This is a genomic window from Xanthomonas sp. NCPPB 1067, from assembly GCF_020783795.1.
GTDB classification, from domain to species: Bacteria; Pseudomonadota; Gammaproteobacteria; order Xanthomonadales; family Xanthomonadaceae; genus Xanthomonas; species Xanthomonas melonis.
Genome location: NZ_JAJGQG010000007.1, coordinates 112,540 through 170,210, shown reverse-complemented (window position 1 = coordinate 170,210; position 57,671 = coordinate 112,540). Strand labels below are relative to the sequence as shown.

At 65.0% G+C, this 57,671-nt stretch carries 43 protein-coding genes, 1 tRNA gene and 1 pseudogene (2 of these 45 only partly in view); 7 read left to right on the top strand and 38 right to left on the bottom strand.

All coding sequences use genetic code 11. From position 1 onward, the window contains the following. The 9 genes and pseudogenes from LL962_RS08315 to LL962_RS08275 form a co-directional block, all read right to left on the bottom strand. A protein-coding gene (locus tag LL962_RS08315) for a hypothetical protein (RefSeq protein ID WP_126936889.1) crosses the window boundary here: on the bottom strand, positions 1–98 show its 5' end (the start). The gene continues 178 nt to the left of window position 1, outside the view; only the first 98 of its 276 coding nucleotides appear in the window; the start codon lies at positions 96–98; its stop codon lies off the left edge, out of view. Positions 99–157: 59 nt separating this feature from the next. Continuing rightward, positions 158–1,105: an endonuclease NucS domain-containing protein gene (locus LL962_RS08310; RefSeq protein ID WP_228316550.1), complete on the bottom strand. Its 948-nt coding sequence runs from the start codon at positions 1,103–1,105 to the stop codon at positions 158–160. After that, on the bottom strand, positions 1,102–2,376 hold the full coding sequence (locus LL962_RS08305; protein WP_228316549.1) for a restriction endonuclease subunit S: 1,275 nt from the start codon (positions 2,374–2,376) through the stop codon (positions 1,102–1,104). The genes LL962_RS08310 and LL962_RS08305 overlap by 4 nt, the downstream gene beginning before the upstream one ends. Further along, entirely contained in the window at positions 2,367–4,790 is a 2,424-nt protein-coding gene (locus tag LL962_RS08300; RefSeq protein ID WP_228316548.1) for an HsdM family class I SAM-dependent methyltransferase, read from the bottom strand. The genes LL962_RS08305 and LL962_RS08300 overlap by 10 nt, the downstream gene beginning before the upstream one ends. A 221-nt stretch (positions 4,791–5,011) precedes the next feature. Further along, positions 5,012–5,320 carry a type II toxin-antitoxin system RelE/ParE family toxin gene (locus LL962_RS08295; RefSeq protein WP_228316547.1) on the bottom strand — a complete coding sequence of 103 codons (309 nt, stop codon included), beginning with the start codon at positions 5,318–5,320 and terminating at the stop codon, positions 5,012–5,014. Between the two features lie 6 nt (positions 5,321–5,326). Then, positions 5,327–5,590, bottom strand: coding sequence for a YlcI/YnfO family protein (locus tag LL962_RS08290; protein WP_228316546.1), 264 nt, complete (start codon positions 5,588–5,590; stop codon positions 5,327–5,329). A gap of 94 nt (positions 5,591–5,684) precedes the next feature. Continuing rightward, a pseudogene (locus LL962_RS20970) lies at positions 5,685–6,369 on the bottom strand (hypothetical protein). Continuing rightward, complete coding sequence (locus LL962_RS08280; protein WP_228316545.1) at positions 6,359–6,889, bottom strand: winged helix-turn-helix domain-containing protein; 531 nt, start codon at positions 6,887–6,889, stop codon at positions 6,359–6,361. Before LL962_RS08280 ends, LL962_RS20970 begins: the two are co-directional and overlap by 11 nt. A 130-nt stretch (positions 6,890–7,019) precedes the next feature. After that, positions 7,020–7,616: a TetR/AcrR family transcriptional regulator gene (locus LL962_RS08275; protein WP_228316544.1), complete on the bottom strand. Its 597-nt coding sequence runs from the start codon at positions 7,614–7,616 to the stop codon at positions 7,020–7,022. A gap of 70 nt (positions 7,617–7,686) precedes the next feature. Between LL962_RS08275 and bdcA the strand changes: the two genes are divergently transcribed. From bdcA to LL962_RS08260, 3 genes are all read left to right on the top strand, one after another. After that, positions 7,687–8,400, top strand: coding sequence for an SDR family oxidoreductase (gene bdcA / locus LL962_RS08270; RefSeq protein WP_104584432.1), 714 nt, complete (start codon positions 7,687–7,689; stop codon positions 8,398–8,400). A 260-nt stretch (positions 8,401–8,660) separates the two neighbouring features. Continuing rightward, complete coding sequence (locus LL962_RS08265; RefSeq protein WP_228316543.1) at positions 8,661–9,524, top strand: Smlt3025 familytype IV secretion system inhibitor; 864 nt, start codon at positions 8,661–8,663, stop codon at positions 9,522–9,524. A 25-nt stretch (positions 9,525–9,549) separates the two neighbouring features. After that, positions 9,550–10,875, top strand: a complete 1,326-nt coding sequence (locus tag LL962_RS08260; protein WP_228316542.1) for a Smlt3024 family type IV secretion system effector — start codon at positions 9,550–9,552, stop codon at positions 10,873–10,875. Between the two features lie 160 nt (positions 10,876–11,035). Here LL962_RS08260 and LL962_RS08255 read toward each other — a convergent pair whose 3' ends face one another. The 8 genes from LL962_RS08255 to LL962_RS08220 all read right to left on the bottom strand — a co-directional run bounded on the left by LL962_RS08255 (position 11,036) and on the right by LL962_RS08220 (position 22,302). Further along, entirely contained in the window at positions 11,036–13,705 is a 2,670-nt protein-coding gene (locus tag LL962_RS08255; RefSeq protein WP_228316541.1) for a M1 family metallopeptidase, read from the bottom strand. 162 nt (positions 13,706–13,867) lie between these two features. Further along, a complete protein-coding gene (locus LL962_RS08250; protein WP_228316540.1) occupies positions 13,868–15,160 on the bottom strand; it encodes an adenylosuccinate synthase in 1,293 nt (430 codons plus the stop codon). A gap of 391 nt (positions 15,161–15,551) precedes the next feature. Next, complete coding sequence (locus tag LL962_RS08245) at positions 15,552–15,737, bottom strand: DUF2065 domain-containing protein (RefSeq protein ID WP_228316539.1); 186 nt, start codon at positions 15,735–15,737, stop codon at positions 15,552–15,554. Between the two features lie 245 nt (positions 15,738–15,982). Continuing rightward, a complete protein-coding gene (gene hflC / locus LL962_RS08240) occupies positions 15,983–16,846 on the bottom strand; it encodes a protease modulator HflC (protein ID WP_228316538.1) in 864 nt (287 codons plus the stop codon). Further along, the gene (gene hflK, locus LL962_RS08235; protein WP_104584444.1) at positions 16,846–17,976 is read right to left on the bottom strand and encodes an FtsH protease activity modulator HflK; all 1,131 of its coding nucleotides are present in this window, start codon (positions 17,974–17,976) and stop codon (positions 16,846–16,848) included. The genes hflC and hflK overlap by 1 nt, the downstream gene beginning before the upstream one ends. 546 nt (positions 17,977–18,522) lie before the next feature. Next, on the bottom strand, positions 18,523–18,909 hold the full coding sequence (gene pilH, locus LL962_RS08230) for a twitching motility response regulator PilH (protein ID WP_104584446.1): 387 nt from the start codon (positions 18,907–18,909) through the stop codon (positions 18,523–18,525). A 1,532-nt stretch (positions 18,910–20,441) separates the two neighbouring features. Further along, positions 20,442–21,332, bottom strand: coding sequence for a DnaJ C-terminal domain-containing protein (locus LL962_RS08225; protein ID WP_228316537.1), 891 nt, complete (start codon positions 21,330–21,332; stop codon positions 20,442–20,444). Between the two features lie 496 nt (positions 21,333–21,828). Beyond that, positions 21,829–22,302, bottom strand: a complete 474-nt coding sequence (locus LL962_RS08220) for an Hsp20/alpha crystallin family protein (RefSeq protein WP_104584450.1) — start codon at positions 22,300–22,302, stop codon at positions 21,829–21,831. Positions 22,303–22,464: 162 nt separating this feature from the next. Here LL962_RS08220 and LL962_RS08215 point away from each other — a divergent pair, with 162 nt between their 5' ends. Both LL962_RS08215 and LL962_RS08210 read left to right on the top strand, forming a co-directional pair. Then, complete coding sequence (locus LL962_RS08215; RefSeq protein ID WP_228316536.1) at positions 22,465–22,947, top strand: peroxiredoxin; 483 nt, start codon at positions 22,465–22,467, stop codon at positions 22,945–22,947. A 42-nt stretch (positions 22,948–22,989) separates the two neighbouring features. Further along, positions 22,990–23,547 (top strand): ferritin-like domain-containing protein, encoded by a 558-nt coding sequence (locus tag LL962_RS08210; RefSeq protein WP_104584454.1) that lies wholly within the window; start codon positions 22,990–22,992, stop codon positions 23,545–23,547. 236 nt (positions 23,548–23,783) lie between these two features. Here the strand turns inward: LL962_RS08210 and pbpC are convergent, their stop codons facing one another. The 10 genes from pbpC to prpB all read right to left on the bottom strand — a co-directional run bounded on the left by pbpC (position 23,784) and on the right by prpB (position 46,840). After that, a complete protein-coding gene (gene pbpC, locus LL962_RS08205; RefSeq protein ID WP_228316535.1) occupies positions 23,784–26,204 on the bottom strand; it encodes a penicillin-binding protein 1C in 2,421 nt (806 codons plus the stop codon). A 728-nt stretch (positions 26,205–26,932) separates the two neighbouring features. Further along, a complete protein-coding gene (locus LL962_RS08200) occupies positions 26,933–27,883 on the bottom strand; it encodes a glycerophosphodiester phosphodiesterase family protein (RefSeq protein ID WP_228316534.1) in 951 nt (316 codons plus the stop codon). A gap of 152 nt (positions 27,884–28,035) precedes the next feature. Further along, the gene (locus tag LL962_RS08195) at positions 28,036–31,002 is read right to left on the bottom strand and encodes a TonB-dependent receptor (RefSeq protein ID WP_228316533.1); all 2,967 of its coding nucleotides are present in this window, start codon (positions 31,000–31,002) and stop codon (positions 28,036–28,038) included. 632 nt (positions 31,003–31,634) lie between these two features. Then, on the bottom strand, positions 31,635–36,551 hold the full coding sequence (locus LL962_RS08190; protein ID WP_228316532.1) for an alpha-2-macroglobulin family protein: 4,917 nt from the start codon (positions 36,549–36,551) through the stop codon (positions 31,635–31,637). Positions 36,552–36,966: 415 nt separating this feature from the next. Further along, a complete protein-coding gene (locus LL962_RS08185) occupies positions 36,967–37,959 on the bottom strand; it encodes a nucleoside hydrolase (protein ID WP_228316531.1) in 993 nt (330 codons plus the stop codon). A gap of 76 nt (positions 37,960–38,035) precedes the next feature. Continuing rightward, positions 38,036–40,252: a TonB-dependent receptor gene (locus tag LL962_RS08180; RefSeq protein WP_104584462.1), complete on the bottom strand. Its 2,217-nt coding sequence runs from the start codon at positions 40,250–40,252 to the stop codon at positions 38,036–38,038. Between the two features lie 393 nt (positions 40,253–40,645). Next, the gene (gene prpF, locus LL962_RS08175; RefSeq protein ID WP_228316530.1) at positions 40,646–41,845 is read right to left on the bottom strand and encodes a 2-methylaconitate cis-trans isomerase PrpF; all 1,200 of its coding nucleotides are present in this window, start codon (positions 41,843–41,845) and stop codon (positions 40,646–40,648) included. Positions 41,846–41,905: 60 nt separating this feature from the next. Next, positions 41,906–44,557 carry a Fe/S-dependent 2-methylisocitrate dehydratase AcnD gene (acnD, locus tag LL962_RS08170; protein WP_228316529.1) on the bottom strand — a complete coding sequence of 884 codons (2,652 nt, stop codon included), beginning with the start codon at positions 44,555–44,557 and terminating at the stop codon, positions 41,906–41,908. Between the two features lie 156 nt (positions 44,558–44,713). Continuing rightward, positions 44,714–45,868: a bifunctional 2-methylcitrate synthase/citrate synthase gene (gene prpC, locus LL962_RS08165; protein ID WP_228316528.1), complete on the bottom strand. Its 1,155-nt coding sequence runs from the start codon at positions 45,866–45,868 to the stop codon at positions 44,714–44,716. Between the two features lie 75 nt (positions 45,869–45,943). Continuing rightward, complete coding sequence (gene prpB / locus LL962_RS08160) at positions 45,944–46,840, bottom strand: methylisocitrate lyase (protein ID WP_228316527.1); 897 nt, start codon at positions 46,838–46,840, stop codon at positions 45,944–45,946. 145 nt (positions 46,841–46,985) lie between these two features. On the opposite strand from prpB, the gene prpR reads away from it, so the two are divergent. After that, positions 46,986–48,578, top strand: coding sequence for a propionate catabolism operon regulatory protein PrpR (prpR, locus tag LL962_RS08155; protein WP_228316526.1), 1,593 nt, complete (start codon positions 46,986–46,988; stop codon positions 48,576–48,578). Between the two features lie 202 nt (positions 48,579–48,780). Here prpR and LL962_RS08150 read toward each other — a convergent pair whose 3' ends face one another. The 3 genes from LL962_RS08150 to LL962_RS08140 all read right to left on the bottom strand — a co-directional run bounded on the left by LL962_RS08150 (position 48,781) and on the right by LL962_RS08140 (position 50,678). Then, the gene (locus tag LL962_RS08150) at positions 48,781–49,107 is read right to left on the bottom strand and encodes a hypothetical protein (RefSeq protein WP_228316525.1); all 327 of its coding nucleotides are present in this window, start codon (positions 49,105–49,107) and stop codon (positions 48,781–48,783) included. Positions 49,108–49,662: 555 nt separating this feature from the next. Then, positions 49,663–50,109: a hypothetical protein gene (locus tag LL962_RS08145; protein ID WP_228316557.1), complete on the bottom strand. Its 447-nt coding sequence runs from the start codon at positions 50,107–50,109 to the stop codon at positions 49,663–49,665. After that, the gene (locus tag LL962_RS08140; protein ID WP_104584478.1) at positions 50,109–50,678 is read right to left on the bottom strand and encodes a lipoprotein; all 570 of its coding nucleotides are present in this window, start codon (positions 50,676–50,678) and stop codon (positions 50,109–50,111) included. The genes LL962_RS08145 and LL962_RS08140 overlap by 1 nt, the downstream gene beginning before the upstream one ends. A gap of 56 nt (positions 50,679–50,734) precedes the next feature. Between LL962_RS08140 and LL962_RS08135 the strand changes: the two genes are divergently transcribed. Next, positions 50,735–51,142, top strand: coding sequence for a hypothetical protein (locus LL962_RS08135; RefSeq protein ID WP_228316524.1), 408 nt, complete (start codon positions 50,735–50,737; stop codon positions 51,140–51,142). A 665-nt stretch (positions 51,143–51,807) separates the two neighbouring features. Here the strand turns inward: LL962_RS08135 and LL962_RS08130 are convergent. The 8 genes from LL962_RS08130 to fabF all read right to left on the bottom strand — a co-directional run. Continuing rightward, positions 51,808–52,209 carry a hypothetical protein gene (locus tag LL962_RS08130; protein WP_146092292.1) on the bottom strand — a complete coding sequence of 134 codons (402 nt, stop codon included), beginning with the start codon at positions 52,207–52,209 and terminating at the stop codon, positions 51,808–51,810. 20 nt (positions 52,210–52,229) lie between these two features. Further along, positions 52,230–52,802, bottom strand: coding sequence for a Panacea domain-containing protein (locus LL962_RS08125; protein WP_104584484.1), 573 nt, complete (start codon positions 52,800–52,802; stop codon positions 52,230–52,232). A gap of 244 nt (positions 52,803–53,046) precedes the next feature. Further along, positions 53,047–53,121 (bottom strand) — tRNA-Val (locus LL962_RS08120). A gap of 167 nt (positions 53,122–53,288) precedes the next feature. After that, positions 53,289–53,642, bottom strand: a complete 354-nt coding sequence (locus LL962_RS08115; protein WP_104584486.1) for a PilZ domain-containing protein — start codon at positions 53,640–53,642, stop codon at positions 53,289–53,291. Next, entirely contained in the window at positions 53,639–54,598 is a 960-nt protein-coding gene (locus tag LL962_RS08110; protein WP_228316523.1) for a DNA polymerase III subunit delta', read from the bottom strand. The genes LL962_RS08115 and LL962_RS08110 overlap by 4 nt, the downstream gene beginning before the upstream one ends. Then, positions 54,595–55,668, bottom strand: coding sequence for an endolytic transglycosylase MltG (gene mltG, locus LL962_RS08105; RefSeq protein ID WP_228316522.1), 1,074 nt, complete (start codon positions 55,666–55,668; stop codon positions 54,595–54,597). Before mltG ends, LL962_RS08110 begins: the two co-directional genes overlap by 4 nt. Positions 55,669–55,728: 60 nt before the next feature. Continuing rightward, positions 55,729–57,084, bottom strand: coding sequence for an aminodeoxychorismate synthase component I (locus tag LL962_RS08100; RefSeq protein ID WP_228316521.1), 1,356 nt, complete (start codon positions 57,082–57,084; stop codon positions 55,729–55,731). Positions 57,085–57,244: 160 nt separating this feature from the next. Beyond that, a protein-coding gene (fabF, locus tag LL962_RS08095; RefSeq protein ID WP_228316520.1) for a beta-ketoacyl-ACP synthase II crosses the window boundary here: on the bottom strand, positions 57,245–57,671 show its end. 809 nt of this gene lie beyond the right edge of the window; 427 of the gene's 1,236 nt are visible here — the last part of the coding sequence; the start codon falls outside the window, past its right edge; the stop codon is at positions 57,245–57,247.

Here is a 57,671-nt window from a genome sequence, read left to right as displayed (position 1 = left end):
CGCGCATGCGCCTCCCGGCCCGCCTGGGCGGCCAACGCGGGGATATGGGACTCTGCGGTCTGCATGGAGGATTCGCTGAGAGGCTTGGTGCGGCGCATGGTGCTACTCCTCTGGTACGGCGTAGGGCCATTGTGCAACGTCTGCGCACGGGCTGCCATCACTGCCGGATCAGCTTGAAACTGAGTTGATAGCGGTAAAAACCAATGCTGGGCACCGCCGCCAGCGCCCAGCGCAGTTTCTGGTCGTCGTCCAGCGCAATAATCACCCCTTCCACGGCCTGATGCGGCTCGGCGATCTGCTCTTTGACATAGCCCATGTAGCGCAGGATCTGGCCCACCACCACGTCCGACGCCCGGCCGCGCTTGAGTTCCACCACCAGCAAGCGCTGGCCGTCCTTGCTGACCGCCAGGATGTCGATGGGCCCGGCATCGGTGGCGTATTGCTGGCCCACCAGCTCACCGTCTTCCTCGTAGACCTTGAACTGTTGGGCCAGTTCGGTCTGCGCCCAGTTCTTCACCAGGAAGTCTTCCAGGTGCTTCTCCATCGCGAAGGCCACCGGGTCTTCCACCACCGGGTCGGTCGCCACGATGCCGGGCGTAGGCTGACCGGGCAGCGCGGCCAGGAACTGTTCGATCTCCTGATGGTGATCGGTGATGGTGCTCACCGTACCGATGGACCCGGTGGAATTGCGCAGCGCTTCACTCATCGCCGCGCGGGCGATCGTGAGGGGCAACCAATTCACCTGGCGGCGGTGCGGCAGGACCCGGCCGGGGGCGTAGCGGTACTCACCCTCAACGACTCCCACGTGGTACACGCCGGTGCCGTCAGGGCACAGCACCACATCGCCAGGGCGGATGCCCTTGGCTACCGTCCAAAGCGCGCCGCAGGCCAGACCCGCTGCGATCTTGCTTTTGTCAGGGTGGCCAGCCAGGAACACCGGGATAAGGGCGGCGTTGAATTGCCGCCACGCCTCAGGCAATCGGCCGCTCAGGTCTTGCTCGATGCCAAAGTCTACGCCGATGAAGCCCCCGGCCACGCACTCGGCCGCATGGACACTTTGGCGGCCCAACATCACGCGGTAGTAGCTCTTGGCGGAGTGGGTCATGCGCTGGATTCCATGAGACGGATGCGACCGGTCAGCAAGGCCTGGGCCATGGCTTGCTTGAGGGCGCGGGCTTTCGCGAGACGGAATTCGAGGGTAGAAATTTCGGTTTCCATTTCCGACAGAATACTCGCGATCTCACGCTGCTCACCAACGGATGGGTAAGCAATCTGCAGCTTCTCGATATCGCTCATGCCAAGATTTCCTTGGGATGAGGAATTCGTCAACACGGTGATTTGATTGAGGACCTTCTGGCTCTGCAGTTGATAGTAGAGAAATTTTGAGGCGATCTTTGTGCCTGCGCGAATCAACGCGATTGGTGACCAGATGTTGAAGTCCATGTCATCTTCAACAAGGGCCACTTTGCCAACCGAAGCAGCCTTTCCGAGAAGCACATCACCTCGCCTTGGCTTGCATTTCCTGGCGAAGAGTTGATCGTCTTCCCTAGTGATAAACCGTAGATCTCTAAGATCAATGCGATTGCCAACCAGATTGTTGACCGACAAGAACGGAACACCTGAATCTACGAACACAGGAGTTGTGTGCGGACCATCTGTCACGGGGGCCTGAACTAGGGTTCGCAGCTCTTCGTATGACCATGAGCCGTTGAACCCGGGCAACCGCCGTTTGCCGGTGAGCAGCTCCTGCATGGCGCCTTGCTTGATCTGGCGCTTCTTGGTCAGCAGTTGCTCCAATGATTCAATCAGAGCGTCGGCATCGCAAATAGCCTGGGAAATCCTGTATTGCTCGTCTTCACTCGCAGGCTTCGGAATCGGCAAAGCAACGAGCTTCTCCTTCGGAAGGTGGGCGATACTAGTTTGGGTGACGTAGTTCTGAAGTTTCCCGGTGCGCGCGAACTGTTCGAGCACAGCCGCCATAAACTCATGCGAGTATCCACGCTTTGTGCGTAGGCGATGAAGCGCTTTTTGGTAATAGCACTCTTCTAGCTGACCACGCCAAATCGCACTACGACCGACTTCACCACCTTCGCAAACAAGAAGATCCCCGTGCTCCAAACGATAGCGCTGCAGGTCGGACCGTGACATAAGGATCTCGCCGATATCGTTGATGTCGATCCGCCCCCACTGAACAGCTCTGTTCCCAAGAAATAGTTTGGGCTTCCCCATGTTCTTTTCCGAGTCCAGCATCTTTCCGAGTTGGACATGGAACTCATCGCCAACAGTGGTCACACTCCAATCTGACGGAATCAATCCCAGTACTGTCATGGACTGCTCGCCATACAGATAGTTAGCGCCACGCTCATTCAATTCCATGCAAACCCCATCTTCGCCAAATGCTCAGCCACCCGCGAACGCATGTAGTCCGCCTTCTGTACCAGCTGGGGTAAAGTCTGCACATAGCGCTCAGCCAACTCTTTCACCCGCCCGGTCAGAGCTTGACTCACGCGATCCAGCTCACCGTGTACGGCAGTAGTCAGCGTCGCTAGCCACTTGTGATCCACCACCAAGCTTTTCACTTCAGCAGCAGTCAACGTTGGGTACCGCGCCAGGGCCTTTGCATCCAATTCGGCTTTCAGCGAAGCACTACGCTTCTTCAATGCAATGGCTTTCTCAGACAACGCCAGCCATTGCTTAAGCACCGCCAGCTCATCAGCCGCATCGGCATCCTTTGCTATTTCCTTGATGCGCGACTTCACTTCATTGTCGTTGATCTTGTCGAAACCACTGAACGCCGCATCTTCACCGCTGTGCTCTTCTTCTAACTCTGTTTGCGCAGCCTGGGCGCTCTCCAACTCGACAGCCAGCCGATCCAGTTCCGCCTGCTCGGCGGCAAAGTGGTGCTGCACCAGCAGCGCCTTGGGCACCAGATCGCAGGCCCAGCCTTTGTCCACGGTCCTGCCCGGCGTGCCGTCCTTGTTCTTCTTGGTTTCCAGTACACGATAGGGCTGCGCTTTCCAGCCATCTTCGGCAATCAGGTAAGCGTCGTCCTGCAGCGTGGCCTCCCAATAGTCCAGCAGATGCTGGTACACCGCATAGGGATCGATCAGCGGCTGCGCGGCTGGCTGGTGCTGGTAGTGGGCCAGCAGACCTTCGGCCAGCTCGTGGATGAGTTCCTTGGGGCGGAAGCCCGGCGCCAGTGCATTGAGCCGCTCCATAGCGGTCGCACGCCACGCCTCGAAGTGAGCATTCATGGCCTGGATGTAGGCCTGGAACTGCGGATGCTGGTAGATGGTGGGCTTGATGGCCGTTGGTGCTACGGTCAGGTCCAGGTAGCCGGGCCGGCGCGGGCGAAACAAGGCGGCCTGCAATTGCGGGCATACCGCCCAGTAACGGCCAAGGGCTTGCAGATCCGCCTCGGGGATGCCGCCATTGAGGTGAGCATCGATATCCTGCTGATCTTCCGGCGTGCTGCTATCGATGTAGCGCGGCAAGTTGAGGTTGAAATCGTTCTTCTCAATCTCTTCCAGGCCGACCATGCGCGCATAGCGCGGGTTGCTGTCGGCAAGTGTTGTGAAGGCATCGACAATGCGATGGATGTCGCGCTCGCGCAGGCGGTTCTTGGCGCCATCTTTGATGAAGCCGCGCGCGGCATCGATCATGTAGATGCCCTTGCGCGCCGCCGCGCCGGCCTTGTCGATGACGATGATGCAGGCCGGGATGCCGGTGCCGTAGAACAGGTTGGCCGGCAGACCGATGATGGCCTGGATCAGCCCGCGCCGCACCAGATTGCGACGAATCTCGGCCTCGGCGTTGCCACGGAACAGCACGCCGTGCGGCAGGATGCAGGCGCCACGGCCCGTGCGCTTGAGCGAGCGAATGATGTGCAGCAGATAAGCATAGTCGCCCTGCTTGGCCGGCGGAGTGCCAAAGCCTTCGAAACGCTGGTAGGCATCGCCGATGACGCCGGTGCTCCAGCGTTTGTCGGAGAACGGCGGGTTGGCGACCACGTAGTCGAAGGTCTTCAGCGCATCGCCCTGTAGGAACTTGGGATCGGCCAGGGTGTTGCCCTGCTCGATCACCGCGCCCGGGTTGTGGTGCAGGATCATGTTCATGCGGGCCAGGCCGCTGGTGACTTCGTCCTTCTCCTGCCCGTAGACGCTGACCTGGGTGGGTGCAGCCTCGGCCACTTTCAGCAGCAGCGAACCGGAACCGCAGGTGGGGTCGTACACGGTGGTGTTGGGGCTGGTCTTGGCCTTGGCGATGCCCAGCACCTGGGCCATCACCCGGCTGACTTCAGCAGGCGTGTAGAACTGCCCTTTGCTCTTGCCACTTTCGGTGGCGAAATGGCGCATCAGGTATTCGTAGGCATCGCCCAGGATGTCATCGCCATCGGCACGGTGACGGCTGAAGTCAAGGTCACGGGACTCGAAGATGCCGATGAGGTTGCCGAGCTTCTCGACCTTTTCCTTGCCTGCACCGAGCAAGGACGAATCGTCAAAGTCGGCCTTGATGCGTAGCCGGTTGGCGTCTTCCAGCGGGCGGATGATCTTCTTGTTGATCTGGTCGCCGATATCGCTCTTGCCCTTGAGCGCCACCATGTCGGCAAAGCTGGCGCCCTTGGGAATCTGGATGGGCGCGAACGGCTGGCCGGCATACTTGTCACTGATGTACTTGATGAACAGCATCACCAGCACATAGTCCTTGTACTGGCTGGCATCCATGCCGCCGCGCAGCTCGTCGCAGGAGGCCCAAAGCTTGGAATAGAGATCGGATTTCTTGATGGGCATGAGGTCTAGGAATTCTTCTGTTGCAACACGATGTGCCCAGCTCTGCTGTGGAGCAGATTGGGCGGAACTGCGGGAGCATAGCCGGCTTGCAAAGGCCGGGAAACGCCTGTTGAAAAGGGTGACATGAAGAGCGTGATCAGGCTCATTGGTGGCGATAAATCAACAGTGCGGGAGTTTTCTCTCGCTCTTTCGCGCGGCGCAATGCAAGCACTAGCGCCGCCCTATTGATAGTCGTCTTCACGCTGATGCCTGACTGCCAAAACGGTGACGACCTGATCGCTTTCAACCTCGAAGAGCAGCACATAGCCGCTGGCACCGAAGCCGATTACCAGCTCACGCAAAAAGGGGTCCGCCAACCCTGCCTTGCGGCAGCTCCACGGGGACAGTTCAAGCACTGTGACGCCATCGCCGATGGCCTGCAGCACACGCTCGGCCACGGTGAGGTCGCCTTCGGCACGCTGTAGCAGCCAGTCGTAAAGGCGCGCGAGCTCGTCGCGCGCTTGCTGAGTGAAGCGGACAAAACATCCCACGCTGGCTTAGCCCTTGCGCGCCTGGTCCAGTTGGAACTGCAGCCCGGCCAGCACATCTTTCGCGTCGATATACCGGTAAGGCGCCTTGGCGCTGTCACGCGAGGCCAGCCCGCGTGCAATGAAGGCTTCCTGCTGCTGACGCTGCTGCACCTGGGCGCGCACGGAGTGCTCGACGAAGCTGGACAGCGTCTCACCCTCCTGCAACACGGCCTCGGCCGCTTCGCGCAGCGCCGGGTCTACCCGGAGCGATGGAAGAGATGCGGATTTCATGGCAGACCCAGTGCGTTGCAATTGCGATGCATCATCGCAAGCGAGCGCCGGTGCTTCAAGGTTTCTTTGCAGACCTAAGCCGACGATGTCGCAGCTACGCTGGCGCAATGGTGCGTAGGCGCTGAAGCACGACGCCTGCGCGCTCCGGTTCGGCGACCAATCCCGGCAACGCGTTCACAAACGCCGGGTTATCCACTAGCCCCTTGAACACGTCGGCAACCCAATGCCGAAGATCTGCATGCTCCACGGCAAACTCTTCCACCAGCTCGGCCCGGCCATCGACGACATTGAGGACGTCCTCCAGGTCGTGACTGGAAAGGAAGTCGCTGTTGCCTCGGGTAGCTAAGGCTTCGAGCTTGGTCGCCACGAATGCTGTCGCTGTCACCAAGCGGATGGACAGGCGATCGCTCAAGGCCACCACTTGGGCCGTCTCTACAGCATGGGCGTACCAGCGGTTGGAGAAGCCAAGCACGCCGGCATCCACCTGCATCAGGTCGAAGAGGACGCCCGACGCTTCGTGTACCCAGCGGCAGACGACACCGCTGCGCATCTCGCGCGCAAAGCCCTGCGACTCCACACGCGCCTCGATACCGGAACCGGGACCAATCAAGATTGACCACCGCATCGACGTCATAGGTGGCGCGGACGCCTTCCGCCAATGGATCCGACACCAGCAGGCCAACGACTGCTCCGCCGAGGAAGACCACGTGTTCGCAAAGTTCGCCCAGCGCATCCGTAATCACCAGCAGATGCGGCAAATTAGGATCTTCAGAGCGCATCGCCAAGCCCCAGCAGTTGCTTGAGATAGCGCGCTGCCAGCGTGCGCTCGCGGGCACGCCCGCTGCGTAGGGCGTCCTGCAGCGCCAGCAGTTGGTGCAAGGCAGGGTCGGCCAGCGCAGCGTTGGGCGCACCTGCCGACAACGGCGACAAGCTCGGGCCTTTGGCCGTGCCCTGCGCGCTTGGCCATACCGGTGCATCCCCTGGGGAGCTGGAAATGGCAATGGACAGTGGGGGCACGCCGAAGGCCGTAGGAATGCCACGCCTTAGCGGCCCGATCACGGCGGGGAAGGCATAGCGCACGCCGTGGACCGCAAATTCATGCAGCGCCGTGCGTACCGTCTCCCACTCGCCGCGGCTTTTTTCCAGCGCCAAGCCGGATGCCACCGCGCGCTTGACGCTGCGATGCACCTGAGAAGGGCTCATGCCCAGCGCTTCTCCAAGGGATGCATACGTCAAGACCTGGCCCGCCTGGGCGACCTGCTTGTACAGCACCACTAGATCCTGGGGCTTCAGTTCCACAGCAGAGCCCGCCTTATTCCATATTCCGGAATATGGAATATCCAGCGAGCGAGCTGTTTTTGCAAGCAGTCTTCGCTAAGCGCTCTGACTAAACGAGGGCCTACCGCTCAACGGCGAAAGCCAGACATGCTCACCCAATTCCCCGCAGCGCCACCCGAAGCGCCTCCCCCGCCAACCGCGCACTCGCCAGCAGGCGCTCCAGGCTCTGCCCATGCCGGGCGCTGGCGGACAGGCCGGCCATGGTGGTGCTGACGAAATCGGCCAGCCGGTCTGCGTCGTGCGGGCACTGCTTGGCGATGTGGGAGCGGATCAACTCCTGGGCGGCGACATGAAAGCCGCAGGCGGCCTCGCGCGCCTGCGCGTCGTTGCTGCGCGTGCCTTCCAGCACCAGGCAGCCGGTGGCGGCAGGGTCTGCGGCGTAGCAGCGCGCGGCCTGCTCCAGTACGTCGGCCAGCGCGTCGGCCAGCGGGCGGGCGGTGTCCAGGATCTGTGGCAACGGGATGGCCCCGGTCTGCGCGTAGCGGTCGAGGATGCGCGCATACAGGCCGGCCTTGCTGCCGAAGGCGGCGTAGAAACTGGGCGGGTTGATGCCCAGCGCCTGGGTGAGGTCGGCCACGCTCAGTGCGTCGTAGCCACGCGCATGAAATAGCTGCTGCGCAGTGGCGACCGCTTGGTCCGGGTCGAACGCCCGTGGCCGGCCACGGGCCCGGGAGATTTCTGTAGTCATAGTTACAAAACTCTTGACGGCAGGCGAAATCTATTATGTATTGCTCGCTACATTAATTGCGAGGTGGTGCATGTCAGCGTTCAAAGACAAGTCGGTATTGGTGCTCGGTGGCAGCCGGGGGATTGGGGCCGCCATCGTGCGGCGCTTCGTGGCCGAGGGCGCGCGGGTGACGTTTACCTATGCCGGCTCTGCCGAGGCGGCGCATCGCCTGGCCGGTGACACCGGCAGCACCGCGGTGCTGGCCGACAGCGCCGACCGCGATGCGGTCATCGACACGGTGCGCCGCAGCGGGCCGCTGGATGTGCTGGTGGTCAACTCCGGCATCGCCTTGTTCGGCGATGCGCTGGACCAGGATCCGGACGCGGTAGACCGGCTGTTCCGCATCAACGTGCACGCGCCCTACCACGCCTCCGTGGAGGCCGCTCGGCAGATGCCGCCCGGCGGGCGCATCATCGTGATCGGCTCGGTCAACGGCGACCGCATGCCGCTGCCCGGCATGGCGTCCTACGCGCTGAGCAAATCCGCGCTGCAAGGGCTGGCGCGCGGGCTGGCCCGCGACTTCGGGCCGCGTGGCATCACCATCAACGTGGTGCAACCGGGCCCGATCGATACCGATGCCAACCCGGAAAACGGGCCGATGAAAGACCTGATGCACAGCTTCATGGCGATCAAACGCCACGGCCGCGCCGACGAAGTGGCCGGCATGGTGGCCTGGCTGGCGGGCCCGGAAGCGAGCTTTGTCACCGGGGCGATGCATACGATCGATGGTGCGTTTGGGGCATGACGCGGCGACGTCTGCATTGAGGGCACTGCGGCTCGACATGTAGCGCGACGAATCGCGGTAAAGGCCTTCCGTCAACATACATGGCGAGCTGCTGTTGCAAGGCCAGCCTTCTGGTCCGCCCGCATCTCCTGCTGTCAACGCGTGGTCGCATTTTCCATGGCATGCGGCGCATGGCAAAGGCAATCGCTGGCCGGGCCCTTGCTGTCGCGTTGATCCTGAGTTGCCTATAGTTGCCGACGAACCCTGCAATGGATTGACCAATGCACTTGATGTCATCCGGCCGGTGCCTGGCCCTTGCACTCGCGGTGGCTGTCACCGGCAGCGCGTGTGCACGGACACCATCACCCGAACAAAAAAGGACTTCTCCCATGTCAGGCACCGTCACCACCGGCCGCACCATCAACGGGCACACCTATTCGGACGCTCCGGTCGATGTAAAGCTGGGGCCGAACACCTTCCGCATCCCCGCCAACTATCTGGACAGCCAGATCGCACCATGGCCGGGCGAAGGCGTGACGCTGGTCATCGAGTGGCCAAACATGACCCCCACCCCGCCCGGGGCACGGGCCAACCCGCGTACGAATGATTTCAGGAAGGAGATCCATGCAGCGATCGACTACGTTGACCGGGTCCCGATTGAGGCATTGCTTGGACGCTATTCGTCGAACGAAGCACTCACCAAGGCTGATTGGGTCGAACGAGGTAATCCTGCGGAGAGGCTCGATCTCCGGATTGCACAGCCTGAAACGCTCGGATTGATTCCCTATGCCATCGATGAGGAGAAAATGGCCACGTACGTCAAAGCGTACGAAGCCCGCTACGGCGAGCCTCCTGCGCGCAACCCTGCGCTTGAATATGACTGGTATGTCGCGCGCGATGCTGGCGGCAATCTAACGACGTTTATCAAATGCGACAGCGCCAAGTTTCGCACTGATGGCATACGGCTTGAGGGCGACCAGGTAGTTGACGAGGAAAGCTCGGTTGTTGCCGATTGCACTCACTACCTTGTCGATGTCGAGAACAAGCTATCCATCACGCTTCACTACTACCGGGCCTTTCTGAAGGACTGGAAGCGCATGGAGTACGCGGTAAAGGACGTACTTACCCGAACCAAGGTCAGGTGACCGGACCATTGACAAGGAGTGAAAAATGAGTGGAATGACCGAGAACGATCTTAGAATCCTTTCCAACTACGCGGACAGAGGCAACCGCGAGCTGTATTGGAACTACCTGTCGCAACTAAATGGTGCAGACGGATACGGAACGCTGGCGCTGGGCGTAGTGCGGAATGACAGCTTGCCCGGCCAGGTGGCCAACAGTTATGCGCAGGACTACGCCAGGTCGCAACGCGATAATGGCTCGCGTTTTCCCAATGCTCACCTGACCGAGCGGCAGTGGGAAGATTTCGGACAGACACTACTCATAAAGGATCTTGAGCTTAGGCAAAGCTGGTTCCGTAAAGATCGCCCAGATCTGGCACTGAACCTGCCGGGCGCCTCCGTCATGCTCGCGCACGACCGCGCATTCGAGCAGCACCAGCTCGACCCCAACTGCTGGACACCCCGCGTACTTCTGCAAGCAGCATTGGAAAAAAGCGGCCCCCAGAAGCTGGAACAGATCTGGACCAACATGCTCGACAACGGGTACGCCGGCGCCACCCGCATCGGCAACACGGGCTACGAGACCTTTGCGCAGATGGGCATGGCGGCCGGCAGCCAGTACCTGGCCAAGCTGGGCACCACCGAGGCGATCCAGATGTTGGAAGGCCGCTCCGCCGTCGATCCCAATGTCATCGGCAGCAACAGCTTCTACGCGATGTACTTCGAACAGGACGGCAAATGGGTGAACGTCAGTGCAGGCGGCGGGCATCTTTCCATGCGCGAAGAAACCAGGCCTGCCCGTATTGCCGAACTCGACGATGCCCGCGCCGTCCGCCTGGAGCGGCAGCAGAAAGCCACGCAGTTCCATGAAGACGATCCGTACCGTTCGATTACGCGCAGCCCGTTCACGGCATCGGTCGATGGCCTTCCCGATCGAATGCAGGCGCCTACCAAGCTCGCAGATATCGGCCCTGATCACCGCGACTACGCACTGCTGCAGCAGGTTCGCGCGGGTGTGAGCGCGATCAATGCACAGGCCGGGCTCACACCGGGCGAGAACAGCGAGCGCCTCATCGCCAGCGTGATGACCCTGGCCCGTCAGAACAATCTGGACCGGGCCGACCACGTGGTGTTGAGCAAGCAAACTGCCGACAGCCCGGCCGGCCGCACCGTGTTTGTGGTGCAGGGCGAGTTGAACGACCCGGCGCACCTGCGCGCCCACATGCCGACCGATGTCGCCGTACAAACGCCGGTGGAAAAGTCGCTGCAACAGCTGGAAGTCGCCACGACCGATCGCCAGCAGGCGTTGGCGCAGAGCCAGCAGCAGGAGATGGACAACCGGCAGCGTGAGAGTGCCGCACTACGCATGGGATAAGTGGGACGCCGGGCGTTGACGCACAGGCTCGGACAACGCGGCCGCATGCCCCGGGGGATTGCTCCTCGGGGAAGTCGCAAGGCCGCTGTCCTTTCTTCAGGGTCGCGATGCGCGCCACTGATCGACGCGCAGCAACCACGCCTGGCGTGCAACCAAACGCCTAGCCGTTACGCTCCCGCAACCATGCCTTGATCTGCGGCACACGCTGGTCACGCAGCCGGACCCGCGTCTGGATGCTGCCGATCGCGGTTTCCGCCTCGCGGCGCGAGGTGGGGGCGATGTACTTGTCCGCAAACGCCTTGATTTTGTCGACGGTCTTGAGGTCGAACGAGCCATCCGCCAGGCCGGGGTAGTAGCGCGCACGCGAGGTGGTGTCGACCAGCGTGTCGACCTGGCTGCGATGGGCGACGGCGAAATCGAACGCCAGCTCCGGGTGTTCCCCGGCCACCGCACGGATCATGCTGGCGGCATTGGTCGCTCCCGGCTCGCTGGTGAGGGCCAGCGCCAGGGCGCGTTGCGCCAGCGCCGGATCCTTTGCATGTGCCAGATAGAGGTAGTACTCATCGCGCACCATCGCGGAGGTTTCCTTTCGCGCCATTGCCTGCAGCGTCTGCCAGGTAGCGGCGTCGGCATGTTGGGCGACGATGCCGAGCACGGTGCTGCGCAGCTCCGGCGACAACGCGGCGGGCTTGGCCTGGAAGACTGCGAAGCGGCGCTGCGCTTCGGCAATCACCGCCGGGTCGTCCAGTTCACTCAGGTCGGTGATCAGTTGCGCGCGCAGTTGCTTGACCTGGGCCGAGTCGCCATCGCGATCGTCCCAGCCATAGCGGGCGAACACCGGCGCCAGCCGCGCCACCGCGTAGCTGCGCCAGGCGGTGCGGTCGGCTGGACTGTTCTCGAACAGAGCGTCCAGACCCACGAACGTGCCGGAGACGATCTGCCACAGGTCCGGCGCGGCATCCGCCGGCAGGTTGGCCGTGAGGTCGAGCAGATCCGCATCCGGCTGCAGCCCGACCTTCGCCAGCGCACTGGTGTCCAGCAGGATGCCCAGTTGGTCCACCACCGGCAGCTTCGACAAACCGGCGCTCAGCGCCTTGAACTGCGCGGGCGCATACAGCGTGCGGTAGTAGCCTTTCTGGCCCGCATTGACCAGCACCGGCCCATCGCAGCCTGGCAGTGAGAGCTGCGCGCTGTGGTCCACCAGCACGCGTTGCGTCTTGCCGGCGCCATCGCGCACGGTGACCGGCACGCGCCACGCCAGCGGTTGTTTGTTCGGCCGATCGAGCGTGTACTCGCCCTGCTCCAGCGTCAGCGTAGTGGTGCCGGCATCGCAGCGGGTGCTGGCCTTGATCAGCGGCACGCCCGGTTGCCGGGTGAAGTCGTGGGCGATGTCGAGGAAACGCTTGCCGGGTGCGACCTTGTCGATCTGCTGCCACAACTGGCCTGTGACCGCATTGCCGTATTGATGCTGCCGCAGGTACTGGCGCACGCCGGTGCGCCAATTGTCCGAGCCGACATAGTCCTCCAGCATGCTGATCACCGCCTCGCCCTTGTCGTAGGTGATGGTGTCGAACGCCTGGCTGGCCTGCTCCACGGTGGCCACGTGCTGCACTACCGGGTGGGTGGTGGCATAGGCATCGAGTGCCATCGCGCCGCGGCTCTTGTAGGCCGGGCCGGTCTTGTCGATGTCCCACTCCGGATGCAGCTTGGCGGTGGTGCGCGCCTCCATCCAGTTGGCGAAACCTTCGTTGAGCCACAGGTCGTCCCACCACGCCATGGTCACCAGATTGCCGAACCACTGATGGGCGATTTCGTGCGCGGCGATGGTGAACACCTCCTGCTTGTCGCTGACGGTGGACACTGCCGGGTCCAGCAGCAGGAAGCGCTCGAAGGTGAAGATCGCGCCCCAGTTTTCCATCGCACCGAAGAACTGGCTGCGCCCCGGTGCGGCGACGTTGTCCAGCTTGGGCAAGGGATAGGGAATGCCGAAGTAGGCGTTGTATTCGTGCAGGACATCGCGGCCGGACTGCAACGCGAACTGCGCCTGATCCACCTTGCCCTTCTGTGCGATCACGCCGATCTCGGTGCCGTTGTCGGCAGTGACGGTGGCGCGCTCGAACTCGCCCATGCTGACGAACAGCAGATAGGTGGACATCTTCGGCGAGGTCTGGAACACGATCCGGGTACGGCCGTCGGCGGCCGGCGTGGACGAGGCGACCGGCATATTGCTCACCGCCATCTGCCCGGCCGGTGCGTTGACGACCAGATCGAAGGTGGCCTTGAAGTTGGGTTCGTCCCATGCCGGCACGAAACGGCGCGCGTCGGAGTTTTCGAACTGGGTGAACAGCGCGCGGCGAGTGCCCTGCGCGGTGGGGTAGTCAAGCGCGAACAGGCCGTTGGCCTGGGTACCGATCGTGCCGCTGTAGTCCATGGTCAGCACGTACTTGCCAGGTGCCAGCGCTGCGCCGGTGCTGATGCGGGCAGTTTGCGTATCGGCATCGGTGGTGACCTTGGCCGCCACCGGTGCGCGGCCTGCCGCGGCCAGCGTGACCTTGCCGAAGCGCAGGTCCGCGGCCTGCAGCACGATGGCATCGGTGGGCACCAGCACGTCCACATCGATGCTGACCTTGCCGTCGAAGCGCAGCGCCTCGGCGTGCGGAGTGATCTCGATGGCGTAGTGGCTGGGCCTGGCGGTGCGCGGCAGCTGGGTGGTGACGGCCGCGGCAGCCGGTGCCGCCGTGGCAGGCGCAGGCTCGGCGGCGTTGACGGAGCCGGTCAGTGCAGGACTTGCCAGCGCCAACGCGATGGCGGTCACCAGGGGAAGACGCATTGGTCATTCTCGACAGGAGGGCGCAGGCACCCGATCCGCCCATGATCCACTGCAGACTCATCCGCATGCACCGCCGAAAGTCATGCCAATGCTCAGCAATGCTCAAACGCCAACGGCCCGGACATGCCGGGCCGTTGGACCATACTCTACCGCGTCAGCCGATCAGGCGAACGGATCCTGCAGCACCATGGTGTGGTCGCGATCCGGGCCGGTGGAGACGATGCTGATCGGGCAGCCGGCCAGTTCCTCCAGCGCACGCAGGTAAGCGCGGGCGGCGGGCGGCAGCTCCTCCCACACGGTGATGCCGTGGGTGTTCTCGCTCCAGCCGGGGAATTCCAGATACACCGGGGTGCACTCTTCCCAGCCCTGCGCGTCCAGCGGGGCGTATTCGGTGCGCTTGCCGCGGTATTCGTAGGCGATGCAGACCTTGAGCTTTTCCATGCCGTCGAGCACGTCGAGCTTGGTGATGCACAGGCCGGAGATGCCGTTGATGGCGACCGCACGCTTGAGTGCGACGATGTCCATCCAGCCGCAGCGGCGCGGGCGGCCGGTGGACGCGCCGTACTCGGCACCGCGGTCGCGGATACCCTGGCCGATCTCGTCGTCCAGCTCGGTCGGGAACGGGCCGCCGCCGACGCGGGTGGCATAAGCCTTGGCGATGCCCAGCACGTAGTCGATGTCCTGCGCGCCCACGCCGGTGCCGGCCAGTGCGCCGCCCACGGTGGTGTTGGAGCTGGTGACGTACGGATAGGTGCCGTGGTCGATATCCAGCAGCGCACCCTGCGCGCCTTCGAACAGCACGCGCTTGCCCTGCTTGCGCAGGTCGTGAAGGATGCCGGCCACGTCGGACTTCATCGGCTGCACGTACTCGCCGAAGGCCAGCGCTTCGTCGTAAGTCTTCTGGAAGTCCACCGCGTCCACGCCCAGGTACTTGGTCAGCACGAAGTTGTGGTAGTCCAGCGCGGTGCGCAACAGTTCTTCCAGCTGCGGCGGGTAATGCAGGTCGGCGATGCGGATACCGCGGCGCGCGACCTTGTCTTCGTAGGCCGGGCCGATACCGCGGCCGGTGGTGCCGATGGCCTTGCCGCCGGCGGCCTTCTCGCGCGCCTGATCCAGGGCGATGTGGTAGGGCATGATCAGCGGCGCGGCCGGGCTGATCTTCAGGCGCGAGCGCACTTCCACGCCGGCACCTTCCAGCTCGCTGATCTCCTTGATCAGCGCGGCCGGGGAAATCACCACGCCATTGCCGATCAGGCACAGCGCGTCTTCGCGCAGGATGCCGGAGGGAATCAGGTGCAGGACGGTCTTCTTACCATTGATGACCAGGGTATGGCCGGCGTTGTGGCCGCCCTGGAAACGGACGACGGCACCGATCTCTTCGGTGAGCAGATCGACGATCTTGCCTTTGCCTTCATCGCCCCACTGGGCACCGAGCACGACAACTGACTGACCCATGACGGGTGGACTCCTGAGTTTTGCTGCGGCCATCGGGGCCGCGGGATGGGACCGGTTCGGGGCCGACGGCGCCACCGTGCGCGCGGCTCCATCGGGGAGCGTTGCAGCGGCGACCAGCCCTGACACGGAAAAAGCCGGACGGGGTGCTCTGGAGGAGCGTGCCCGGCCGGCTTTTGTGCATTATCCGGGTTTCCGGTGGCCTGCACTACCCCCTGGCAGTTGGTCCAGCTGAGGTCGACGGGGTGACTGGGCGGTTTGTGAGGCTGAGTGGCTGGTCAGGCTGGACGGCAAGCCGGCTGGTCGGGCCGGTCGGCGGCCTGCATGGTCCGAACCCTGACCCGCAACGCCTGGGCGCCAACGAGTCCGGTTCCGATACGACGCCACACACGGCTCAGTGGCGCACGATCCACAGCGCGGTAGCGGCCAGCACCAGGGTCACTGCGCCAATGGCGCGTACCTGCGAGATCGGCAGGCTGAACAGTTGGTCGATCATGCGTTTCCAGGCGATCGGCATGGTGAACAGCAGCAGTCCTTCGATGACGAAGATCAGGCACAGGGCGGTCAGCAGATCATGCATGGGCAATGCGACATGGGGACGGAGCTGTAGTGTGCCCGGATCCGTCTCCCGACACGCTCCCCGCGCGGGCGCGACGAGGCATTGCCGGGAAGGCAGGTCGCGCACGGGTGCGCTCCTGCGCAAGACTCCCCATGCCTAGGAAAGGTGAGAGATCGCAACGCGCAGGCCGCATGCGCGTTCGGCCGCGAGCGCACATGAAAAACGCCCGCATTGCGCGGGCGTTCTTTCCCTTCAAGCAGCGCGCGTCAGCGATCGCTCTTGAGGTATTGCAGGAATGGGTCGTTCTTGTCGAGCACCACCACGCCATTGCCGTCGGCCATCGACTCGCGATACGCCTCCAGGCTGCGGTAGAACGCATAGAACGCTGGATCCTTGGAACCGGCCTGACCATAGATGCGTGCCGCCTGGGCATCGCCCTCGCCGCGCAACTTCTGCGCATCGCGCTCGGCGTCGGCCCTGATCACCGTGCTTTCGCGGTCGGCCTGCGCACGGATGGTCAGCGCCTGCTCTTCGCCTTCGGCGCGCAGCTTGCTGGCCTCCTGCTTGCGCTGGGCGCGCATGCGCTCGTAGACGTCGGTGATCACCTGGCTGTCGGTGGGCAGGTCGATCTGCTTGATGCGCAGGTCGGTGATCTGCATGCCCAAGCCCTTGATGGCGCCGTTGATGCCCTTGAGCTGGTTGGCGATCAGTTCGCTGCGGTCGCCGGAGACCAGTTGCTGCAAGGTGCGCGAATTGATCTGGTTGCGCAGCGAGTCGGTGATGATCGGGGCCAGCCGTGAATTGGCCACCGACTCCTCACCACCGGTGGCACGGTAGAACGCCCGCACATCGGAGATGTAGCCGATGGCGAAGAAGTCCACGCTCACGTCTTTCTGTTCGGCGGTGAAGTAGCGCGCCGGGGCGGTGTCCAGCACCTGGAAGCGGCGATCGAACACGCGCACCGATTCCACCATCGGAATCTTGAAGTGCAGGCCGGGCTTGAGGTCGGCACGCACCACGCGGCCCAGGTTGAGCACCATGGCGGTCTGGTCTTCGCGCACCACGAATACCGAGCCCATCAGGGTCAGCAGCACGGCGATGATCAGGCCGATGACTAGCGAATTCTTCATTACTCGGTTCCCTCACGGCCGGTCGGGCGCGGGCCGCGTTCCGGATTGCGGATGGCTTCGCCGTTGTTGCCTTGCGGCGGATTGAGCAGCACGTCCTGCGGCACCATCGACGGCATCCCACCGCTGTTGCCGCCACTGGTGGATGGCTTGCCGGCATCGGCCGGCATCGGCACGTAAATAACCTGGCGACCATCGCTGCCGATCACCTTGCGGTTCTCCGCCAGCACCTTCTGCACGGTTTCCAGCCACAACCGCTTGCGGGTGACCTCCGGGGCGCCAGCGTACTGCTCCTGCAATAGGGTAAAGCGGTCGGCATCGCCCTCGGCCCTGGAGATCACCGCCTGCTTGTAGCCTTCGGCGCCGGTGCGGGTGCGTGCACCCTGGCCGCGCGCTTCGGGCACCACCTTGGCCGCATAGGCCTGGGCTTCGTTGATCAGGCGCTCGCGCACCTGCTGGGCACCGTTGACCTCGTCGAAGGCCGGCTTCACTTCTTCCGGCGGACGGGCGTCCGGCAGGGTCACGCCGGTCACCGACAGGCCGGTGTTGTAGGCATCCAGCGCCGCCTGCAGCCGGTCTTTGGAGGCAATGGCCAGCGGGCCGCGATTGTTGAGCACGGTATTGAGATCGGACCGGCCCACCTGCTCGCGCACTGCGCTCTGTGCGGCCTGCTCCAGCACCAGCTCGGCATTGCGCGAGCCGAACAGATACTTGCGCGGGTCGTTGATCTGGTACTGCACATTGAGCGAGACGTTGACGATGTTCTCGTCGCGCGTCAGCACCGGCACCTGGTTACTGAAGGTCTTGATCTCGGTGGCATTGACCTTGCGCACCGACTCGATCGGCCAGGGCAGCTTGAAGTTCGGGCCGGGCTGCAGGATGCGCGAGAACTGGCCGAAGCGCAGCACCACACCACGCTGCTGCTCGCCGATGAGCTGGAAGCTGGAGAACAGCACCATCAGCGCCACCGCGACCAGGATCCAGCGGCCCACGCCGCCATCGAACAGCTCCTTCAGCGGCGCGGGCAGATTGCCCCAGCCACCGCCATTGCCGCCTCCGCGCGGCCCCCAGGACCTGCGACGGTTGGGGTCTGGGCCATCTCCGCCCTTGTTGCCGGGTGTGTTCCAGGCCATGCACGCTCCGTGATCGAGGGGCTGTGCGGGCCAGTCCCGCAGTGCCGCCGTGTTGTGTGATTCGTCGATTCTACTAGATGGGGCGGACCGGCCGTTTTGAAAGGCCCGGATCGGTGCATTGGCGGTTTAGCCGGCGGAGGATCGGTTCGCCAGAGCTGGCCGGGGCGAAAGCAGCCGCGGTGCAGCAGCAAGTGCGTCGATCGGATGGCGACCTGCCTGGCTGCATTCGGTCAGGCGCTCCAGGCCAGGGGCGCGGATGCAGCCGAGTCGCGCGATAACCGGAGGACGTTACGCAGGCTCTCAGTGCCAGTGCGAGACCCGCCTGACCAATGCCAGCGTGAGAACGACGGTAACGAGGTGGCGATCCCCTGCCCGCATCCCGGCCTTCTCCGGCAGGGCTGGGCGCCGCTTGCTTACGATCCATGCCGCGCGCCGCTGCCATGGCTGCCCGAGCCTCCGGGCCGGTTCCGGTCGCCGCCGGCCGCTGACGCGTCGCGCCTGCTGTCGAAGATCCTTTCTTGTCCTGCTTCGGTGTGGCCGCGTAGATCAGGCCGCAGGCGGCTCGTCCTTCTGGTTGAAGACCCGCTCCATCACTTCCAGCAACTCGTCTTCGGAGAACGGTTTGGTGATGTAGGCACGCGCGCCCTGTCGCATGCCCCACATGCGGTCGGTGTCCTGGTCCTTGGTGGTGACCAGGATCACCGGAATGTGCTGGGTGGAGGGCTCGCGCTTGAGCGTGCGCGTAGCCTGGAAGCCGTTGAGATTGGGCATGACCACGTCCATCAGCACCAGATCCGGCAGCGACGCCTTGGCCGCTTCCACGCCAGCGGCGCCGTCGGTGGCGGTGATGGTTTCGTGTCCCAGCTTCTCGACGATGCGCTGAATTCCCAGCAGCTGCGACGGCGAGTCGTCGACGATCAGAATGCGTGCCATGTGTTTCCCCTAGTGTGCGGCGAGTGTAGTGCGCCGGCTGCGCTTTCGGTAGGTGGGCAGGGCCAACTGCCTGGCACGTCGTGCGACATGCAATGGACTGACGCGCCCCATTCGCCTTGCACAGGACTGCAGGAGTTAAGACATCGGATAGGACCAGGCTGGATTCAACGCAGCCATCGACGGACCGCGGCGTCGATGGCTTCTCTCACCGGGAGGTGGCGCGCGGCGCCGGATGAGGGTGTGGTTGGTGCCGCGACAGTCACATTTGCGGGAACATCACGCGCCTGCTGCCCCCATCCGCCCTCCGGGCACCTTCCCCCGCAGGCGGGGGAAGGATGGCGTTGGCTGGGGCGATGCTGCGGCGCTGGCAACCTATCGTCTTCTTCCGCGCGCACTGAAAACCGATCACCGTCTCCGGCGTGCAGGGGAACACTGACAACCGATCATCTTCTCCAGTGCGCGCGAACACTGACGACCGATCAGCTTCTCCCGCGTGCGGGAGAAGGTGGCGCGCAGCGCCGGATGAGGGTGCTGTTGGTGTTTGCGGGAATATCACGCGACTGCTGCCCCCATCCGCCCTTCGGGCACCTTCCCCCGCAGGCGGGGGAAGGACGGCGTTGGCCGGACGATACTGCAGCGCTGGCAACCCATCGCCTTCTCCCGCGCGCACTGACAACCGATCACCGTCTCCCGCGTGCGGGGGAACACTGACAACCGATCATCTTCTCCAGCGCGCGCGAGCACTGACAAACGGCGATCATCTTCTCCCGCGTGCGGGAGAAGGTGGCGCGCAGCGCCGGATGAGGGTGCTGTTGGTGTTTGCGGGAACATCACGCGACTGCTGCCCCCATCTGCCCTCCGGGCACCTTCCCCCGCAGGCGGGGGAAGGATGGCGTTGGCCGGACGATGCTGCAGCGCCGGCAACCTATCGCCTTCTTCCCCGCGCACTGACAACCGATCACCGTCTCCCGCGTGCGGGGGAACACTGACAACCGATCATCTTCTCCAACGCGCGCGAGCGCTGACAACCAATCATCTTCTCCCGCGTGCGGGAGAAGGTGGCGCGCAGCGCCGGATGAGGGTGCTGTTGGTGTTTGCGGGAACATCACGCGACTGCTGCCCCCATCTGCCCTCCGGGCACCTTCCCCCGCAGGCGGGGGAAGGATGGCGTTGGCCGGACGATGCTGCAGCGCCGGCAACCTATCGCCTTCTTCCCCGCGCACTGACAACCGATCACCGTCTCCCGCGTGCGGGGGAACACTGACAACCGATCATCTTCTCCAACGCGCGCGAGCGCTGACAGCCGATCAGCTTCTCCCGCGTGCGGGAGAAGGTGGCGCGCAGCGCCGGATGAGGGTGCTGTTGGTGTTTGCGGGAACACCACGTGACTGCCACCCCCATCCGCCCTTCGGGCACCTTCCCCCGCAGGCGGGGGAAGCACGACGTTGGCCGGGCGATGCCGCTGGCTCACCGCAGTCCCACCCCAACCCTTCTCTTGCAGGCGCAAGGCCCAATGCCCCTCACGGGGAAACTCACACCGTCTCGCCGAACGCCTTGGCCAGGTTGCGATAGGCCTTCTTCTGCGCATCGTCGGTCGGCGCCGGAGCCAGCACCTCGAGCTCCACGATCTGGTCGCCCGGCGTGGCACCCGGCAGGCCGCGGCCCCGCAGGCGCAGCTTGCGGCCGGCGTCCGAGTCGGCAGGCACCTTCAGCTCCACCGAACCGCCCAGCGTCGGCACGCTGATGGTAGTGCCCAGCGCCGCCTGCCACGGCATGACCTGCAGGGTGTAGAGAATATTGCGCCCGTCCACCTCGAAGTGCGGATGCGCGGCATATTCGATCTCCAGCAGCAGGTTGCCGCCACCATTGCCCTGCCCGCTCAGCCGGATCACCTGGCCAGGCTGCACGCCCTTGGGCACGCGTACGTCCAGCTGCTTGCCGTTGATGGTGATACGCACGCTGTCGCCGGAATACACCGCTTCCAGCGGCACGGCCAGCTTGGCGCGGGTGTCGCCGCGCGGCGGCGCCCCGGCACCTGCACCCGCACCCGGCCCGCGCGCACGCCCGCCGCGCTGGCCGGCGAACAGGCTTTCGAAGAAATCGCTGAAGCCGCCGCCGGCGCCGCCATTGCCGAACACTTCCTCGAAATCGAAGCCCTGGCCACCGCCGTACCCCGGCGGGGCCTGGAACTCGTCACCCGGGCGATAGCCCTGCGCCTTCAACTGATCGTAGGCCTTGCGCTTGGCCGGGTCGCGCAGCGCCTCGTAGGCTTCGTTGATCGCCTTGAACTTGTCCTCGGCGCCGGCTTCCTTGCTGACGTCGGGGTGATACTTGCGCGCAAGCCGGCGATACGCGGTCTTGATCTCGGCATCGCCCGCACTGGGCTCCACACCCAGCGTTGCGTAGTAATCCTTGAATTCCATCTAATCACCTCTGGAAAAAAAACGGCCCGCAGCCAGGGCCACGAGCCGGTTCGATGGGTCGGCACTTCGTTGCGACGGCCATGCTGCGCGGCGGGCGAGCTTCGCCGGGACGTACCGCCCCGCCGATTCGGAAACCGACCGCGCCACCTGGCGCTGACGCAACTGAAGATGCCAACCGATCCATTCGCAGCCGGGCGGGCGACCGCGCCTATTCTACGGCGCGGCCGTCGCCGGGGAACAAAACCGCCGGCTTCGTTCCAGGTCTTGCCTTGCAGCGTGACAGGCGCGTGCCGGATCGCGCAGCTCCAGCCGACGCCGACCCCGGCCGGCCTCGACCAACCCGCCACGCTCATGCCTTCGGAGCGACTGAGGGTACGTCGCGAGCCCCTGCCGACAGGTGCGGAGAGCCTGCCCGGAACCGGAGCGTACGTCTGACGCATTCCCACTTGGGGCCTCAGCCGCGCCTGCCTGGCGCTGCACACGCGTCCAGCCGCTATTACTGCACCCGGCCGTTGCCGTCCTGTCCGTTACCGACCTGAATACGACGCGGCGTTGCCGCCGGACGCTTGGGAATGCGGATCTCCAGCACGCCATTGTGGCCGGCCGCGGTGATGCCATCGGGATCGGCGCTGTCGGGCAATGCGAAGCGGCGATGGAAGCTGCCGTAGCGGCGCTCGATGCGCGAGAAGCGTTCGGTTTCGGCGCTGGATTCGCCCTTGCGCTCGCCCTTGATCGAGAGAATGCCCTTGTCCATCTGCACCTCGATCTCGCCCGGGTCGATACCCGGCAGGTCGGCATACAACACGAAGTGGTTGGGCTCTTCCTTGATGTCCACACGCGGCACCCACTGTGCGGTGACCACGGCCGACTCGTCGGTCTCGCCGTTCTGTTCGAAGAAGCGATCGAACACGTGCTTGATCTCGTTTTGCAGCGCGTGGGTGGGCCACTGGGGATAGCGAACGATATTCATTGCAAGCCTCCAAAAGGTTGGGTGAGGGGCCGGCGGCTGTAGCGTGTGCCGCTGCACCGGCCATGTGCGTCAGATAGGCGTGCACTTGCCGATTTCAAGCGCGTTGACGCGCTTTTCCCCTGCGCCTTTCTAGACTCCGTTCAGCCACAGGAGACCGCCCGCATGACCATCGCCGTTGGTGACAGCATTCCCGAAGTGGTCCTCAAGCACCTGCGCGATGGCCTCGAAGCCGTGGACACGCATACCTTGTTCGCCGGCCGCAAAGTGCTGCTGTTCGCGGTCCCTGGCGCGTTCACGCCCACCTGTTCGGCCAAGCACTTGCCGGGCTACGTGGAACATTTCGAGGCCTTCCGCAAACGCGGCATCGACGTCCTGTGCACTGCCGTCAACGACCCGTTCGTGCTGCAGGCCTGGGGCCGCAGCCAGCTGATTCCCGAAGGCCTGCACCTGCTGCCAGACGGCAATGCGGAGCTGGCTCGCGCACTGGGTCTGGAAATCGACGCCAGCGGCTCAGGCATGGGTCTGCGCTCGCGTCGTTATGCACTGTATGCCGAAGACGGCGTCGTCAAGGCCTTGTTCGTCGAAGAACCCGGAGAGTTCAAGGTGTCTGCAGCCGACTACGTGCTGCAGCACCTGCCCCACTGACGTATTGCGTCCCCCGCCCACTGAAGAGGAAAACGGCCAGCCATGTCTGATCAGCCAGCCACCACCACTACCGGTATCACCGATACCGCCACCCTGCGCGCCCGCGCACGTCAGAGCATCGAAGATGGTGCCATCACCGAGAGCTACCATGCCGATCGCCAGAAAGTGATCGCGCTGCTCAATACCGCGCTCGCCACCGAATACGTGTGCACGCTGCGCTACTACCGCCATTACTTCATGGCCAAGGGCATGCTCGCCGACGCGGTGAAGGGCGAGTTCCTGGAGCATGCGCAGCAGGAGCAGGAACACGCGCACAAACTCGCCGAGCGCATCGTGCAGCTGGGCGGCGAACCGGATCTCAACCCCGATACGCTGACCAAGCGCTCGCACGCCGAGTACAAGGAAGGCAGCGACCTGCGCGACATGGTCAAGGAAAACCTGATCGCCGAGCGTATCGCCATCGACAGCTATCGCGAGATGATCGACTTCATCGGCGACAAGGACACCACCACCAAGCGCATCCTGGAAGGCATCCTCGCGCAGGAAGAAGAACACGCCGACGAATTCGCCGACATGCTGGAAGGCTGGATCGGCGAGTGAGTGCACTGCATCGGCGCGCTTGCGCCGATGCAGTCATTCGGTTGCACGATCCGGCAGGACAGGGCGCCAGCAGGCGCCCTGTGCTTTTTCGCGACGTGGCGATCTGCACGCACAGCGCTCTCCACTCGAGCTGGCAGCTCCACCTCGCAGGCACACCCCCGGACACGACCTGCCTTTCTGGTCATGCCCCGCCGCGCCCGCGTGCGCTCCCAAGCCGATGCGGCGTCAGCGCTTGCTCAGCGCAGTACGCGGAAGCGCAGCTGTGTCCAGGCGCCATCGCTGGCCATTGCGGTGAGCGTGTGCTGGCCGACCTCGGCAAAATCACGTTGAAATCCCTGGCGCCCGGTAGTCTGGGCGATCCAGCGTCCGTCCAGCAACCAATCGATGCGCGCTTCGCTACCCAGCGCGCGCAGCTGCAGGCGCACCGGCCGGGCGCTGTCGTTGGCACGCGCCAGCGTGGCACGGTCGCTCAGCCCATCGATGCGCAGCACGCCAGCGCCGACCATGTTCCCATCGGGTCGACAGTCCGGCGCCAGCGGCGGCGGTTGCGTGGCATTGCGCTCTGCCGCGCTCAGCCAGGGCGACGCCAGCGCGGGCCAGCGCGCCAGCACACGCGACGCGCGCAGATGCGGCTGCTCGCATTCCTGCGACAGCCGCTGGCCGCTGCGCGCGTCCACTTCGAAACGCCATTGACCGCTCTGCCACAGCCGCGCGTCGCGTTCGGCGAATGTCGGCGGCACCGCGCCTTCCAGGGCGTAGGCCTCCATCCGCCGCGCGCACAGCGGCGGCGGAGTCTGTTCCGCGGCCCCACCCAACGGCCAGCAGATCTGCAGTGCCTGCACCGTGGCGGGCCTCGGCGGCGGCACACTGTCGCCGGCATTGCGTGGCAACGCGTCGATGACCTCGAACATCAACGGCAGTGCGGTCACCGCACCGTATTGGCCGGGCAGTGGCGTGCCATCCGGCCGCCCCACCCACACGCCCACCGTATAGCGCCGCGTACCGCCCAGCGCCCAGGCATCGCGATAGCCGTAACTGGTACCGGTCTTCCACGCCACGCCCGGGCGTGTCGCGGTATCGAAGGTGCCGCTGCCATAGCCGGGGCGCGGGTTGCTCTGCAGGATCTCGCGTACGATCCAGGCGGCACCGGGCGACATCAGCCGGCGGTCGATCCGCGCTGCATCCGGCGTGTAGCGCACACGCCCGGCGATACCGCCGCGGTTGAGCGCGGCGAAGGCGCCGACCAGTTCCTGCAACTGCGCACCCGTGCCCCCCAGGATCAAGGCCAGCGAGGGCGGCGTACCGCGAGGAAAGTGCAAGGCGATCCCGGCGTTGGACAGCCGTGCGGCGAACCGCGCAGGGCCGATACGGTCGAGCAGATCCACCGCCGGCACGTTCAACGACAGTCGCAACGCCGCAGCGGCGCTCACCGGCCCATTGAACGCAGCATCGAAATTGCCTGGCCGGTAGTCGCCAAAGCTCTGCGGCGCGTCTACCAACAGGCTTTCCGAATGGATCAGACCATCGTCCAGAGCCATGCCGTACAGAAACGGCTTGAGCGTGGAGCCGGGCGAGCGCCAGGCCTGGACCATGTCCACATGCCCCAGCCGCCTGCGATCGCCGAAGCTGACCGAGCCCACGTAGGCACGTGCCTCCATCGTGGCGTTGTCCACCACCAGCAAGGCAGCCGAGGTGCGTTCGGGCAATTGCGAAAAATACGTACTCACGCGTTCTTCGAGCATGCGCTGCAGCTCCGCATCCAGCGTGGTGACGATGCGCGCGGCGCGCGGCTGCGCACTGTGCAGGCGTTGCGCCAGCAAGGCCGCATGCAACGGCGGCTTGAGCGAACGGGTCACCACCGGTTCGATGCGCGCATCGTCCACCTCCGCGCGCGACCACACCCCCAGCTCCACCATGCGGTCGAGCACCTTGTCGCGTGCACGCTGCGCCGCCTCGGGGTGCCGATCCGGCCGCAAGCGACTCGGCGCCTGCGGCAATACGGCCAGCAGTGCCGCTTCGGCCTGCGACAATGCCCTGGCCGGTTTGCCCAGGTAAGCCCAACTGGCCGCCTCTACGCCTTCGATGGTGCCGCCGTAGGGCGCGCGTTCCAGATACAGCGTGAGAATCTCGCGCTTGCTCAGATGCGCTTCCAACTGCAGGGCGCGCAACAGCTGCCTGGCCTTGCCCCAGGGCGTGCGTGTATGCGGATCAAGGATGCGCGCCACCTGCATGGTCAAGGTGGAGCCGCCGGAAACGATGCGGCCGTGCCCGATCCACTGCCCGCCGGCGCGTAGCAGGCCCCAGGGATTGATACCGGGGTGGCGCCAGAACCAGCGGTCCTCGTAGTTGAGCAGTGCCTGCAGATACAAGGGCGATACGCTCTGGGGACTGGCCGGGTAACGCCACACCCCGTTGCGATCGGCGAACGCACGCAGCGGCGTGCCGTTGCGTGCGACCACCAGCGTGGACGTGTCGCGCGACCTGGGCAGCGGCAGTGGAAAGGCCAGGTCCAGCATCAATAGCGCAGCGAGCAGCGCCGCGGCGCTCCAACGCAGCCAGCGCAGCCAGCGCAGCCAGCGGCTATCGCCCCGGGCCGACTCCGGCGCATGCGGCTGCGTCCGCTCCCTCCCTGCCTGCACCCGCGCGTGTTCGTCCATCGTGCAAAGCATGCAGGGCAAAACGCGTTTCGGCCACTGCTGCGCGATCGGATGCGTCGTACTGCGCGCTCTGGCTGGCTTGTCAGCCACGGCGCCAGGGATGCGGCCCGGTAGCGGTAAGGCGCCACGCGCAAGCGGGGCAGGCCTGACGAACGCACGCGGCAATCCGATTGCCAGGAATGCGGTCGCCAGCCGCGGCGCCATCCCCAGCCAGCCGTTGGCTGCCGAGTCGGACACCGCAAACCGTCCAGGCGGCGTTGAACGAAGACAGGCAGCACCCAGCCACGCCAGCTCGTGTCGCCGTCCTGCGCATCGACACTGCTGAACGGCAGCGCCTCACCCCTGTCGCCCCCTGCCCCAGCCAATGCACGTCCTCGAACACCACCGCCCGCACCAGGGCAACCAATGCCGGGGGGCCAGGCGAGCGCGCGACAGGCGAACATGAAGCCGAAGCCACGGAATACGGTGTCTTCAGCCAGCGCGAACAGCACCGCCGGCCACAGCAGCCCGAGAGACATGCGAACATCCCTGCGCGCAAGCATCGGGGTCCGTCCGCCGCCAGTGCAGGCGAACGTTCGCAGCCGCGTCCCTGTGCTCGAGCGGATGGCCGTGTTCACCACACCGGTGGTCCCTTGGCAGCATGCGTGCACGGTGGCCACGGCGCGCAACCGCAGCATCGGGCGATCGTGCGCCGGTCGGCAGATGCGCTCCTGGCACCTTTCATTCGCTCAGCGTTTTTCCAGCGTGGCGCGATAACGCAGCAATGCTTCCGGTGCATCGGTCTGGATGATGCTCACACCATCGCGGTACAGGCGCCCCCAGACCTTGTCCGGCTCGCGCACCGCATCGGCATCGCCGCCGTAGCCGGCGATGAAGCCTTCCCACAATGAGTTGACCATCAAGCGCACCTTGTGCGCCCTGCTCACCGCTGCCAGCGCCGGCAGTTGCGCTGCGCTCATCCGGGGCAATTCGAGCGCCATGGGGCGTGCGTTGCGGGTCTGCGCGGTGGCAATTGCCGCCAGATCGGCCGCGCCATGCGCGTTGATCAGGATCGGAAAGAAATACACGCTGTTGAATGGTGTCATTGCTGCCAGCGGTGGCGTGGCGATGCCGGCCTCTGCCTTCACGATGACCTGGTGCTGCATGCCCAGGCGCGCCACCGCATCGACCACCTGCACGTAGATCGCATCCTTGACGTCGAGGTTGAGCAGGATGCGGCCCTTGGATGCGGCCAGCATCTGCTCCAGGGTGACCACGCGCTGGTCGGTGAGCGGTGCCTGCGCGCCGCCTTCGTCGCTGCGCAGGCGCAGCTTCTGCAGGTCGGCCAGGGTCAGCTCGGACAGCTTGCCAGTGCCATCGGTGGTGCGGTCCACGCTGGCGTCGTGCAGCATTACCAGCGTGCCATCGGCGGCGCGGCGCACATCGGTTTCCATCACGTCGGCACCGATCGCGATGCAGCGCTCCAGCGCGGCCAGCGAGTTCTCCGGTGCAGGATCGGCGAAGCCATGCGCTGGCGCGGGCGCATGGCAGCCGCGGTGGGCAACCACCACGATGCCGCCCTGCGGATCAAGCAGACGTGCCTGGATGGCGGTCACGCCGATCAGCGCTGCACTGGCTGCGGTGGTGGTCATGGCCGCACACAACAGCGCAGCGAGGACGGCAACGGATTGCAAGGACATCGAAATGACTCCACTTGAAGGGAAGAATTCACTGCACGTTCGCCAGCGCAACAGGCCGGGCGCGAGCGGTCAGTACATGCGCCACCGGTCCAGGCTGGCACCACGCGATCGCGCCATGCACGCCGCAGCGAACAACGGTCTGTTGCCCTGGATCAAAACGCGGGCGTGAACCGCAGACCAATCCAATAGGTCGTCGGCACCGAATAACTGTCCTTGAGCAGGTTCTGCCCCGGGCCGGTTACGCTGGTGATGCGGCTATGGGTGAGGTTACTGACCTGGCCCACCAGGCTGAGCTGCTTGCTGATGGCATAGGTGGCCGTGAAATCCAGTTGCGAGCGCGGCGACCAGTACAGATCCTGCCAATCGATATTGCTGACAATCGAACGCAAGGCCTTGCCCTGCCGGTTGTAGGCCGCGCGCAACTCCAGGCCGCCGGTGTTGTAGAACAGCGTGGCGTTGGCGGTGTAATCCGGTTGCCCGACCAGGTTGTCGAGCTTGCGCTCGCGCTGGGTGACAGTGGTGCCGCTGCCTATGCTGTACGGCACATCGAGGCTGCCATCGAGCACGGCAACATTGACACTGAAGCCGACTCCGCTCAGCCACGGAACAAGCGGCGCCAGGGTGTTGACGATGCCGTTGAGCTCCACACCGCGGATACGTGCCTTCGCGGCATTGGCCGGCGTGCTGATCAGCGCATTGGCATAGGTGGTGCCGTCGAAGGTGTAGCTGTCGGTGCGCGAGAGCGTGAAGATCTCGTCCTGGATGCGCTTGTCGAACACCGCCGCGGAGGCGAATGCATCGAAATCACCGGGCAGGCGCCATTCCAGCGACAGATCCAGGTTATTGGACACGCGCGGCTTGATGTCGGGGTTGCCGATGGTCACGGTGACGCCCTGCGCATTCGGGTTGCCGGCGTCGGCCGTGTTGACGAAGCCGATCGAGGTGCGTGCGGCATATGCGTCGTAAGGCGGCCGGCCCAGCGTACGGCTGGCGCCGGCGCGCAGGTCCAGCGTGTCGGTCAGGTGGTAGGTCATGACGGCCGACGGCAACAGATAGGCGTAATCCGCGCTGGTCGGGTTGTCGACATACACATAGCGGTTGCTGGCGGTATCCAGCTGGCGCTGGCGACCGACGGTGTCGAGTCTGGTGCTGTCGTAGTGCAGGCCTGCCTGCACATTGAGCCGATCGCTGCGATAACTCACCAGGCCGTAGCTGCCGAAGATCTTTTCGGTATGGGTGAAGTTGTCCTGGTTGCTGAAGGCCTGCTGGTCGGTACTGTTGAATGCGCTCAACGGCGATGCCGCCAGCACGCGGTTGGCCTTGTCCGGATCGATGGTGATCAGGTTCAAGCCGGCGTAACGCAGCGGCGCCCTGCCGGTGCCCGCCACGTTGGCCAGGCCGAAGGCCGGCGCGCTGGTATTGGGTTGGTACTCCACGCGATAGATGTCGTAGGACGGCTTGTCGGTGGTGTACGACACGCCTGCCGCGAAGCCAGTGCCCTGATCGCTTTCGCCCTGATTGAAGCCGTAGTCGAGCCGACCGGTCAGAATGCGATCGGCGGCAGTGCGTTTGTAGTCAGGGCGCCAGTACGACAGGCTGTAATTGTTGAGGTTGTTGTAGGCCTGCGGCGACACACCGAAACGTTGATCGAAGCCGGACGTGTCATAGGCAAAGGCGTAGTCGGGTGTGGCGTTGATGGTCACGCCACTGCCGGTCTGCCCGACCGGCACCGGCGCTGGGCGCGTGATGCCGGTTGCGTACTTGATCATGCGAATGGGTTCGTCGTAGGTCGCATCCGACAAGGCCGCTCGTGCGGAGAACTGCTGCCGGTCGGTAGGACGCCAGAGCGTGCCCAGCTGGGCCACCTTGGTGCGCGTGGTCACGATCTGGTTGGAATAGCCAACCTCGACATCGCCACCTGGGTAACGGCCGGAGGTGGCGGTCTGCTCGAACACCTGACTGCGGTTGCGCGGGTCGATGATGACCTCGTTGCGCTCCATGTTGTCCTTGAAATAATAGTAGCCGGCCATGGCATACGCTTCGAGCGCCGCACTGGGCCGCATCTCGAACTTGCCGGTAACCCCGTAGCGGTCGCGCTGGTTCTGCACGTACCAGTATTTGTCCTGCTGCGGCACCGCCCAGCCATTGCCGAGATTGGCACCGGTCTGCAGCACACCGTTGTTGTCGTAGAACCCGTAATGCACCGTGTCGGTGGTCATGTGGGTTTCGGTATAGCTGCTGAGCGTCTGGTAGTTGGCCGACACCGTGAGCCCGTACTGTTGCTCGCTGCCGAAGGTGCGGCTGCCGGTGGCATTCAACCGATAGCCAAGATCGTCCTGGTCGCGCGGCTTGCCCACATCGTTGGCGTGGCCGAGCGCGGCTTCGGCGCTGAAGAATGGCTTGCCGCCGTTTTCGAATGCGCTGCGCGTCTTGAGGTTGATCGCACCGCCGGTGGCATTGGGATCCAGATCCGAGGTAAACGTCTTGACCACCTGCAACTCGCTGACCATCGAGGCCGGCAGCAGATCCAGCCGCACGCCGCGGGTGATCGACCCGAGCGTGCCGTTCGGCGTACCGGGTGATGCGATGGTGAGCCCATCGATGGTGACATTGTTGTAAGACGGCCCCAGGCCGCGCAGCACCGGCGTGGCCGCCTCGTCGCGCGGATGCTCGTTGTCGGTAGCCGGCAGTACCGACAACCCCGGAACGCGACGCAGCGCTTCCACAATCGTGCTGTCCGGCAGTGCGCGTACATCGGTGGCACTGATCACATCGGTGATGTTGGTCGCCGCACGCTTGCTTTCCACTGCGGCTGCGTTGGCGCGGCGCACGCCGGTGACCTGCATGGCGTCCAGTGTCTGCACGCCGGTTTTGGTTGCGGCGGCTGGTGCATCGGCGTTGGATACGTCACCTGGGGACGCGGCGGACTCTGTGCCTACCGCGTCGTCCGGTGCCGCGCTGGCGTCTGCGGGATCTACAGATAATGAAGGCGACGATGAAACGCTGCGCTCTGCGCTGGCAGACCTCGCGTTGGTCTGCGCCTGCAGCGCTGGTGAACATGCCGCGATGGCGACGGCGAGAACAGTCAAATGAAAACGGAACGAATCGGAGCGCTGCATGGAATCCCGGGAACGCGCAGCAAGGACGCCACGCCTGTGAGAAGGCACGCCACCGTAGCCAGTAGAAATGACCCCTGCGTGTCGCTTGCATCGCAATGCCAAGACAATGCGTAGCGGTGTCGCCAGAGACGAAGACGGTCGCCGGAGTCGCAAAGACCTTCAGTGCGGCGCTTCAAGAATCCCTCTCCCGGCCGGAGAGGGATTGGGGCGAGGGTACGAAGGCGAGGCAGTGAAGCAGTCGGTGCTTCAGGTCTGATGGCGCGTGGCGACGCGTTTGTCATGACAGGTGATGGTAGATCTCCGCGGCGCACCCTCATCCGCCCCTGCGGGGCACCTTCTCCCGACGGGAGTAAGGAATCGCTGACGGCACCGCTAAGTGGGCGGCCTTATCCCTCTTCACTCCTGCCGCAGGGCGATCAAAGCCCCTCTCCCTGCGGGAGAGGGGTTGGGGTGAGGGTACGAAGGCGAGGCAGTGAAGCAGTCGGTGCTTCAGGTCTGATGCCGCGTGGCGACGCGCTTGTCATTTCAGGTGATGGTAGATCTCCGCGGCGCACCCTCATGCGCCCCTGCGGGGCACCTTCTCCCGAGCGGGAGAAGGCAGAGTTTCGGTGTCCGTCAGAAATGGCGTGCCCCTACGGCTGCACCACCGTCATCGTCGCCGGCGTGCTGTGCCCCACCCCGCGCAGCTCCGGCCGGTACATGTCTTCCACCAGCGATGGCGGCACGGTGTATGTGCCCGGGGTGACCGCACGCACCAGATAATAGAGCTGCGCCTTGCTGCCCGACGAGAGCGCCAGAGCGGCCACATAGCGGTCGTCGCGGAACTCTTCGTGCTTGACGTCGGCGGCGCGGGAACGTTCGCTGATGCCGATGCCGTCCACCACCACGTCGGCCCACTGCTTGGCATCGCTCAGATTGAAGTTTTCGATCTCCAGGCCTGCCGGCAGCAGGTCGGTGAGCAATGCATCGGGCATCGATTCGTTGGCAGTGATGGTGACACGCACAATCAGCGCCTCGCCTTCCTTCAGCGCGCGCGGGCTCCACGGCTTACCGTCGGTGGTGTACCAGCTGCGCTCCACGCTAAGGTGGCGTGTGTCCGGCTCAGGCGCGCTGCGCGGGATGCCGGCCACTTCCAGGCTGGCGTACATCGGCGCCTCGCCCTGCGGTGCGAACTGCACGCCCCGCGCGAGCGCGGCGCCGTCGAAGCTGCGCGCGAACAGACGTGCCGCGGCGATCTGCTGCGCATCGCCGCCGACGGTGAGGGTGCCGGATACCTGCTTGCCCTGCCCGACCATCAAGGCCTTGCCCAGTCGCGCCAAGGCGACCTGTTCCTGCGTGCTCAGCCACAGTGGGCCACCGGCACGGCGTACATCCAGCGCGCGGCCGAGCGCCACGACCCGGGTATCGTACTCGGGCTTGGACAGGCCGCGTTCGTGCAGCAGGGCCATCATCAAGGCGTCGTCGCGAATCGCACTGCCATAGTCGCCGAAGTAACGCGGCCGCTCGGCACTGTCCTTGGCGAAACCGGCCTTGATCGCCGCCCCACCACGCTTGGTGTCGCCCTGCAACGACAGTGCCGCGCCCAGATGCACCAGCGACAGGCCGGTCAGCGCCTTGTCGCGCTGGTTGTCGTACAGCGCGCGCAGCGTCCCCAGCGGGGCACGGTTCACACGTGCCAGCACGTAGCCGGACCAGGCCTGGTTGGCGAACTTCAGATTCTCGCGGCGATCCTGCCCGTAGAACTCGTTGCCGCCGGAGAGCAGGTCTTCACTCAGGCGATTGAGTGCCTTCTGCAGCACGTTGTCGGGCACCGAGAAACCAGCGTCTCTGGCATCGAGCAGAAACTCGGCGATGTATGGCGTCAGCGCCGGACTGACATCGCCATCGTCTCCCCACATCGAAAAATGCCCACTGGCGATCTGCATCGAGGCCAGCCGCCCGAACGCGCCTTCCATCCGTTCGCGTCGCGTGGCCGCATCCAGACCCTGGGTGCCCAGCGCCCTGGCCGTGGCATCGTCGAGCAATAGCGCCGCATACCCCTTGCTGGTGGTCTGCTCGACGCAGCCGTACGGGTATTCCAGGGCACCCTGCAAGGCGCTGGCGAAAGGAATCGGCGGCAGCGGGCTGACCACCATGCGTGCGTTGACCGAGCCGGGCATCAGCCCATCGGCCGAGCCGCTGTCCAGGGTGATGGGTGCCAGCGGGTCGAGGACGCGGGTCTGCGCGCGCAACACCTGCGGCCAGCCTGCGCGTACCGGCAGCTCGTAGCTGCGGTCGGCCTTGGAACCATTGCCGTCCACGCGCACGCTCACCTTGGCCACGCGATAGCCTTCGGTGGCGGTGAGCGGGAAGCTCAGCGTCTGCTTGGCATCCACGCCGAGCTTGACGTTGCGCGACGCCTCGCCGATCGCCAGCGGGCCGATGGCGTCCACGCGCACATTGAACTCGCCCGGTTTACCGGTGAAATTCTGCACGTCCAGCGTCACCATGCTGCGGTCGCCTGGCGCCATCACCCGCGGCATGCTGGCCTCGGCCAGGATCGGTGCACGCACCACGGTTTCCATGTCGCGGTTGCCGTAGCGCGTGTCCGAATACACCAGCGCCGACACCCGCAGCGTGCCATTGAAGTCCGGCACCGGCAGCTGCACGCGCGCATTGCCCTTTGCATCGAGTTTGACCGAGCCGGAGAACAGATCCACGGTCTGCACGCGCGCGGTCGGGCGTTTGGCCTGCGGCAGCGCCTCCAGCGCCATGTCGCCGCCGAACTTGAGCTTGCCGCTGGCGCCCTCGAAGCTTTCGATCACCCGCCCGTAGATGTCGTAGGCGTCGGTGCCCAGGCGCCGTTGCGCGAAGAACTGCGCGTTGGCATCGGGCACCGGGAAGCGGGTGATGTTGAGGATGCCCACGTCCACCGCGGAAATGGTCACGTGCGCGGCCTTGCCGGCCAGCTCGGGCACGCTCACCGTCACCGGCAGCGGTTGCTCCGGACGCATCTGCTTGGGCGCGGACAGACCCACCGCCACGCGGCGGTGCTTGCGCTCCATCGGCACGAACGCCACGCCCACTGCGCGTGCAGGCGTGATCTTGCTCGGCGCGCTGCCGCCGCGGAACACCAGCGCGGTGACGTACACATCGTGGCGCTCCCAGGCATCGGTGACCGGGATGTCGAACGTGCTGCCTGGCTTGACGTCGATGTCCTGCACGTACAGCAGCTTGTCGCTTTCCACCAGCAGCACGCCCTTGCCTGCATGCGGCGGCGTCAGGGTGACGGTGAGCGTATCGCCGGCGCGGTAGCCGGTCTTGTCCAGCGCCAGCTTGACCTTGTCCGGTCGCGCATCCAACCCGCGGTTCTCGTCGTTCCAGCTCCAGCCGGCACGGAACGGGTAACGCGTGGTCAGCCCGGTGGCCGGGTCGAACACCTCCAGGCGGTACTCGCCCCATTCCACCGGGACATCCAGCCTGGCATTGCCGCTCCCCACGTCCAGCGTGCGCGTGTCCTTGTTCTCGAAGCGCCGGGTGAAGTCGTAATTCCAATGGTTGTCGCTGTAGTTCCAGTGGTAGTCGCGCAGCTCACGCACCAGCGTGGCCTTCAGGCCCTTGGCCGGCTGCAGTTTGCCGTCGGCATCCACGCGGGTGATCTCGAAACGGGCATTCGCATTGGCATCGGCGCCGTCCTTGTCGTCGAACAGCGGGCGCACGCCGACCAGGGCCTTGGCCGGCCACAGCACGCGCTTGAGGGTACGGGTCACAGTGCGCCCGCCGGTTTCGTACACGCTGCCGGAGACCACTGCGGCGATCGTGCTGACCGGCCTGGCTTCGGCCGGCAACGCGATGTCTTCGCGCAATACGCCATCGCTGCCGAACTCGGTGTCGATCACATCCTTGGCTTCGCGCGGCAGCTCCAGCGTGGGGTCGCCGAAGAACCAGCCCGGCAACGCGTCGAGCGGATGCTGCTCCACGCTGACCGCCAGCTTGGCGGTGAAGCGGTTGCCCTCGGCCGGCGCGCCATACAGATATGCGGCCGTGGCCTGCAGCTTGAACGGCTGACCGGCGCTCAAGGTCGTCTGCGCGCTATCCAGGTCCAGCTTCATGCGTTCGGGCAGGAACTCCTCCACGCGCACGGTCATGCCCTGCACCGCTTCCCTGCTGGCCGGGTCGGTGCGGAATTCCACCTGCCAGCGGCCGGTGGGTGCATCGGCGGGAATCTGCTGGGTGAATTCGAAATAGCCCTGCTCGCCCGGCTGCAGCCGGGTCTCGCGGAAGGTCTTGCCATCCGGCTGTTTCAGCCGCAGGAACACCGGCTGCCCGCCTTTCGTCGGCCCGGCGGTCGGCTTGCCGTCGTTGTCGCGCAGGATCGCCGACACCCGCATGGTCTCGCCAGGGCGGTACAGATCGCGTCCCGCCCAGGCGAACACGTCGAACCACGCACTCTGCCGCCCGGCGACCGCAAACTCGCTCAGATCCAGCGCCGGCTGGTTGAACGGCAGCATCGACAGATCGGTCTTGCTGCGCGCCACCAGCACATGGCCAGCGTCGAGCGTGTAGTTGAGCAGCGCGTTGCCATTACCATCGGTGGCGCCCTTGAGGAACAGCTCGCCCTTGGCATCCAGGATGTGCACTTCCACGTTCTTGATCGCCTCACCGCTCTGCAGCGAAGCGGTGTGCACGAACAGCTTGTCCTTGTAGGCCCGCGTGTGCAGGCCGATGTCGCTGACAGTGAAGAACGCGGTGTCGAACTCGCTGTCGAAACTGCCGGCGCGCTTCATCACCGCGAAGTACAGACCCGGCTCCTGCAGCTCCTTGATGTCCTGCGTGGGCAGGTAGGTCAGCGCGCGCTCGTTCTGCTTGCCGCCCAGGATGAAACGATTGACGTAGACCGGATCGGCCAGCTTGGACAGCGGCTGGCGATCGTCGTATTGGCTCTCCAGCTCCCAGCTGCCACGGCGCCCACCGCGCTGGAAATGCTTGAAGAACGCCGGCAGCGACTTCTCGCGCACGCGCAGGAATTCCACATCCACTTCCGGCACGTTGACCGACACCACCGGCAGGCCGCGGCTCTCGCGCGCGGGCAGCACGCTGCCCTGCGAGGCGAAGCCGGCCACCGGCTTGAGTTCGCCGGTGTGGACCTTTTGCTTGAGCGGCTTGCCCAGGCGGCTGCCGTCGGCGGCCAGCAGGTTGGCGTCGACCAACACCGTGTAGTCCTTGGCAGCTTCCACATACGGGTAGCGCAGCGACTTGCCGTCCTCCGACAGCGACCAGCTGCTGTCGCCGACCCCGGTCTTTTCCTCGAAACGCACCAGCGCATCGAAGTCCTGACTACCGACCAGCGGGCGTGAAAACTCCAGTACCAGCGACACGCCGTCGCCGCTCTGGTCGGGGTAGGCGCGCGCCAGTGCAAAACCGGTGATGGCCTGCCTGTCGGCCTTGATCGCCTCGCCACTGGGCGCAGGTAGTTGGCCGCTTTCGTTGCGCTTGCAGGCCACGATGCCCAGCGCCACCGTCAGCACCATCACCCACAGCAGCAGGCTTCGCGTGACCGACGCCCTCATCCTTGATTCCCGGCTGTCCATTCGTGCGATCCCATGATTGAGGACGCCAGTATAACGACGCGTTTCACCGTGCATGCACAGCTGGGCTGGCAGGGCTTCTTAACGCCCCCTCATCCGCCCTTCGGGCACCTTCTCCCGCACGCGGGAGAAGGAGTGCCGGGGTCGGACGCAGACACGATTATGCGAATCACTGTCACCGGCAACGCAGGGCGTCGCTCACCGTCGACGGGCCGGAAAACCGAATCGCCGACGCTGATCCGTTACCGGCTGTCCCGGTTCCCACAGGCGTCCCACCCGCACCATCAAGCACGTCCCCCCCTTCTCCCGTCAACGGGAGAAGGTGCCCGAAGGGCGGATGAGGGGCGGTTTGCGCCGTTGCACCGACGCCTCTTCTGACAACGCCGCAGCAGGCGTCTCAGTGCAGCAGCTGCTGCATGTACAACGCGATCAGCCCAGGCTTGTCCAGCCCCAGGCAGGCCTGCACGTTCGGGCTGCCCGGCCCTTCGCGGGTATACCCCTGCGCATCCACGTCCAGATGCAGCGCGGTCGTCGGACACAGCTGCGGTTGCAGCAACCAGGCCACCGGCACCACGTCGAACAGCGTGGGCGTGGCGCTGGCCCAAGGCTGGTCGGTGTTGCGCCATTGGTAGTAGAGCTGGGTCAGCGCGTCGGTCACCCCGTCGCCGTGCGCGAACAGCGCAATGCGCTCGGGTTCTTCCAGGGTGACCTGGGAGGCATCCAGCGGCAGCAGCACGATCGGCACTCCGGCGGCGAACACACGCTGCGCCGCCGGCACGTCGGCCAGGATGTTGTACTCCGGCGCCGGCGCGCTGGCCGGGCGATACGCGGACTTGCCATAGCCCACCCGCACCGATCCGCCCATCGCCACGATGCGCTTGAGCTTGGCAAAACCGGCCGGGTCGCGCTGTTGCGCCAGCGCCGCATCGGTCATCGGCCCCAGTATCAGCAAGGTCACCTGACCCGGGTGCTGGCGTGCCTGCTGCAGGATCATCGCCGCCGCGTCCGGCGATCGGTCCGGCAACCGGCCCCTGGCCGCCCAGCGTGCCTGGCTGAAGGGAATCGTGCTGGTCGTGGGTGCCCCCACCGCCAGCGGAATCTCGCCGCGCCCGGCCTGCTGCAACAAGCGCTGCAACAACTGCGCACGCAGGCGGGTGTCACCCCAGGCCGAGGCGATCCCCAGCACATCCAGCTGCGGGCTGCGCAGCAACAGGGCCAACGCGAAGGCATCGTCGATGTCGTCGCCGATGTCGGTGGAGACCACCACCTTCTCGGCCGCCAGCGGCACGACTGCGCGCGGTTCGGCCGGTGCAGGACGCTGCGCCCACGCGGCGGTAGACGCGCACCACATCGCCACCATCATCCACGCGCGTTGCCGGATCCACTGCATGTCCTCACTCCTGCCGCCATAAAAAAACCGCCGGCATGATAGCCGGCGGTCCGAGAGTGCTACACCACGACGCCGATCAGAAGTTGGCGCGGAACTGCGCACCGACGATGCGCGGATCGTTGATGAAGCCGGTGAGGTTGTTGAAGTCGATCGCGCCGGTCACGCGGATCTGGTTGGTGCAGTTGCGGCAGAACACCGACAACTCGTATGCACCCGCACCCCAGTTGTAGCCGATCTTGGCGCCACCCTCGACCAGCGGCTGGCCGGTGAACTCGCGCGAGTCGTACAGGAAGAAATTCACTTCGCTGCGGTAGGACCAGTCGGTGTAGAAGAACAGCTCGCCGTCATCGCCCATCGGGATGCCGTAGCGCAAGGTGGCATTGGCCATCCACTTGGCGGCCTGCGGCAGATCGTTGCCGTCGATCACGGCGCGGCCGGCCGCGTTGATCGGGTCGGTCACGGTGCAGGTGCGGCAAATGCCTACCGACAGGCCAGGATCGTCGATGCGGGTCCAGTTATAGGCACCGCCGGCGGTCACGCGCAGGTTCTGGGTGATCAAGGCTTCGAAGTCGAACTCGGCACCACGCGCCTTGGTCTTGTCGGCATTGAGCAGGCGCACGTCGTTGGACGCGCCGCCCACCGCGGTGAGCTGCTGATTCTTCACCCGGAAATCGTAGATGTCGAAGCTCAGCCGCGCGCGGTTGTCGAACAGATCGGACTTGATGCCGATCTCGAACGAATCCACCGTCTCCGGCTCGGCCACGGTCAGCGGCGCAGTGGCCGATGGCACGCCGAAGCTGGCGCCGCGGAAACCGCGTGCGGCACGCGCATACACGTTGACGTCGTCGTTGATGGCGAAGGTCGCTGCAAGATCGCCGGTGACCTTGGAGTTGTCGGTCTCGCCGCTGGAGGGGTTCTGCAGGATGACGCGGTCCAGCGCCAGCACGTCAAAGGTCTTCTTGTCGTAGGTGTAGCGGATACCGGCGCGCAGGTTCAGGCGATCGGTGGCCGCATAGTTCAACGAACCGAACGCCGCCCACGAGGTGTTGCGCTGGCGGGTCAGCTGGTAGCTGGCCAGGCTGCCGCCGCTGAAGGTGTTGTAGGTGTAGTTCTCGCCCTCCACGTCATCGTGGAAGTAGTACAGACCGGCCTGCCAGTTGAGCGGGCCTGCGTACTGCGATTCGGCGCGCAGCTCCTGGCTGTACTGGTCCAGATTCTTGATGCCGCCGGCGGTCTCCACCGGGAACGGAATCACGCCCGGGCCGGACGGCGGTGCGAACACTGCGCCGAAGCCGCCGTCGATGTCGCCGCGGCTGTAGTACTTGCCGATGCCTTCGTAGGCGCTGATCGAGTGCAAGGCGATGTCGCCCAGGTCCCAGGTCAGCGTGGCGCTACCGCCGTAGGTCTGCAGTTCCTGGGTGTTGGCGCCGTCGATGGAGGATCGCTCGGCATCGAAGCCATCCACCAGCTGATTGGTGCCGGGCTGGATGATGTTGGCGCGGAACAGCCGCGCGGTGCCGTCCAGATGGCGCGCATGCGCATTGAACAAGGCGCTGAAATCGTCGCTGGCCTGATACAGCAGCTGCAGGCGCACGGCCGAGTCGGTATAGCCTTCCAGGTCGCGTCCGTCGCGATTCTCCACCCAGTCGTCGCGGCGCTGGCCCAGGGTGGACAGACGCGCGGCCCAGTGCTCGCCCATCGCGATGCTCAGGCCGCTCTCCAGGGTCATGGTGCCGTAGGTGCCATACGACAGGCTGGCGTAGCCATCGTTGGCGCCGATCGCCGGCTTGACCGAATTGAACTTGACCACGCCGGCCGGCGTATTGCGGCCGAACAGGGTGCCCTGCGGGCCGCGCAGCACTTCCAGACCTTCCAGATCGAAGATCGGGAAGCCCTTCAGGAACGCGTTTTCCTGCACCACGTCGTCATAGATCAGCGACACCGGCTGCGAGGCGTAGGTGTTGAAGTCGGTATTGCCGTAGCCACGGATGTACACGCGTGGGAACACGCGGCCATTGGAGGATTCGATGTTGAGGCTGGGTGTCTTGCCGGCCAGCACGCGGATGTCCGAACCGCTGGTGGCGATGGCATCCAGGAATTCGGGGCGCAGCACCGATGCCGACACCGGCACGTCCTTGGAGTCTTCGGAGCGGCGCTCGACCGTGACCTTGACCGCGTCCAGCCGCACGACACCGTCGTCGCCGGGCGCCTGCTGGGCGGCGGCATGGAGCGGGAGGAGGGACGCGACGGCAACGGCGAGCACGCTGATCTTGAGCGACCGGCTGGCTGACATGGAAAGAACTCCGGAATTCGGGTGACGGGACGGCCGCGTCTGCATGCCGCGGTGCAACAGAATTAACACGATTTACACAAATATGGCAGAGCCCGTACGAAAAAGTTTCTTTAATTCGAAATGCCGTTCGAATTAATGCAACAGGACTGTGCAATCTGTGTGCCGCCCCCACGCGCTGTAAAGACGGTCTAAAGCCCGCCAGGCAACGCGCGCCGGTTTGGGGAGGCTGTTTCAGGCGGGATCGTCGAGACCGGCCGCGCGCAGCTGTCGCCCATCCCCCCCTGCAGGCACCGGCCTCGCGCCGACCAGCCAAGGCCGCCATCCTCTGAACCTGCAACGTCCGTCTCAGACCAAGTTTCGGCAGAAACATGCCGGCGCCCGCCAGCGCGGGCCTCAGCGTGTGCCGGCAGCCTCGTCCGGCACCCGCACCCAGCCTTCCATCAACACCCGTGCGCTGCGGCTCATCAGTGCCCTGGTCACCTGCCATTGCCCGTCGACGCAGTTCGCCTCGGCCCCGACCCGCAAGGTCCCGGAGGGGTGCCCGAATCGCACTGCCGAACGCGCGGCTCCGCCCGCGGCCAGGCTGACCAAGGTCCCCGGTACGGCGGCTGCAGTGCCGATGGCAACGGCGGCGGTCCCCATCATCGCGTGATGCAGCTTGCCCATCGACATCGCACGCACCAGCAGATCGATCCCGTCCGCGCGCACCGGCTTGCCGCTGGATGCGATGTAGTCGGCCGGTGGCGCCACGAACGCGACCTTGGGCGTGTGCTGCCGCGTCGCTGCGTCTTCCACCGTCGCGATCAGGCCCATCCGTACGGCGCCGTGCGCGCGCAATGTTTCGAACATGGTCAACGCGCGCGGGTCGCCATTGATGGCGTCCTGCAACTCGGTGCCGGCGTATCCCAGATCGCGCGCATTGACGAAGATGGTTGGAATGCCGGCGTTGATCAGCGTCGCATCGAGCCGGCCCAGGCCGGGAATGTCCAACTGGTCGATGAGATTGCCGGTAGGAAACATCGCCCCGCCCTCGCCTTCGGCATCGTCGGCCGGGTCGAGGAATTCCAGCTGTATTTCGGCCGCGGGAAACGTCACGCCATCCAGTTCGAAGTCGCCGGTTTCCTGCACCTGCCCGTCCACGATCGGCACATGCGCCAGGATGGTCTTTCCGATGTTGGCCTGCCAGATCCGCACCGTACAGGTGCCATCACGCGGGACGCGGGCCGGATCGACGAAGCCGTTGCCGATCGCGAACGGCCCCACTGCGGTGCTGAGATTGCCGCAGTTTCCGCTCCAGTCCACGAACGCGGTGTCGATGGCGACCTGGCCATACAGGTAGTCCACGTCGTGGTCGGGTACCGAAGCGGCTGCAATGATCACGCACTTGCTGGTGCTGGAGGTGGCCCCGCCCATGCCGTCGATGTGCTTGGCATAGGGGTCGGGCGATCCAATCACGCGCATCAGCAGCGCGTCACGGGCCGGCCCGGGCGTCTGTGCCGCAGCCGGCAGATCCTGCAGACGGAAGAACACTCCTTTGCTGGTGCCGCCGCGCATGTAGGTGGCAGGGATACGGAGTTGGGGAAGATGGGTCATGAAAAGGCCGGGAAAGGGGATTCGGGAGTGGGGATTTGAGTGGCGGCAGGAAACCAGGAATCAGGGACGCTGATGCGCTTGCGGTGCTGATATCGCCTTTAACGAATCCCGACTCGCCAATCCCGAATCCCGGCTCTCTAAGAAATCCTGCGCGAACCTCTGCAGCACACCACCGGCTTCGTAGATCGATACTTCCTCTGCAGTGTCCAGCCGGCACGTCACCGGAACCTGCAGCTGCTCGCCATTGCGCCGATGGATCGAGAGTGTCAGCGTGGCGCCCGGCGTGCGCTCACCGGCCACATCGAAGGTCTCGCTGCCATCGATACCAAGGGTCTTGCGGTCGGTTCCAGGTTCGAATTCCAGCGGCAGCACGCCCATGCCGATCAGGTTGGTGCGGTGAATCCGCTCGAAGCCTTCGGCCACGATCGCTTCCACCCCCGCCAGCCGCACGCCCTTGGCGGCCCAGTCGCGCGAGGAGCCCTGCCCGTAATCGGCGCCGGCAATGATGATCAGCGGCTGCTTGCGTGTCATGTAGGTTTCGATCGCCTCCCACATGCGCAGCACCTGCCCGTCCGGCTCCAATCGCGTCAGCGAACCGGCCTTGATCTGCCCATCGACCACTGCCATTTCATTGATCAACTTCGGATTGGCGAAGGTGGCGCGCTGTGCGGTGAGGTGATCGCCGCGGTGGGTGGCGTAGGAATTGAAGTCTTCCTCCGGCACGCCCATCTGCGCCAGATATTCGCCGGCCGCACTGCTGGCCAGGATGGCATTGGAGGGCGACAGGTGATCGGTGGTGATGTTGTCGCCCAGCACCGCAAGCGCACGCATGCCCTGCAGCGTGCGTACACCGGCCAGCGCGCCTTCCCAGTACGGCGGGCGGCGGATGTACGTGCTCTGCGGGCGCCAGTCATAGAGCGGGCTGACGCGGGCGCCCTGCCCCACGCTGCGCTTGAACATCGGGTCGTACACGCTGCGGAAATGCTCCGGCTTGACGCTGCGTGCCACCACGGCATCGATCTCGGCATCGCTTGGCCACAGATCCTTCAACGTGACCGGCACACCAGCGGCATCGATACCGAGCACGTCCTTTTCGATATCGAAGCGCACCGTGCCGGCGATCGCGTAGGCGATCACCAATGGCGGCGAAGCCAGGAACGCCTGTTTGGCATACGGATGGATGCGCCCGTCGAAATTGCGGTTCCCGGACAACACCGCGGTTGCGTACAGATCGCGATCGATGATTTCCTGCTGGATGGCCGGATCCAGCGCGCCGCTCATGCCGTTGCAGGTCGTGCACGCGAACGCCACGATGCCAAAGCCCAGCTGTTCCAATTCGCTCAGCAGGCCGGCCTCTTCCAGATACAGCTGCACGGCCTTGGACCCCGGCGCCAGCGAACTCTTGACCCAGGGCTTGCGGGTCAGGCCACGCGCATTCGCATTGCGTGCCAGCAGGCCTGCGGCAATGACGTTGCGCGGGTTGGAGGTATTGGTGCATGAGGTGATCGCGGCGATGATCACCGCGCCATCGGGCATCTGCCCCGGCGCCTCGTCCCAGGCACCGGCGATGCCGCGGGTTGCCAGTTCGCTGGTGGCCACGCGCTTGTGCGGGTTGGAGGGCCCGGCCATGTTGCGCACCACGCAGGACAGATCGAACCGCAGCACACGTTCGTACTGCGCTGTTGCCAGGTCGTCTGCCCACAGCCCGGTGTGGCGTGCGTAGGTTTCCACCAACGTCACCTGCGCATCGTCGCGACCGGTCAGGCGCAGGTAATCGATGGTCTGCTGGTCGATGTAGAACATCGCCGCGGTCGCACCGAATTCCGGCGTCATATTGGAAATGGTGGCGCGGTCGCCGATGGTCAGCGCGCTGGCACCGCTGCCGAAAAATTCCAGATAGGCACCCACCACGCGTTGCTGACGCAGGAACTCGGTCAACGCCAGCACGATATCGGTGGCAGTGATGCCCGGCGCTGGCCGCCCGGTCAGCTCGACACCCACGATATCCGGCAGGCGCATCCACGAAGCGCGTCCCAGCATCACGTTCTCCGCTTCCAGCCCGCCCACGCCGACCGCGATCACGCCCAACGCGTCCACATGCGGAGTATGGCTGTCGGTCCCCACGCAGGTATCCGGGAACGCCACGCCATCCAGCGTGTAGATCACCGGCGACATCTTCTCCAGATTGATCTGGTGCATGATCCCGTTGCCCGGTGGAATCACCTCCATGTTCTCGAACGCGCGCTTGGTCCACTCGATGAAGTGGAAGCGGTCGGCGTTACGGCGGTCTTCCACATCGCGATTCTTGGCGAACGCCTGCTTGTCGAATCCCGCGTACTCCACTGCCAACGAGTGATCCACGATCAACTGTACCGGCACCACCGGATTGACCTGGGCCGGATCGCCGCCTTGCTCGGCGATGGCATCGCGCAGACCGGCCAGGTCCACCAGGGCGGTCTGTCCCAGGATGTCGTGGCAGACCACCCGTGCCGGGAACCACGGAAAATCCAGCTCGCGCTTGCGCTCGATCAGCTGGCGCAGGTAGGCCTCCAGCTGCTGCGGCTCGGCGCGCCGCACCAGGTTTTCCGCATGCACGCGCGCGGTGTAAGGCAGCGCCGCATACGCACCGGGCTGCAATGCGTCCACTGCTGCACGCGCGTCGAAGTAATCCAAGGAAGTGCCCGGCAAGGGCTTGCGGTACTGGCTATTCATGGCTGGCGACATCACGAAGCGGGCGGGGTCTGTTGCGGTTGCGGTTGCGGTTGCGGTTATTTCTGGTGTTGCTACTGGCCGCTGACGCTCTTCCTTCTCCCGCGTGCGGGAGAAGGTGCCCGAAGGGCGGATGAGGGCCACCTGCCACCAACGATGTCAGTCACGCTGATCCAGCGGCACGAACACCTGATCCTCCGGGCCGGTGTAGTTCGCCGAGGGACGGATGATCTTGCCGTCCACCCGCTGCTCGATGATGTGCGCGCTCCACCCGGCCGTCCGTGCCAGCACGAACAACGGAGTGAACATCGCCGTCGGCACCCCCATCATGTGGTAGCTCACCGCGCTGAACCAATCCAGATTCGGGAACATCTTCTTGATGTCCCACATCACCGTTTCCAGACGTTCGGCGATGTCGTACATCTTGCGGCTGCCCTGCTCCTCGGACAGCTCGCGCGCCACGTCCTTGATCACCTTGTTGCGCGGATCGGACACCGTGTACACCGGATGCCCGAAGCCGATCACCACTTCCTTGCGCTCCACCCGCGTCTTGATATCCGCCTCGGCCTCATCCGGCGTGTCGTAGCGCTTCTGCACTTCGAACGCCACTTCATTGGCGCCGCCATGCTTGGGGCCGCGCAGCGCGCCGATACCACCGGCGATGGCGCTGTACATGTCGCTTCCAGTTCCGGCAATCACGCGGCAGGCGAAGGTGGACGCATTGAACTCGTGCTCTGCATACAGGATCAGGCTGGTGTGCATCGCGCGTACCCACGAATCCTTTGGCGCAAACCCGTGCAGCAAATGCAGGAAATGCCCGCCGATCGAATCGTCATCGGTCTCCACCTCGATGCGCTTGCCGTTATGGCTGTAGTGGTACCAGTACAGCAGCATCGAGCCCAGCGAGGCCATCAGCTTGTCGGCAATGTCGCGCGCGCCCGGATGATTGTGGTCGTCCTTCTCCGGCTGCAGGCAGCCCAGCACCGACACGCCGGTGCGCATCACATCCATCGGATGCGCCGACGGCGGCAGTTGTTCCAGCGCCGCTTTCACTGCCGCCGGCACGCCGCGCAGCGAGCGCAGTTTGGCCTTGTAGCCGCGCAGCTCGCCGCTGTTGGGCAGCTTGCCGTGCACCAGCAGGTAGGCGATTTCCTCGAACTCGCTGGTGGTGGCCAGATCGAGAATATCGTAGCCGCGGTAGTGCAGATCGTTGCCGCTGCGCCCCACGGTGCACAGTGCGGTATTGCCGGCGGCGGTACCGGACAGGGCAACGGATTTTTTCGGCTTGAAACCGGGAATGGCGGTGTCGTTCATGCGATGAGCTCCCAAGCGGTGGCGTAGTGCGATGTCACTGACGAAATGACGGAACCTGTGCGCGGCAATGCGCGATCATGCGCCCTTGCGCGCGAACAGCGCATCCAGACGCTGCTCGTAACCGTGATAGCCGATGCGTTCGTACAGTTCCTCGCGCGTCTGCATGCTTTCCAGCACGGCTTGTTGGTGCCCGTCGCGCCGGATCGCTGCATAGACCGCTTCGGCGGCTTTGTTGGCGGCACGGAACGCCGACAACGGAAACAACTGGATCGCCACGCCAGCCTGCGCCAGCTGCTCGCGCGTGAACAGCGGCGTCTTGCCGAACTCGGTGATGTTGGCCAGCACCGGCACCTTCACCGCATCGACGAAGCGCTGGTAGGTCTCCAGATCGTAGGCTGCCTCGGCGAAGATGCCGTCCGCGCCAGCCTCGACGCAGGCGATGGCGCGCTCGATGGCCGCCTCCACGCCTTCCATCTGGATCGCATCGGTACGCGCGATCAGGAAGAACGCCGGATCGGTCTTGGCATCGGCTGCCGCCTTGACCCGGTCCACCATCTCGCCCTGGCTCACGATCTCCTTGCCCGGCCGATGCCCGCAGCGCTTGGCGCCCACCTGGTCTTCGATATGGCACCCGGCCGCGCCCGCCTTGATCAACGACTTGATGGTGCGCTCGATATTGAACGCGCTCGGCCCGAAGCCGGTGTCCACGTCCACCAGCAGCGGCAGTTCGCAGACGTCGGTGATGCGGCGCACGTCGATCAGCACGTCTTCCAGCGTATTGATGCCCAGGTCAGGCAGCCCGAGCGAGCCGGCCGCCACGCCGCCGCCGGACAGATAGATGGCCTGGTAGCCCGCACGCTGGGCCAGCAGCGCATGGTTGGCGTTGATCGCGCCGATGACCTGCAACGGCGACTCGGCGGCCAGCGCTGCGCGGAAGCGCGTGCCGGCAGTGGCGGTGGAAGAAGAGGTCATGGCGATTCCTGCGATGAGATAGCGATAAGTTCGCAAACGGCATGCCAAGCTTAAGTTCTTGATTAATAAACACGTCACCGTCCCATCCGTTGCACGCAAGAAACACCTGTTGCAACATGAAACACCATTGAAACGCAATCATCCGATGCCTAGTCCCTCCCCTGCCAGCCCTCCGGATGCGGCCACGCCCATTATCTGGACCGTGAGCGTCTCGCGGTTGACCGGGCTGCTGGCCGATGTCATCCCCGAATTCGATCAGCGCGCGCGCATAGAGCAGATCAACCTGGGCTTCGCCGAGGCGGTTGACGTCATCGGCCAGCGTCTGCGCCGCGAGCGTTGCGACGCACTGGTGGCTGGTGGCTCCAATGCCGCGTACCTGCGCGGCCGCCTCGCATTGCCGCTGGCACCGATCCAGGCCACCGGCTTCGACCTGATGGAGGCGCTGGCGCGCGCGCGCCGCATCGCACCGCGCATCGGCGTGGTGACACATGCCAGCGACGTCCCCTCGTTCCAGGCTTTTCAGACCAGCTTCGACCTGGACATCGAACATCGCCGCTTCGTCACTGCCGAAGACGCGCGCGACTGCATCGCCGACCTGCGCACTGCCGGCATCCAGGTCATCGTCGGCACCGGCATGGCGATCGATTTCGCCGAGCAGGCCGGACTACCCGGCGTGCTGCTGTATTCGGCCGCGTCGGTGCGGCAAGCGCTCGAACAGGCCATCGCGCTGGGCAGCGCCGCCACCGGCCAGCAGCGCATGCCCTCCCGTGGCAGCACGCGCGGAGCCCGCCGCACTGACGCCCTGCTGGGCGAAGACGCGCCCATGCGGCACGCGCGCGAACTGGTACAGCTGTACGCCCCACATTCGGGCACCGTATTGATCAGCGGCGAGACCGGCACCGGCAAGGAACTGGTCGCGCGACAACTGCATGCCGGCAGCCGGCGGCGCGGCCGCTTCGTCGCCATCAACTGCGGCGCCATCAGCGAATCATTGCTGGAGGCCGAACTGTTCGGCTACAGCGATGGCGCCTTTACCGGCGCACGCCGCGGCGGCCACACCGGCCTGATCGAAGCTGCGCACGAAGGCACCTTGTTCCTCGATGAAATCGGCGAGCTCCCTACGCCGCTGCAGACTCGCCTGTTGCGCGTCCTGGAAGAACGCGAGGTGCTGCGCGTCGGCGCCACCCTGCCAGTGGCGGTGGACGTGCGCGTGGTCGCCGCCAGCCTGCAGGACCTGCATGCCCTGGTCGAGCAGGGCCGCTTCCGGCGCGACCTGTTCTATCGCCTGGCGGCACTGCGCATCGCCCTGCCGCCGCTACGCAACCGACCCGACGCCATCGCGCTACTGCTCGCGCATTACTTCCAGCAATTGGGCAATGGTGCCTCGCCCTTGTCCGAAGACGCCTTGCAGCGGCTGCAATCGCACGCCTGGCCCGGTAACGTGCGCGAACTGCGCAATCTGGTCGAACGCCTGTGCATCCACTGGAAGGCTCAGCCGCGCGACAGCCTTGGCCTGGATCAACTGGAAAGCTGGGCGCCTGAATTATTCGATATGCGCAGTGGCAGCGGGGCGGCATCGGACCCTACCGATCTTGCAACCTCGCGCCTGCAACTCACTGCAGCGGCGGTCCGCGCAGCGCTGGATCGCGCAAACGGCAATCGCGCCCTAGCCGCACAGGCCCTCGGCGTCTCGCGCACCACCTTGTGGCGCTGGATGCAGACGCACGCGCCGACATGATCTGCCTGAGGACAGCTGCGGGCCTTGGGACTTGCCTGCCCAGGCTGCAAGCGCAGCCTCGGTGGCGCGTCTTTGCAACGCAGGATTCGCGGTCAGCGGCAACCGGTCGTGCGATGCGCTCCACCCGACGGGAGCGCTGCTACGCCGGCGATGTGATCGCGCCGCCGCTGCCAGGCACTCGCCATCAAAGCGCGTACAGCGCTCACTTGACCCGCGTGTACTCGGTATCGCCAGTACTCAAATGACCGGTCGCCTGGTCGATCGCGTAATTGACGGTGCCATCGGCGCTGGAGACCTGCAGCACGCCCTTGTTCAAGATCGCCGGATGATTCTTCGTCCTGACTCCACTGCCGGACAGCTCCGGCGTGGTATCGCGAATGATGAAGCTCTCGCCGTTGTGCTCGATGCTCAAGACGTTGTTCTGCGACTTCACGTTGACCCACTTGCCCACGTACTGCTCGCCGACATCGCGCGCGCAGCCTGCCAGCACCAGGGTCGCCACCAAAACAGGTCCAAGCAGCGTCTTCATCGCCACTCCATCTCAAAAGGGGCCTTGCAGGATGGCAATTCATTGTCGAGCTCGCAACAACCGGGGACCAACTCGGCAACTTTCAGTGCGTCGTGTCGCAGCCACCATTCAGACCTTAGCGCTGCGCACGACAGGGCCTGCGGCCGACCATTGATCCTGGCTACCGATCTGCGGTAATGCCTGCCTCCGCTAGTACCGAGCGACCCGATGACTGTCTCTACGTACCCGCGCCTGCAAGCACTGCAGGCGATCGCCCCTCGCATCTACGGCCGTCGCTGGCGGGCGCCTGCGGCGCGCGCGATCTGCTCAATCTGAGCAGGCAGAAGTATTGCCTTCAAGAATTACAGCAAACATTTCCAAACGGACGCCACCGCCACACCGGAGGCAACAACCCACGTTAGCCCGAAGCCGCCAACGATGCGGCGCTGAAGGGCCAGATGCCAGCGGCGCCCTCCGTTGACATTTTAGAGATAGGCGCTGCTGCGCCTCAAGCTCCGTTGCGGACCTGTCTACAGCAGGCACGGCCGAGCACCCCAGCCGTGCCCGCGTTAAGCGCTACCGCGGGTCGACAATCACCCGCGCCGGCGAGCCATACAGCACCAGCACGCGCTGACCGACCGGCAATGCCGGGTCGGCGCCCTGCACGATGGTCATGAGGTTGCCGTTTTCGGTCTGCACCACGTACTCCCTGCCCTGGGCGCGCGACACGCCGCGCTCGGCGGCCGCACCAGCAATGGCGCCAACGACCATGCCGCCGATGGCACCGGCGGCATTTGCACGGCCACTACCACCCAGCGATGAGCCGGCGATGCCGCCCATGCCGGCACCGGCAAGGGCGCCGCCGCCCTGCGTGCCGTCGATGCTCACCAGCCTGGCGCTGACGATTACTCCGGACACGGTGCGGTTGACCTGACCCACCGCGCCGACGCCGTAGCTGTCAGGCCGGACATTGGGCGCACATGCTGCAAGTAGCAACACTAGCAACAGCGCCAGCAGCTTCATCACTGCCCAGCTCCTTTCGCAGCTGGGAACATCGGCTTGGACGCATCAACGGTTTCCAGCGCCTGCAGGAACTGGGCGATGTTGTTCTGCACCGACCGGTTGACGGATTCGCGCGCACGGATCACGCCAGCGAACGCGTAGCCCGCCGGAACAGTGCCGGACGCCGCGATGTCCTGCGTGTAAATGATCGCACCTGTTTCGCGGTCGATCAGTTCGTAGCGCGCGGCAGAATCGGTGGTCATGGATGCCCCGAACGATGGCACGTCGAGCTTCAACACCTTCACCGACAGACTGACCTTGCGCGGGGCGTCGTCGCGGAAGATCACCATGCGGTTGACTGCCTCGACAAGCGCGGACTGCCAGAGCGTGGGAATCTGCCCTTCAGCCCAAGCAGGCAGCTCCCCGGTTTTTTCGTCCGGCCGGGCCAGCGTGACCGTTAGCGACTTCAGCTCAGCATCGACCTTCTTCGACGCCACGCCCACGTTGGGCACGGAGAAGTTCATCGGCGGATTGCTTGCGCAACCGGCAAGCGCGAGAACAGCGACAGCAGCGAGCAACAGCTTCTTCATACAACCCCCTGTGAATTAGATAGCCCGGTCATTGCGGCCGGCGCACCAGGGGGGCCTTGATCGCCAATCCCTGGCAGGCGCGACTGTACACGAAACAGCGCCCATATACGCTCGGCCTGGTGCACCGCCATGTCACCGTAAATGGAAAGGGGGTCCATAGTGCGGACACCCTTCCGGCTTCGTTGGCACGACGAGGCGAGACCACTGCTGATGGGCCGACCACCGCCTATCATCTTTTAAACCTCGCGTTGCAGATGGTCGAGGACACCGTCGGCCTGCCGTGGTTCGTGGCCCTGGATATGTGCGAGTGCCTGGCCATCCTCATCGAGATGCCCTCGGCCGACTCGATGAGGATGAGCGAGCTGATGTCGGCCCACTCACCCCGCCCAGCCGCAAGCCCAAGCGCTTCAATCGCTGAATCACACATCTACCGCCTAGATGGTGTCGAGCCGCCCGCCCGCTAGCACCCGCGATGCCCCTTGGCCCTGTAGCATCGCGCCGACGTGCTGAGCCAGCCTGCGGTGATTCGCGCCGCTGGATGTGTGCGAGAGGGTGTCGGCATACTACCCCCTTGGCGGCGCACAGCAGGCCGCTGCCATCAATGAGTCCAGACGCTACCCACTCCCCTGGCCGGATGCGCCCTGGAGACCAGTCACTCCGCAAACACCGGATCACGCGCGGCGTGCCGCCAACCGCTCATACCAGGCCACCGAGCTGGCGGGCGGTGGACAGATAGCGCAGATAGGCCGCGATCCAAGACGTTGTACGTGCACGAGTCGCCGGGGATTGCTCGTAAGGGCTCCGGAAACTCCGAATCCCATACCGTCCTAGCCAAGGAAGATTGAACCGCCCCGCTTTTCCCGGAGACTCCTTGGTTTGAGTCACGCAGACATGGCGGACTCGTCGGGTTGCTTGTGTTTGGAATAATAGTTGGCTTTGCACCGATTGGGGAAACATCAGAGCCCCAGATCTGCGCTCCGTTGTGCACGCGCTCAATGTTGAGCAGCAGGGTCCGGACAAGTTCATCATCTCGCGTCATTGCAAACTCCTCTCACGATGGGTGGTGCCGCCTACTTCGGCACGACGATAGCTTCTGTCCAACGAAAAAGCCCCGCTTTCGCGGGGCTTCTTACCAAGCGCCTTGAATGGCGACAACTTCCTTTCCACTCAAAAGCACGCTGTCTTTGGTGACGGCTCGCACTGCGCGCCTCGCTGGCGTAGAGAGCCGTCCCAGGAGAACCCTTGCATCTTGCGCATAGCGGTCCTCAAGATCGCTCGCGGTGGGACCGCCAACAAGCTCACTGCAGTCCAATACCGAATCGCGCCTCAGGAAGTAATGCTCGCCCTGAAGTAGCTGCACCTGGTGCCCCATCAGCACATCATCAATTCGCTGAAATGAGGCCGGATTAGAGTTGATAACAAAGTAGCGAAGCTCTGGTTGCATAGTTGCGACCACGAAGAACTTCCACTTCGGCGGCCTGCAAAACGAACACCAGATATGGAAAACTGACCCAACTTGAATCTTCAGCATCCTCCCTGAAGCCCCGGTGGTCAGTGCGCTACTGAGGGAGTCTCAGACTCCTCTCCTGGGTGGCGGTCAGCTAAATACTCGATCAGCGCAGGGCCATTGGGCAGAGTGGCAGCAATGGCGTCCAACTCCATGTCAGCACACCGATTGTTGCTTGCCTCGGCAGATGCCCATGCAGCGCGCCAAGCATCGTCGTGAGAAGCATCAAACACGCCCTTCCAGTTGCCGGCCTTATGGATCTCAGCGGCGTGGTTTAGTGCGTCGATGTCAGAACGGCTCAGCTCATCAATGTCTGGGGCGCGCAAAAGCTGGAAGGCGTTGCCCTCAAGCTTCAGCCACTCACGTGCAGTCGGCAACGGGTCGAAGTGATCCCTGCTGCCGCGAACGAACTTGCACAGGTTGTAGGCACGGTCAGGCACCGGCCCTCTGGGCATCGCCACGTAGTGATCACCGCTGATAGTGCGCCCAAAGCGCTGCAGATGCTGCTTATCTGCGAGATAGAGCATCTTCATCACGGAATAGAGATCGGCCCCGGTCTCGTTGACCAAATAGCCGATAGCAGCGATAGCCTTTTCTGCCTTGAATTGGCTTTGCATTGAATAACCTCATGTGCGGCTGCTGGATACAACCTACACTGCTTCTGTTCGCGATTGTACGGATGGCGGAACGACTAGTCCACGGCTTTCCCACAGACTTATCCACAACCATTCAGTCATGCAGGGCATAGTAGCTGCATCCGATATCGGCAGCTGAGACTAGAGATTCAATCGCTTTTGCACTTACGCAGCACTTACGAAAAAGCCGACCTCAGGCCGGCTTTCCGCAAAACAGCTTGAATTGTGGTGGGCGGTACAGGGATCGAACCTGTGACCCTTGCCGTGTGAAGGCAATGCTCTACCGCTGAGCTAACCGCCCGGTGACGCGAGCCGCACATTATAGGGCAGCGGCGGCAATCGTCAACAGGTGTTTCCCTGCCCGTGTGACGCGACCGCATCGCACCGCTGTCGCCTCGACCCGGCCGCGGCGGCGAAGGGCTTGCCCCTATGCGTGAGGTACCATCCCGCCGCGCCAGCCCGCTCCTTCTACATCGTGTGGGTCGGCTTGTCCGAAGTGGTCAGTCCGGCCAGCAGGGTTTCGATCTTGTTGCGCACCGCCTCGCCTTCCGGGCCATCCGGGAACTGCACGCCGATGCCGGCGGCGCGGTTGCCCTGGGCACCGGCCGGCGTGGTCCAGATGACCCTGCCGGCCACCGGCAGACGCTCGCTGGAATCGGGCAGGGTCAGCAGGAGGAACACTTCGTCGCCGAGCATGTAGCGCTTTGGCGTCGGCACGAAGATGCCGCCGCCCTTCACGAAGGGCATGTAGGCGCTGTAAAGCGCCGGTTTGTCCTTCAACGCCAGCGACAGGATGCCTTGGCGCGCATTCATTGCACTCATCGAGTTCCCCTAGAACGTGGCTGGCGCTCTCCCTGGCGCCAGGCCAGCAGCAATTCCGTCACTGCCAGGTCGGCACGGACGGTGGTGCGCAGCAAATCGCGGGTGCGATTGGCGGCATCGAACCAGGTCGCCAGCTTGTGCAACCGCGACGCATCGGTCAAGCCGGACGATGCCTGCGCCAGGGCCAGGTCGGCGGCGTGGCGCAGGCGTTGGTCGGCCTGACCGTCGCTGGTCCAGCGCTGCGCCACATCCACTGCACCGGCACGGCCGCTGGCGATCTGCTCCAGGTCCTGCGCCACCGCACGGCGCACCGCCAGGCCGTCCTCGCGCAACCACTGCGCGGCCAGCCCGGGATGGCCGCGTGCGGCATCCAGCGCTTCCTGCGCTGCGCGCGCGTCGACGCCTTGCGCCAGCAGCCACGCCAACGCCTCGTGCGCGGGCGGCAGCTTGAATTCCAGGCGTTGGCAGCGGCTGCGGATGGTCGCCGGCAGGCGCGCCGGCTGCGCGCTGATCAGCCACAGGTAGCGGCCGGGCGAAGGCTCTTCCAGCGTCTTGAGCAAGGCGTTGCAGGCGGCGCGGTTGATCGCATCGGCCGGGTCGACGATCACTACCTGGGCGATGCCGTACTGCGGGGTCAGCGACAGCTTCTGCGAAATCTCGCGCACCTGCTCGATGATGATCTCGGTGCGCAGCTTGTCGCCAGTACGGTTGGGAATGAAGGAGACCAGCTGCAGATCCGGATGGGTGCCGGCAGCGATCAGCTGCCGTGTGCGCTGTGCCAGCGCCGGGTCGGGCGATGCGGCCAGCACGTGCTCGGCCAGCGCAAGCGCCACCTCGCGCTTGCCCAGGCCTTCCGGCCCGCAGATCAGCAGCCCATGCCCCAGCCGGCCGGCATCCAGCGCCGCCACGGTCTGGTCGAAGGCGCGCTGCTGCCAGGGCGAAAACGCGGCCGTCATGGTGTGGGCTCCCGCTGTGGCGCGTCCGGCAGACGGCGACGCTGCAGATAACGCGCCACCGCGGCGTTATGTTCGGCCAGCGTGGCCGAGAAGGCGTGGGCGCCGGTGCCATCGCCCACGGCCACGAAGTACAGCGCATCGCCGGGCGCCGGGCGCACGGCCGCCAGCAGCGCCTCGCGGCCCGGCATGGCGATCGGCGTCGGTGTCAGGCCGGTGCGTGTGTAAGTGTTGTACGGCGTGTCGGTGGTGAGGTCGCGGCGGCGGATATTGCCGTCGTAACTGCTGCCGATGCCGTAGATCACGGTCGGGTCGGTCTGCAGCTTCATACCCAGTTGCAAACGACGCAGGAATACCCCGGCGATCAGCGGGCGCTCGGAGCCCAGCGCGGTTTCCTTCTCGATGATGGAGGCCAGGATCAGCGCCTGCTCCGGAGATGCCAGCGGCAGATCGGGCGCGCGTTGCGCCCAGGCCTGTGCCAGTGCCTTGTCCATCGCCGCGTGCGCGCGTTTGAGCACATCCAGGTCGCTGTCGCCGCGCTGGTAGAGGTAGGTCTCCGGCAGGAAGCGCCCCTCCGGATGCTGCTTGGCCACGCCCAGCCGTGCCATCAGCGTCGCATCGTCCAGGCCGCCGATGGACTGCTGCAATGGCGTGGCCGTCGCCAGCGCGGCGCGCAGCTGGCGGAAATTCCAGCCTTCCACGATCGTGAAACGGTACTGGATCACCCGCCCCTGGCGCATGCGCGTCAGCAGCTCGCGCGGCGACAGCGCCGGTGCCAGTGCGTATTCGCCCACCTTGAGCTTGCCGGCCGCATCCACCTGCCGCGCCAGCAGCTGCCATTCCAGATCCACGCCCTGGGTGATGCCGGCGTCGCGCAACTTGCGCAGCGTGGCCTTGAGTGAATCACCAGGTGCCACCACCACGCTGGGCGCGGTGGCATTGGCCGGCGTGTCGGCGAACTGCAGGTAGTGCCGCCAAGCCACCAGCGCGGCAATCGCCACTAGCGCCACGAGCAGCACTGCCGTACCCAGCACGGCCAGACATCCGCGTTTGCCAGTCACCGCCACACCCACCTCGTCATTGCCCCAGCGCCGCGCAGGATACCGCGCACCGGTGATGTCCCGTTGAAGCGCTCATTCCCGATCCAGCGCGCGCAGCACACCGCGCGCCTTGGCGCGGGTTTCGTCCAGCTCGCGCTGCGGGTCCGAATCCACCACGATGCCGGCACCGGTACGGAACCGCACCTGGTTGCCGGCCACTTCGGCGGTGCGGATCAGGATGTTCAGATCCATGTCGCCATCGCGATTGAGCCAGCCGAACGCGCCGGTGTAGGCGCCACGCGCGGTCTGCTCCAGCTCGGCGATGATCTGCATGCAGCGCACCTTCGGGCAGCCGGTGATGGTGCCGCCGGGGAAGACCGCCGCGATCACCTCGCCCGGGGTGACGCCGGCACGCAGGCGGCCGCGCACGTTGCTGACGATGTGGTGCACGTGCGCATAGCTTTCCACTGCCATCAGCTCGTCCACCTCCACCGAGCCCGGTACGCAGATGCGGCCCAGGTCGTTGCGCTCCAGGTCGATCAGCATGACGTGCTCGGCGCGTTCTTTCGGGTGGCCGACCAGCTCGCGGATGCGCGCCGCGTCGTCGTCGCCGGCAAAGCGCGCCCGCGTGCCGGCGATCGGGCGGGTCTGCACCACATCGCCATGCACCGACACCAGCCGCTCGGGCGAGGAACTCACCACCGCGCGCCCGGCCGCGGCGAACACTCCGGCGAACGGCGCCGGGTTGGCCGAACGCAACCGGGCGTGCAGCGCCGCCGGATCCACCGCCGCGGCAAACCGCGCATTCCAGGCGCGCGAGATATTGGCCTGAAAGACATCGCCGGCATGCAGGTAATCGAGCACCCGGCGCACCGCAGCGGTGAAGCGCTCGGGCGCGTCCTCGTCGACCGCCACTGGCCCGACCCAGGCCGGCAGCGGCGGCAGTGCGGCGCAGGCCGCGAAGTCGTCCACGATACGGGCCAGCAGATCGGCACGGCCCGGCTCAGCCAGGGCGATGCACTCGCCTCGCACGCGATCGCGCAACACCGCCGCCGGCGCGCGCAGCGCGAGTGCTGCAGGCAAGCCATCGGCGCGTGCGGGCAACTGCAGGATCGGCTCGACCTGTCCGGCCAGTTCGTAATCCAGCAGCACCGCCCAGCCACCACGAAAGGGCCACGGGCTGTGCGCATCGTGCGGCACGCGCTCGGCCTGCCAGGCAGCATCCAGCGCAGCCAGGAAACGGCCTTCCAGCACCCTGCCCTGGCCATCGCGGGTGCGGCCATCGGCATCCAGCCGCAGGCTGCCGCCATCGGCCAGCAACAGCACGTCCCAACGCCCGTGTTCGGTACCGGAGGCGGTGGATTCGAGCAGCGCCGGATACCGATGCGGCGCCAGCCGATGCAAGGCCAGCAAGTCGATGTCCGCAGGCAGTGATCGGGTAAGCGTCATCGGTCGGGCGTGGCGTGGAATGCGAGAACGCGCCGCGCTGGTGAAGCGGCGGCGCGCATGGAAGGATGGATCGGCAGCGGAGAAACACGGCGCAGCTTACGCACCGATGCACGCGCAGCGGCGTTGCAGCATGCGCGCGCGCCTTCACCGGCGCGTCGGCTCAGACGCGCTGGAACACCAGCGTGCCGTTGGTGCCGCCGAAGCCGAAACCGTTGGACATCACCGCATCCACCCTGGCCTCACGCGCCACGTTCGGCACATAGTCCAGGTCGCAACCTTCGCTGGGCTCTTCCAGATTGATGGTCGGCGGAATGATGCCGGTATGCAGCGCCATCACCGAGAAGATCGCTTCCACGCCGCCGGCCGCGCCGAGCAGGTGGCCGGTCATCGACTTGGTCGAGCTGACCATGGTCTTGTAGGCGTGGTCGCCCAGCGCGCGCTTCATCGCCAGGGTTTCGGCCAGATCGCCCAGCGGCGTGGAGGTGCCATGCGCGTTGAGGTAGCCGATCTGCTCGGGATTGAGCTTGGCATCGCGCAGTGCCGCGAGCATGCTGCGCGCCGCACCTTCGCCATCCTCGCTGGGAGCG

Bases quoted from the DNA above. Each gene is read 5' to 3' on its own strand.
- LL962_RS08310 (WP_228316550.1), bottom strand. From the start codon at position 1,105: ATGACCCACTCCGCCAAGAGCTACTACCGCGTGATGTTGGGCCGCCAA.
- LL962_RS08305 (WP_228316549.1), bottom strand. From the start codon at position 2,376: ATGGAATTGAATGAGCGTGGCGCTAACTATCTGTATGGCGAGCAGTCC.
- LL962_RS08300 (WP_228316548.1), bottom strand. From the start codon at position 4,790: ATGCCCATCAAGAAATCCGATCTCTATTCCAAGCTTTGGGCCTCCTGC.
- LL962_RS08290 (WP_228316546.1), bottom strand. From the start codon at position 5,590: ATGAAATCCGCATCTCTTCCATCGCTCCGGGTAGACCCGGCGCTGCGC.
- LL962_RS08275 (WP_228316544.1), bottom strand. From the start codon at position 7,616: ATGACTACAGAAATCTCCCGGGCCCGTGGCCGGCCACGGGCGTTCGAC.
- bdcA (WP_104584432.1), top strand. From the start codon at position 7,687: ATGTCAGCGTTCAAAGACAAGTCGGTATTGGTGCTCGGTGGCAGCCGG.
- LL962_RS08265 (WP_228316543.1), top strand. From the start codon at position 8,661: ATGCACTTGATGTCATCCGGCCGGTGCCTGGCCCTTGCACTCGCGGTG.
- LL962_RS08260 (WP_228316542.1), top strand. From the start codon at position 9,550: ATGAGTGGAATGACCGAGAACGATCTTAGAATCCTTTCCAACTACGCG.
- LL962_RS08255 (WP_228316541.1), bottom strand. From the start codon at position 13,705: ATGCGTCTTCCCCTGGTGACCGCCATCGCGTTGGCGCTGGCAAGTCCT.
- LL962_RS08250 (WP_228316540.1), bottom strand. From the start codon at position 15,160: ATGGGTCAGTCAGTTGTCGTGCTCGGTGCCCAGTGGGGCGATGAAGGC.
- LL962_RS08245 (WP_228316539.1), bottom strand. From the start codon at position 15,737: ATGCATGATCTGCTGACCGCCCTGTGCCTGATCTTCGTCATCGAAGGA.
- hflC (WP_228316538.1), bottom strand. From the start codon at position 16,846: ATGAAGAATTCGCTAGTCATCGGCCTGATCATCGCCGTGCTGCTGACC.
- hflK (WP_104584444.1), bottom strand. From the start codon at position 17,976: ATGGCCTGGAACACACCCGGCAACAAGGGCGGAGATGGCCCAGACCCC.
- pilH (WP_104584446.1), bottom strand. From the start codon at position 18,909: ATGGCACGCATTCTGATCGTCGACGACTCGCCGTCGCAGCTGCTGGGA.
- LL962_RS08225 (WP_228316537.1), bottom strand. From the start codon at position 21,332: ATGGAATTCAAGGATTACTACGCAACGCTGGGTGTGGAGCCCAGTGCG.
- LL962_RS08220 (WP_104584450.1), bottom strand. From the start codon at position 22,302: ATGAATATCGTTCGCTATCCCCAGTGGCCCACCCACGCGCTGCAAAAC.
- LL962_RS08215 (WP_228316536.1), top strand. From the start codon at position 22,465: ATGACCATCGCCGTTGGTGACAGCATTCCCGAAGTGGTCCTCAAGCAC.
- LL962_RS08210 (WP_104584454.1), top strand. From the start codon at position 22,990: ATGTCTGATCAGCCAGCCACCACCACTACCGGTATCACCGATACCGCC.
- pbpC (WP_228316535.1), bottom strand. From the start codon at position 26,204: ATGGACGAACACGCGCGGGTGCAGGCAGGGAGGGAGCGGACGCAGCCG.
- LL962_RS08200 (WP_228316534.1), bottom strand. From the start codon at position 27,883: ATGTCCTTGCAATCCGTTGCCGTCCTCGCTGCGCTGTTGTGTGCGGCC.
- LL962_RS08195 (WP_228316533.1), bottom strand. From the start codon at position 31,002: ATGCAGCGCTCCGATTCGTTCCGTTTTCATTTGACTGTTCTCGCCGTC.
- LL962_RS08190 (WP_228316532.1), bottom strand. From the start codon at position 36,551: ATGAGGGCGTCGGTCACGCGAAGCCTGCTGCTGTGGGTGATGGTGCTG.
- LL962_RS08185 (WP_228316531.1), bottom strand. From the start codon at position 37,959: ATGCAGTGGATCCGGCAACGCGCGTGGATGATGGTGGCGATGTGGTGC.
- LL962_RS08180 (WP_104584462.1), bottom strand. From the start codon at position 40,252: ATGTCAGCCAGCCGGTCGCTCAAGATCAGCGTGCTCGCCGTTGCCGTC.
- prpF (WP_228316530.1), bottom strand. From the start codon at position 41,845: ATGACCCATCTTCCCCAACTCCGTATCCCTGCCACCTACATGCGCGGC.
- acnD (WP_228316529.1), bottom strand. From the start codon at position 44,557: ATGAATAGCCAGTACCGCAAGCCCTTGCCGGGCACTTCCTTGGATTAC.
- prpC (WP_228316528.1), bottom strand. From the start codon at position 45,868: ATGAACGACACCGCCATTCCCGGTTTCAAGCCGAAAAAATCCGTTGCC.
- prpB (WP_228316527.1), bottom strand. From the start codon at position 46,840: ATGACCTCTTCTTCCACCGCCACTGCCGGCACGCGCTTCCGCGCAGCG.
- prpR (WP_228316526.1), top strand. From the start codon at position 46,986: ATGCCTAGTCCCTCCCCTGCCAGCCCTCCGGATGCGGCCACGCCCATT.
- LL962_RS08150 (WP_228316525.1), bottom strand. From the start codon at position 49,107: ATGAAGACGCTGCTTGGACCTGTTTTGGTGGCGACCCTGGTGCTGGCA.
- LL962_RS08145 (WP_228316557.1), bottom strand. From the start codon at position 50,109: ATGAAGCTGCTGGCGCTGTTGCTAGTGTTGCTACTTGCAGCATGTGCG.
- LL962_RS08140 (WP_104584478.1), bottom strand. From the start codon at position 50,678: ATGAAGAAGCTGTTGCTCGCTGCTGTCGCTGTTCTCGCGCTTGCCGGT.
- LL962_RS08130 (WP_146092292.1), bottom strand. From the start codon at position 52,209: ATGCTGAAGATTCAAGTTGGGTCAGTTTTCCATATCTGGTGTTCGTTT.
- LL962_RS08125 (WP_104584484.1), bottom strand. From the start codon at position 52,802: ATGCAAAGCCAATTCAAGGCAGAAAAGGCTATCGCTGCTATCGGCTAT.
- LL962_RS08115 (WP_104584486.1), bottom strand. From the start codon at position 53,642: ATGAGTGCAATGAATGCGCGCCAAGGCATCCTGTCGCTGGCGTTGAAG.
- LL962_RS08110 (WP_228316523.1), bottom strand. From the start codon at position 54,598: ATGACGGCCGCGTTTTCGCCCTGGCAGCAGCGCGCCTTCGACCAGACC.
- LL962_RS08100 (WP_228316521.1), bottom strand. From the start codon at position 57,084: ATGACGCTTACCCGATCACTGCCTGCGGACATCGACTTGCTGGCCTTG.